Annotated in this window: 51 protein-coding genes and 1 riboswitch (2 of these 52 cut by a window edge); of the genes, 23 read left to right on the forward strand and 28 right to left on the reverse strand. The window is 64.8% G+C overall.

The window, feature by feature from the left end; translation table 11 throughout:
* Together recB and recC are read right to left on the reverse strand one after the other, a co-directional pair.
* Positions 1-1,292, reverse strand: the beginning of a protein-coding gene (gene recB, locus DU505_RS15260; RefSeq protein WP_114479847.1) for an exodeoxyribonuclease V subunit beta. The gene continues 2,689 nt to the left of window position 1, outside the view; 1,292 of the gene's 3,981 nt are visible here — the first part of the coding sequence; the start codon lies at positions 1,290-1,292; its stop codon lies beyond the left edge, outside the window.
* Complete coding sequence (gene recC / locus DU505_RS15265) at positions 1,289-4,933, reverse strand: exodeoxyribonuclease V subunit gamma (RefSeq protein WP_114479848.1); 3,645 nt, start codon at positions 4,931-4,933, stop codon at positions 1,289-1,291. Before recC ends, recB begins: the two co-directional genes overlap by 4 nt.
* 149 nt (positions 4,934-5,082) lie before the next feature.
* Here recC and DU505_RS15270 point away from each other — a divergent pair, with 149 nt between their 5' ends.
* Both DU505_RS15270 and DU505_RS15275 read left to right on the forward strand, forming a co-directional pair.
* Positions 5,083-5,484 (forward strand): antitoxin Xre-like helix-turn-helix domain-containing protein, encoded by a 402-nt coding sequence (locus DU505_RS15270; RefSeq protein ID WP_114479849.1) that lies wholly within the window; start codon positions 5,083-5,085, stop codon positions 5,482-5,484.
* Complete coding sequence (locus tag DU505_RS15275; protein WP_114479850.1) at positions 5,481-6,170, forward strand: RES family NAD+ phosphorylase; 690 nt, start codon at positions 5,481-5,483, stop codon at positions 6,168-6,170. Before DU505_RS15270 ends, DU505_RS15275 begins: the two co-directional genes overlap by 4 nt.
* A gap of 40 nt (positions 6,171-6,210) precedes the next feature.
* Here the strand turns inward: DU505_RS15275 and DU505_RS15280 are convergent, their stop codons facing one another.
* The gene (locus DU505_RS15280) at positions 6,211-6,600 is read right to left on the reverse strand and encodes an Atu4866 domain-containing protein (RefSeq protein ID WP_114479851.1); all 390 of its coding nucleotides are present in this window, start codon (positions 6,598-6,600) and stop codon (positions 6,211-6,213) included.
* Between the two features lie 25 nt (positions 6,601-6,625).
* A complete protein-coding gene (locus tag DU505_RS15285; protein ID WP_114479852.1) occupies positions 6,626-7,345 on the reverse strand; it encodes an SDR family oxidoreductase in 720 nt (239 codons plus the stop codon).
* Between the two features lie 245 nt (positions 7,346-7,590).
* On the opposite strand from DU505_RS15285, the gene DU505_RS15290 reads away from it, so the two are divergent.
* Both DU505_RS15290 and DU505_RS15295 read left to right on the forward strand, forming a co-directional pair.
* Positions 7,591-8,535: an AraC family transcriptional regulator gene (locus DU505_RS15290; RefSeq protein WP_245947990.1), complete on the forward strand. Its 945-nt coding sequence runs from the start codon at positions 7,591-7,593 to the stop codon at positions 8,533-8,535.
* Between the two features lie 279 nt (positions 8,536-8,814).
* Entirely contained in the window at positions 8,815-10,245 is a 1,431-nt protein-coding gene (locus DU505_RS15295) for an amidase (protein WP_181872845.1), read from the forward strand.
* A gap of 126 nt (positions 10,246-10,371) precedes the next feature.
* On the opposite strand, the gene DU505_RS15300 is transcribed toward DU505_RS15295, so the two are convergent.
* From DU505_RS15300 to dctP (DU505_RS15330), 7 genes are all read right to left on the reverse strand, one after another.
* On the reverse strand, positions 10,372-10,977 hold the full coding sequence (locus tag DU505_RS15300) for an SHOCT domain-containing protein (RefSeq protein ID WP_114479855.1): 606 nt from the start codon (positions 10,975-10,977) through the stop codon (positions 10,372-10,374).
* 11 nt (positions 10,978-10,988) lie between these two features.
* Positions 10,989-11,591, reverse strand: coding sequence for a 2-hydroxychromene-2-carboxylate isomerase (locus tag DU505_RS15305; RefSeq protein WP_114479856.1), 603 nt, complete (start codon positions 11,589-11,591; stop codon positions 10,989-10,991).
* Positions 11,592-11,626: 35 nt separating this feature from the next.
* The gene (locus DU505_RS15310; protein ID WP_114479857.1) at positions 11,627-13,144 is read right to left on the reverse strand and encodes a malonate--CoA ligase; all 1,518 of its coding nucleotides are present in this window, start codon (positions 13,142-13,144) and stop codon (positions 11,627-11,629) included.
* Positions 13,141-14,517 carry a malonyl-CoA decarboxylase gene (locus DU505_RS15315; protein ID WP_114479858.1) on the reverse strand — a complete coding sequence of 459 codons (1,377 nt, stop codon included), beginning with the start codon at positions 14,515-14,517 and terminating at the stop codon, positions 13,141-13,143. Before DU505_RS15315 ends, DU505_RS15310 begins: the two co-directional genes overlap by 4 nt.
* Positions 14,518-14,530: 13 nt before the next feature.
* On the reverse strand, positions 14,531-15,865 hold the full coding sequence (locus DU505_RS15320) for a TRAP transporter large permease (RefSeq protein WP_114479859.1): 1,335 nt from the start codon (positions 15,863-15,865) through the stop codon (positions 14,531-14,533).
* 2 nt (positions 15,866-15,867) lie between these two features.
* The gene (locus DU505_RS15325; RefSeq protein WP_220250808.1) at positions 15,868-16,371 is read right to left on the reverse strand and encodes a TRAP transporter small permease subunit; all 504 of its coding nucleotides are present in this window, start codon (positions 16,369-16,371) and stop codon (positions 15,868-15,870) included.
* 77 nt (positions 16,372-16,448) lie between these two features.
* Positions 16,449-17,450 (reverse strand): TRAP transporter substrate-binding protein DctP, encoded by a 1,002-nt coding sequence (dctP, locus tag DU505_RS15330; RefSeq protein WP_114479860.1) that lies wholly within the window; start codon positions 17,448-17,450, stop codon positions 16,449-16,451.
* 187 nt (positions 17,451-17,637) lie between these two features.
* On the opposite strand from dctP (DU505_RS15330), the gene DU505_RS15335 reads away from it, so the two are divergent.
* Together DU505_RS15335 and DU505_RS15340 are read left to right on the forward strand one after the other, a co-directional pair.
* The gene (locus DU505_RS15335) at positions 17,638-18,345 is read left to right on the forward strand and encodes a GntR family transcriptional regulator (protein WP_114479861.1); all 708 of its coding nucleotides are present in this window, start codon (positions 17,638-17,640) and stop codon (positions 18,343-18,345) included.
* A gap of 1 nt (position 18,346) precedes the next feature.
* Positions 18,347-18,997, forward strand: a complete 651-nt coding sequence (locus DU505_RS15340; protein WP_114479862.1) for a flavin reductase family protein — start codon at positions 18,347-18,349, stop codon at positions 18,995-18,997.
* A gap of 78 nt (positions 18,998-19,075) precedes the next feature.
* Here the strand turns inward: DU505_RS15340 and DU505_RS15345 are convergent, their stop codons facing one another.
* Positions 19,076-20,023, reverse strand: a complete 948-nt coding sequence (locus tag DU505_RS15345) for a D-2-hydroxyacid dehydrogenase family protein (RefSeq protein WP_114479863.1) — start codon at positions 20,021-20,023, stop codon at positions 19,076-19,078.
* 236 nt (positions 20,024-20,259) lie between these two features.
* Here DU505_RS15345 and DU505_RS15350 point away from each other — a divergent pair, with 236 nt between their 5' ends.
* From DU505_RS15350 to DU505_RS15360, 3 genes are all read left to right on the forward strand, one after another.
* Positions 20,260-20,613: a Na-translocating system protein MpsC family protein gene (locus tag DU505_RS15350; protein WP_114479864.1), complete on the forward strand. Its 354-nt coding sequence runs from the start codon at positions 20,260-20,262 to the stop codon at positions 20,611-20,613.
* A gap of 168 nt (positions 20,614-20,781) precedes the next feature.
* Positions 20,782-21,804 (forward strand): Nif3-like dinuclear metal center hexameric protein, encoded by a 1,023-nt coding sequence (locus DU505_RS15355; protein WP_114479865.1) that lies wholly within the window; start codon positions 20,782-20,784, stop codon positions 21,802-21,804.
* A gap of 45 nt (positions 21,805-21,849) precedes the next feature.
* Positions 21,850-22,956 carry a hypothetical protein gene (locus tag DU505_RS15360; protein ID WP_114479866.1) on the forward strand — a complete coding sequence of 369 codons (1,107 nt, stop codon included), beginning with the start codon at positions 21,850-21,852 and terminating at the stop codon, positions 22,954-22,956.
* A 26-nt stretch (positions 22,957-22,982) separates the two neighbouring features.
* On the opposite strand, the gene DU505_RS15365 is transcribed toward DU505_RS15360, so the two are convergent.
* On the reverse strand, positions 22,983-23,744 hold the full coding sequence (locus DU505_RS15365) for a haloacid dehalogenase type II (protein ID WP_114479867.1): 762 nt from the start codon (positions 23,742-23,744) through the stop codon (positions 22,983-22,985).
* 211 nt (positions 23,745-23,955) lie between these two features.
* Between DU505_RS15365 and DU505_RS15370 the strand changes: the two genes are divergently transcribed.
* Positions 23,956-24,639 carry a GntR family transcriptional regulator gene (locus DU505_RS15370; RefSeq protein WP_114479868.1) on the forward strand — a complete coding sequence of 228 codons (684 nt, stop codon included), beginning with the start codon at positions 23,956-23,958 and terminating at the stop codon, positions 24,637-24,639.
* A 104-nt stretch (positions 24,640-24,743) separates the two neighbouring features.
* Positions 24,744-26,222, forward strand: coding sequence for a protein adenylyltransferase SelO (locus tag DU505_RS15375; protein WP_114479869.1), 1,479 nt, complete (start codon positions 24,744-24,746; stop codon positions 26,220-26,222).
* Positions 26,223-26,298: 76 nt separating this feature from the next.
* Here the strand turns inward: DU505_RS15375 and DU505_RS22750 are convergent, their stop codons facing one another.
* From DU505_RS22750 to DU505_RS15410, 8 genes are all read right to left on the reverse strand, one after another.
* Complete coding sequence (locus tag DU505_RS22750; RefSeq protein WP_220250810.1) at positions 26,299-26,427, reverse strand: putative transporter small subunit; 129 nt, start codon at positions 26,425-26,427, stop codon at positions 26,299-26,301.
* A gap of 66 nt (positions 26,428-26,493) precedes the next feature.
* Entirely contained in the window at positions 26,494-28,179 is a 1,686-nt protein-coding gene (locus DU505_RS15380; protein ID WP_114479870.1) for a sodium:solute symporter family protein, read from the reverse strand.
* Positions 28,180-28,734: 555 nt separating this feature from the next.
* Positions 28,735-30,048 carry a TRAP transporter large permease gene (locus tag DU505_RS15385; RefSeq protein WP_066452092.1) on the reverse strand — a complete coding sequence of 438 codons (1,314 nt, stop codon included), beginning with the start codon at positions 30,046-30,048 and terminating at the stop codon, positions 28,735-28,737.
* The gene (locus DU505_RS15390; RefSeq protein ID WP_114479871.1) at positions 30,048-30,554 is read right to left on the reverse strand and encodes a TRAP transporter small permease; all 507 of its coding nucleotides are present in this window, start codon (positions 30,552-30,554) and stop codon (positions 30,048-30,050) included. Before DU505_RS15390 ends, DU505_RS15385 begins: the two co-directional genes overlap by 1 nt.
* A 79-nt stretch (positions 30,555-30,633) precedes the next feature.
* On the reverse strand, positions 30,634-31,635 hold the full coding sequence (gene dctP, locus DU505_RS15395; protein WP_114479872.1) for a TRAP transporter substrate-binding protein DctP: 1,002 nt from the start codon (positions 31,633-31,635) through the stop codon (positions 30,634-30,636).
* Positions 31,636-31,726: 91 nt separating this feature from the next.
* On the reverse strand, positions 31,727-32,365 hold the full coding sequence (leuD, locus tag DU505_RS15400; protein ID WP_114479873.1) for a 3-isopropylmalate dehydratase small subunit: 639 nt from the start codon (positions 32,363-32,365) through the stop codon (positions 31,727-31,729).
* Positions 32,366-32,378: 13 nt separating this feature from the next.
* Positions 32,379-33,776: a 3-isopropylmalate dehydratase large subunit gene (gene leuC / locus DU505_RS15405; protein WP_114479874.1), complete on the reverse strand. Its 1,398-nt coding sequence runs from the start codon at positions 33,774-33,776 to the stop codon at positions 32,379-32,381.
* A gap of 144 nt (positions 33,777-33,920) precedes the next feature.
* Complete coding sequence (locus tag DU505_RS15410; RefSeq protein ID WP_114479875.1) at positions 33,921-34,757, reverse strand: GntR family transcriptional regulator; 837 nt, start codon at positions 34,755-34,757, stop codon at positions 33,921-33,923.
* Between the two features lie 129 nt (positions 34,758-34,886).
* On the opposite strand from DU505_RS15410, the gene DU505_RS15415 reads away from it, so the two are divergent.
* The 6 genes from DU505_RS15415 to DU505_RS15440 are packed head-to-tail and all read left to right on the forward strand — an operon-like array spanning position 34,887 to position 40,475.
* The gene (locus tag DU505_RS15415; protein ID WP_114479876.1) at positions 34,887-35,468 is read left to right on the forward strand and encodes a nuclear transport factor 2 family protein; all 582 of its coding nucleotides are present in this window, start codon (positions 34,887-34,889) and stop codon (positions 35,466-35,468) included.
* 50 nt (positions 35,469-35,518) lie between these two features.
* Positions 35,519-36,394: an isocitrate lyase/PEP mutase family protein gene (locus DU505_RS15420; protein ID WP_114479877.1), complete on the forward strand. Its 876-nt coding sequence runs from the start codon at positions 35,519-35,521 to the stop codon at positions 36,392-36,394.
* 52 nt (positions 36,395-36,446) lie between these two features.
* Positions 36,447-37,121 (forward strand): isochorismatase family protein, encoded by a 675-nt coding sequence (locus DU505_RS15425; protein WP_114479878.1) that lies wholly within the window; start codon positions 36,447-36,449, stop codon positions 37,119-37,121.
* Between the two features lie 34 nt (positions 37,122-37,155).
* On the forward strand, positions 37,156-38,106 hold the full coding sequence (locus DU505_RS15430) for a polysaccharide deacetylase family protein (RefSeq protein ID WP_114479879.1): 951 nt from the start codon (positions 37,156-37,158) through the stop codon (positions 38,104-38,106).
* Positions 38,107-38,109: 3 nt separating this feature from the next.
* A complete protein-coding gene (locus DU505_RS15435) occupies positions 38,110-39,063 on the forward strand; it encodes a polysaccharide deacetylase family protein (RefSeq protein WP_114479880.1) in 954 nt (317 codons plus the stop codon).
* Positions 39,063-40,475: an FAD-dependent oxidoreductase gene (locus tag DU505_RS15440; RefSeq protein WP_114479881.1), complete on the forward strand. Its 1,413-nt coding sequence runs from the start codon at positions 39,063-39,065 to the stop codon at positions 40,473-40,475. Before DU505_RS15435 ends, DU505_RS15440 begins: the two co-directional genes overlap by 1 nt.
* A gap of 18 nt (positions 40,476-40,493) precedes the next feature.
* On the opposite strand, the gene DU505_RS15445 is transcribed toward DU505_RS15440, so the two are convergent.
* Positions 40,494-41,435, reverse strand: a complete 942-nt coding sequence (locus DU505_RS15445) for a LysR family transcriptional regulator (protein ID WP_114479882.1) — start codon at positions 41,433-41,435, stop codon at positions 40,494-40,496.
* 223 nt (positions 41,436-41,658) lie between these two features.
* Here DU505_RS15445 and DU505_RS15450 point away from each other — a divergent pair, with 223 nt between their 5' ends.
* A complete protein-coding gene (locus tag DU505_RS15450) occupies positions 41,659-43,158 on the forward strand; it encodes a CoA-acylating methylmalonate-semialdehyde dehydrogenase (protein ID WP_114479883.1) in 1,500 nt (499 codons plus the stop codon).
* Between the two features lie 103 nt (positions 43,159-43,261).
* Here the strand turns inward: DU505_RS15450 and DU505_RS15455 are convergent, their stop codons facing one another.
* Entirely contained in the window at positions 43,262-44,974 is a 1,713-nt protein-coding gene (locus tag DU505_RS15455) for a hypothetical protein (protein WP_114479884.1), read from the reverse strand.
* Between the two features lie 206 nt (positions 44,975-45,180).
* On the opposite strand from DU505_RS15455, the gene DU505_RS15460 reads away from it, so the two are divergent.
* The gene (locus DU505_RS15460) at positions 45,181-47,037 is read left to right on the forward strand and encodes a diguanylate cyclase (protein ID WP_114479885.1); all 1,857 of its coding nucleotides are present in this window, start codon (positions 45,181-45,183) and stop codon (positions 47,035-47,037) included.
* A gap of 77 nt (positions 47,038-47,114) precedes the next feature.
* Positions 47,115-47,705, forward strand: a complete 591-nt coding sequence (locus DU505_RS15465) for a peroxidase-related enzyme (RefSeq protein ID WP_114479886.1) — start codon at positions 47,115-47,117, stop codon at positions 47,703-47,705.
* 24 nt (positions 47,706-47,729) lie between these two features.
* On the opposite strand, the gene DU505_RS15470 is transcribed toward DU505_RS15465, so the two are convergent.
* Entirely contained in the window at positions 47,730-48,410 is a 681-nt protein-coding gene (locus DU505_RS15470) for a hypothetical protein (RefSeq protein WP_114479917.1), read from the reverse strand.
* Between the two features lie 289 nt (positions 48,411-48,699).
* Positions 48,700-48,827, forward strand: a riboswitch (TPP riboswitch).
* On the opposite strand from DU505_RS15470, the gene DU505_RS15475 reads away from it, so the two are divergent.
* From DU505_RS15475 to ilvD, 3 genes are all read left to right on the forward strand, one after another.
* Complete coding sequence (locus DU505_RS15475) at positions 48,817-50,220, forward strand: sodium:solute symporter family transporter (RefSeq protein WP_114479887.1); 1,404 nt, start codon at positions 48,817-48,819, stop codon at positions 50,218-50,220. It overlaps the preceding riboswitch by 11 nt.
* Positions 50,220-50,915: a TenA family protein gene (locus tag DU505_RS15480; RefSeq protein WP_114479888.1), complete on the forward strand. Its 696-nt coding sequence runs from the start codon at positions 50,220-50,222 to the stop codon at positions 50,913-50,915. Before DU505_RS15475 ends, DU505_RS15480 begins: the two co-directional genes overlap by 1 nt.
* Positions 50,916-51,044: 129 nt before the next feature.
* Positions 51,045-52,733 (forward strand): dihydroxy-acid dehydratase, encoded by a 1,689-nt coding sequence (gene ilvD, locus DU505_RS15485; RefSeq protein ID WP_114479889.1) that lies wholly within the window; start codon positions 51,045-51,047, stop codon positions 52,731-52,733.
* A gap of 82 nt (positions 52,734-52,815) precedes the next feature.
* On the opposite strand, the gene DU505_RS15490 is transcribed toward ilvD, so the two are convergent.
* From DU505_RS15490 to DU505_RS15505, 4 genes are all read right to left on the reverse strand, one after another.
* Positions 52,816-53,193: a DUF5362 family protein gene (locus DU505_RS15490; protein WP_114479890.1), complete on the reverse strand. Its 378-nt coding sequence runs from the start codon at positions 53,191-53,193 to the stop codon at positions 52,816-52,818.
* A 98-nt stretch (positions 53,194-53,291) separates the two neighbouring features.
* Positions 53,292-54,788, reverse strand: coding sequence for a PhnE/PtxC family ABC transporter permease (locus DU505_RS15495; RefSeq protein WP_114479891.1), 1,497 nt, complete (start codon positions 54,786-54,788; stop codon positions 53,292-53,294).
* Complete coding sequence (locus DU505_RS15500; protein ID WP_114479892.1) at positions 54,788-55,441, reverse strand: ATP-binding cassette domain-containing protein; 654 nt, start codon at positions 55,439-55,441, stop codon at positions 54,788-54,790. Before DU505_RS15500 ends, DU505_RS15495 begins: the two co-directional genes overlap by 1 nt.
* A protein-coding gene (locus DU505_RS15505) for a putative selenate ABC transporter substrate-binding protein (RefSeq protein ID WP_114479893.1) crosses the window boundary here: on the reverse strand, positions 55,441-55,824 show its final stretch. Its footprint extends 483 nt past the window's final position; 384 of the gene's 867 nt are visible here — the last part of the coding sequence; its start codon lies off the right edge, out of view; it ends in the stop codon at positions 55,441-55,443. The genes DU505_RS15500 and DU505_RS15505 overlap by 1 nt, the downstream gene beginning before the upstream one ends.

The raw sequence follows: 55,824 nt of genomic DNA on the forward strand, positions 1-55,824 counted from the left end.
AGCAGCTCGTTGGGGCCCATCTCGGCGCGGCGCTCCTGCTCGCGGTCGAGCCGCGCGCGGCACCAGTGCACGGCGTGAGTGAGCAGGTCGGCGTAGGGATCGGGCAGGGCGTTGAGCTCATCCTGCAACGCTTCCAGTGCGGCCAGGGCCGGGTGGTCCGGCGGCTCGCCCTTGAGCCAGATATCGGCCATGCCCTGGGGCGTGAGGCGCTTCCAGGCGGCATCGGTCAGGCCGGGCCAGGTCGCGTCGCCTTGGCACCATTCCCGCAGTTTGCCGAGCCAGTTGGCGCGGCTCTTGGCATTGAAGCTCTGGCCTTTGAAGGCTTTCTGCTGGGCGGCTTCCTCGAACAGCACCTCGCACTCGTCCACCCATGCGGGCCAGGGAGCCTTGAGCTGGGCCAGGCGCTCGGCGGTCTCGCGCTGGGCGTTGGCGACGGTATCGGCCGGGGGCGGGGCGCCCTTGTTCAGTGCCTCGGCTTCGGGCATCAGCCCGCGCACCGCCTGGTGCAGCTGTTCGGGGGTGCTCCAGTGGCGCACCACGCTGGCCAGCTCGTCGGTGTTCAGCGGGTAGTAGAAGCTGCGCCAGTAGTCGCGCACCACCTCGAGTTCCAGCTCGGTCTGGTCGTTTTCCAGATCGAGCGAGAACAGGCTGCCGCTGTCGAAGGCGTGCTCGCGCAGCATGCGGTAGCACCAACTGTGGATGGTGGAGACGGCGGCCTCGTCCATCCATTCGGCGGCGAGCTGCAGGCGCCGGGCGCAGGCGGGCCAGGTGGCGGGATCGTATTGGTCGCGGAGGGCGATGAGCAGCGGATCTGCTTGGCTCTTCGTAGCCGGGGCTGATCCGGCGTCAAGCCTCGGCGTTCCTTGAACACCTGCTTTGGTAGCTTCGTCAGCAGAACTCCGCGGAGGCGCTGTGAACCCATCCCTGGGCGCTACATTCGACATCCATGTCGAATGACCTCCGCTCTGTTCTGCTCCCGAAGCTTCGGCAATGCCGGGCGCGGCTTCGGGCGCCTGTGGAGAGAGAAAGACTCCGGCGGCTTCCACCAGCCTGGCGCGGATACGCTCGCGCAGCTCCTGGGTGGCGGCGTTGGTGAAGGTGACAACGAGGATCTCGGGCGGTGTCAGCGGGCGTTCGAAGGCAGCCTCGTCGGCATCCGAGCGGGCGCCGAGCACCAGGCGCACGTAGAGCAGGGCGATGGTGAAGGTCTTGCCGGTGCCGGCGCTGGCTTCGATCAGGCGACTGCCGTGCAGGGGAAAATCGAGCGGATTTAACTGCGTGACGTCGCTCATTGCGTGCTCCCCGCTTTCTTCTCTTCTGTCTTCTTCCCGCTCTCTTTCTTGTCGCCCTTGACGGCCAGGTGTACCGGGGCGAGCAGCCGTTCGGTGAGTTCGGCAAAACCGAGTCTGTCCTGGCGGGCTTCGTAGAGCCGGGTGAAGGTTGGCCAGCGGTGGGCGAGGTAGGCGTTACGGCCCACTTCGCCGGCGTTGTAGTCGTCGCCCTCGTAGGTCTTGCGGGCGGCGTGCCAGGCGTCGCTGTCGCGCTCACTCTCCGGCGTGCCCAACTTGCTCAGCCAGACGAAGGCGGTGTCGCAGGCCAGCGGCAGCGGCTCGCGCATGCCGGCCTGCCAGGTTTTGACGATCTCGCGCAGGTGGTCGCGGGCGAGTTCCGGGTCGAGGGGCGGCAGTGTCACGTGGCCCGCCTTGGAGAGTAACTGTGTGGTCATGGCTTGGCCTTCCAGATGACCGGCCAGGTGTGCCACCCAGTGGCGCAGGATGTGCTGCCAGTGGTACTTGCCCTTCTTGATCAAGCTGCTGCTGACCAGCACCAGACGGCAGCGGTTGCCCTCTGGGTCGCGGCGCAGTTCGTCGAGCCAGTCTTCCAGGGGCGGTGCGCCGGGCACGTTGAGCTGCACCGGCTGGGGTTCTTCGATGGCGTGGGGCCACTCGTCCAGCGCGGCTTCATAGGCTTCGAACAGTTCCGGCATCGGTTCGGTGAGCTGCTCGCGCATGCGCTCGCCGAAGGCGCCCATGGCCAGCACGCCTTGGCCCTGCAGGCGGTCGAGGGTGGCCAGCATGGCGGGCATGCGGTCTTGGCCTTCGTCCACGGCGCGGCGTTGCTCGCGGATCAGCAGGTCCTGCAGCTGCCAGTTGGCGAGGCCGTCCAGGGCGAAGGGCTCGTGGTCGAGGCTGACGATGTCTTCGCGCTCCAGGAAGACCTTGAGGCGGGTGGTAAAGAAGGCCCTCGCCGGGTCGCGCAGGAAGTTGCCGAGCTGGGCCAGCGTCAGCGGCGTGTCCTGCTTATATGCCTCCAGGTCGAGGGGCGCGGCTTCCGCCAGGGTTGCCTCGCCATGCACGTCGCGCCACTCATGGGCATAGGTGAACAGCCGCCGGGCCGAGACGTCGCGCTGGGCCAGCTGTGCCTCGGCAGGGAAGTAGGTGCGGCTGAAGGGCTGCAGCGGGTGCGCGGTGGTCAGCGAATCGAGCAGCTCGCTGCCGTTGCGCTCTTCTTTGTCTGCGATGCGCCAACCGGCCTGGAGATGGTCGCGCAGCTGGCCGACCAGCACCGAGGGCGGTTTTTCGGCGTTGTCGACGATGCTGCGGCCCACCCAGCTGACGTAGAGCTGCTCACGGGCGGAGAGCAGGGCTTCCAGGAACAGGTAGCGGTCATCCTCGCGGCGCGAGCGGTCGCCGGGGCGGTAGTCGCCGTTCATCAGATCGAAGTCCATCGGCGGCTGGCTGCGCGGGTAGTCGCCGTCGTTCATGCCCAGCAGGCAGACGCGCTTGAAGGGGATGGCGCGCATCGGCATCAGGGTGGCGAAGTTGACGGCCCCGGCCATGAAGCGCTGGGAGAGGCTCGACTCGTCGATCTGGCCCAGCCAGTGCTCGCGCACCACCGAGAGCGGAAGGTCACGGGTCAGCCCGGCCTCCTCGGCGCTCTCCTGCCACTCCTGCAGCGTCTGTTCGAGCTGGGCCAGCATCAGGCTGTCTTCGGGCGTGTCGGCGAGAAAGCTCGCTTCCAGCAGGGCGCGCAGGCGCTGCACCCAGCCGGCCACGTCGGTGGGCTCGCGCAGGGTGCGCCACTGCGCTTCCAGGGTTTCCAGCAGTGCGGCCAGGGGCCCGGCCAGTGCCGCTTCCAGGCCGCCGATATCGTCGAAAGGCTCGATACCCTGCCACGGGCCGCTGGCGGCTTCACCCACGGCGTAGCCCAGCAGCAGCCGGCGCAGGCCGAAAGCCCAGGTGTTCTGCTCCATGCCCTGTGGCAGGTCGAGGCTGCCGCGCTGGCCGGCGTTGAGCCCCCAGCGGATGCCGGCGCCTTCGATCCAGCGGCGCAGGGTGGGTACGTCGTCTTCCTTGATGCCGAAGCGAGCGCGCAGGGCGGGCACGTCGATCATGTCGAGCAGGTCGCTCACCGATAGGCGCAGCTCCGGCAGGCGCAGCAGTTTTTCCAACGCGATCAGCAGCGGCAGGCGGTGGCGGCTGCCCTGGTCGGAGAGCGTGAAGGGGATGTAGCGCGGGTCGTCGCGATCGAGTTGACCTCTTTGATATTGACCAAAGACCGCCTGCACGTGGGGCGCGTAGTGGTCGATGTCCGGCACCATCACGATCACGTCGCGGGGCTTGAGGCTGGGGTCGGCGCTGAAGGCGGCGAGCAGCTGGTCGTGGAGGATCTCCACCTCGCGCTGGGGGCTATGGGCGGCGTGGAAGACGATGGAGTCGTCGCGGCTGGGGTCCACTGCCGGCCAGGTGTCGCGGGTCTCGTGCAGCGGGCGCAGTTCGCGGATGTCGTCCTGCAATTGCTGCAACAGTCGGCCGTCCCCCTCGCGCACGAAGGGCTCGAACAGGTCGATGCGCAGCGAGTCGGCGGCGAACAGGCGCTCGTACTGCTGGGCGTCGTCGTGCTCGTCGAGCAGGCGCAGGTAGTCGCGGCCCTGCTTGCCCCAGGCGGCCAGCAGCGGCTGGGCGTGCAGATGAAGGCTTTCCTCGCCGTCACCATCGCCGAGCACGTCGAGCCGGGCGGGCATGCCGGCTTTGCGCTGCTGCCGGTAGCGCTGGGCGCGGAGCAGGTCCTTGTGTTCGATGATGTCGGCCCAGTAGTGCTGGCAGGGGTTGTGCACGCACAGCACCACCTGGCTGCAGCGGGCGATGGCGGCCAGTGCTTCCAGGGACTGCTGTGGCAGCGAGGAGATGCCGAACACCATTACCCGGCGAGGCAGGCCGGCGGGGCGGTTGTCGCCATCGAGCTGGCGCGCCGCCTCGAGGAAGCGCCGGTGCACCATGGCGCGGCTGGAGGCCACGCCGTCGTCGCCCACGTCCTCGATGAGCGCCCGCCAGAGGGCCGGCTGCCAACGCTGGGTGTCGGGAAGCGCCTGGGCCTGGCCGCGGGCGGAGATCAGCACGTCCTCGCCGCGGCCCCAGGCGTCGAGCCAGTCGGCGCGGTAGACCTGGTACTGGTCAAACAGGTCGGCCAGGCGCTCGGCGAGCTGGTGGTGCTTGCGCAGGTCGCTGTCGCCTTCGAGGAAGCGGCGCAGCGGGGCGAATTCGTCCCGCGGCATCAGCTCGGGCAGCAGGCGCAGCAGCCGCCATATCAGATGCGACTTGTCGAAGGGCGAGGTGGCCGGCACCGCGTTGGGGTCGCCTTCCACGTGGTTGAGCACCGCGCGGTAGGCCTGCCACAGGAAGCGCGCCGGCAGGGTGACATCCAGCGCGGCGGCGATGCCGCTGCCGCCGTCGGCCTCGTCGGCGGCCAGCGCCAGCTTCATCCACTGGCCGATGCCGTTGCTCTGCACCAGGATCGTCTCGTTCTCCAGCGGCGCCAGCGGGTGGCGCTTCATCCACTCCACCGCCACGCCGCGCAGGTCCTCCAGGCGGTTGCCGTGAACGACCATGAAGCCTGGGGTGAGGGCATTCTCCTGGGGGGCGGCGAACGGCATGGCGGGTCCTTGCTCGGGAGATGAGGCAAGGCCTCATGGTGCCGCAAAAGCGTAGGCGGATAAACGCGGCTGATGCATGAAGATTCGCATGCGGAGTTAATTTTTACTATAGTTCATATGCGGACTGTCATTCCCGCAGGAGCAAACCCATGAACGCTGAACAGCAGCTCGAACGCCCCGATACGGCCAGCCCCGAAGCCGGTCGTGTGGCCTTGAAGTTCTTCTTCAATGTCATGGGGCTATGGGGTTGTACACCCGCCCAGCAACGCATCCTGCTGGGCAGTATCGGCAATACCACCTACCACAAGTACAAGAAGCTGCCTCAAGTCCGACTGCCACATGACACCCTGGAGCGAATCTCCTACCTCATGGGGATTCACAAGGCGCTGCGCATCCTCTTCAGCAACAGCCCCGACAAGGCCTACGAATGGGTACACAAGGCGAATGTCGCAGCGCCGTTCAATGGGCAATCGGCCCTCGAGTACATGCTGCATGGGCGCGTGGTGGACCTGGCGGATACCCGTCGCTACCTGGACAGTGTCCGGGGATGAGCGGGGTGGAGACCTGCCTGCCGGCGTGGCGAAATGCCTTTCGTATCATCAACAGCGCCTATCCGCCGATCGCGGTATTCGAGGACACCCTGGATCCGGAAGACCTGGCGCTGGCCTTTGCCATCGAGGCGATGACCAACGACAGGTTGCTCGAGGAGGGTGGACAACTGAATCGTGTGCCGCCCCATGATCGTGTCGCGGGCCCCGGCTGTTCTCCCATCATGGCGGCTTTCACTCACATCGGCCGGCCTTCGCGCTTCACCGACGGTAGCTACGGGGTCTACTACTGCGCCAGCACACTGGATGCGGCGATTGCCGAGACCCGCTTTCACATGGCCGAGTTTCTGGCGGCGACCCGCGAGGCCACCGTCGAAATCACCATGCGGACCTATATCAACACCGTTACCCGGGCGCTGCACGATGTGCGAGTGGGTTACCCCGAGCTGCACGATCCGGCCCCGGCCACCTATCCTCGGGGGCAGGCGTTCGCTGCGCGTCTCAGGGCGGAAGGAACATGGGGCGTTCTCTACAACAGCGTCAGGCAGCCGGGGCACGAGTGCTCGGCGGTGCTGCGCCCACCGGCGCTGAGCATTCCCGTTCAGGGCCCGCATCTTCGCTATGTGTGGGATGGCAGGGCGCAGGCCGTTACCCATGTCCTGGAAATCACCGAGTACCGGAGAGGCTGAATTGACCGCTGTCATTGCGGTGTGCGGAGCGGCATCTCTACTACTCTCGCTCTCGCCGTAGCACCATGCCGGCGTGATAGAGCACGTCGTCGATGAATTCGCCGTCGGCGGTGAAGCCGGTGTCGTCCCAGTACTCGATGGTGTTGCCGGTCACGCGGTAGCGGCCCTGATAGGCGCTTTCGCGTTCGCCGCGGGCTTCGTCGTAGCGGTTATTCGGCAGGAGTTCGTGGCGTATGTGGCCATCGTCGGTGACCCACATGCCGACGTAGGGGTGATCTGCCATGGTGTCATCTCCGGTTGCGCTGGCAGCCTTCCCCAACTGGGGAAGCGCTGCGACGGTGGCCAGGGCCAGGGCCAGGGCCAGGGCCAGGCCCAGGGCCAGGCCCAGGCCCAGAAGCGTGGACCTGGCTTGCGTGGTATGCACGGTCATCGGGTTTCCTCGGCAGCGGCTGTGCTCATGCGCTGGCGGTGGGACGAACCACGATCTCGCTGGTGTCCACGTCGTCGGGCTGGGCGATGACATGGGCGATAGCCGCGGCAATGGCCTCGGGCTTGAGCGCGATCTGGCGGTAGGCTTCCATCGCTTCGGCGGCGCTGGCATCGGTGATGCTGTCGGCCAGCTCCGACTCCACGACGCCGGGATAGACGCAGGTGACGCGCAGCTTGTCGTTCTCCTGGCGCAGCCCGTCGGAAATGGCCCGTACGGCATACTTGGTCGCGCAGTAGACGGCGCCGGTGGGCACCACGTAGAGGCCGCCGATGGAGGAGATGTTGATCACTTGTCCGCTGCCCTGGGCGTGCATGGTGGGCAGTACGGCGGCGATGCCGTGCAGCACGCCGCGGATGTTGACGTCGATCATGCGGTCCCACTCGTCGAGCTTGAGCGAGGCCAGGGGCGAGAGCGGCATCACGCCGGCATTGTTGATGATCACGTCGATGCGGCCATGGATCTTCAGCGCGGCATCGGCGAAGGCCTGCACGTCTTGCCGCTGGGTGACGTCCAGCGCGCGGTAGTCCGCGCTGCCGCCTTCGGCACGAATGGCCTGCGCCAGCATTTCCAGCCTGTCGGTGCGGCGCGCGCCGATGACCAGTCGATGGTCCTGGCTTGCCAGTAACCGTGCGGTGGCTTCGCCAATGCCGCTGCTGGCGCCGGTGAGAAGAATGACTTTGCTCATTAGAGAAGGACTCCGTATCGGTGGCTTGTGATGACTCTCTCGCTGGGCTCGGATGATCGATCCTTGAACGTGTTCATGAGCAAGAGTGTCGTTGTGACAAGCCTAGGGAGCCGCCGGAAAAGCCGACAGTGCCATTCCTCTTGAAGTATTGCCTGATTCTATTGCCGGGTTTTATTCAGGAGCTATTATGCTGAATATACTTGCCTAAACATGAATCGCACAGGCAGTGCGAAGGGCCTTTCACGATGGCGACACGATCTTCCTCGTTGCTCCATGAGCGGATGGTGGAGCAGCTCTATCGGCTCGCACCGCATGAGGGCTACACCCAGTCCTTGCTGGATGGTGTGCGCTTCCTGCGCTCGAACCGTCCGCTGAAGCATACGCCTGTGCTCTACGAGCCGAGCATCGTGATCGTGTGCCAGGGGCGCAAGCGAGGCTATCTGGGCGGCGATGTCTATCTCTACGATGCCCTGCACTATCTGGTGCTATCGGTGCCGCTCCCGTTCACCTCGGAAACCGAGGCCAGCCCCGAGGAGCCGATGCTGGCCATTTCCATTCGCCTTGAGATGGCCGTGGTGGCGGATCTGGTCTTCACACTGGACCAGGCGGATGCGCGCTCGGCGGCACCGCCGCGGGGCATGCTTTCCACCCCGCTCGGTGCGCCCATGGCCGACGCCACGCTGCGACTGCTCGAGGCGCTGGCCTCGCCCCTGGAGGCGCAGGTGCTGGCGCCTGGGATCGTGCGTGAAATCTGCTACCGCGTACTGGTCGGCGAGCAGGGCGGCAGCGTGCGCGCGGCGCTGGCCCAGCAGGGCCAGTTCGGCAGGATCGCCAAGGCGCTGCACCGTATCCACGCGGATTATGCCGAGCCCCTGGAGGTGGGGCGCCTGGCCAGCGAAGTCGGCATGAGTACCGCGGTCTTCCATGTGCACTTCAAGGCGGTGACGCAGACCTCGCCGCTTCAGTACATCAAGTCGACGCGGCTGCACCAGGCCCGGATGATGATGATCCGTGATGGCCTGCCCGCCGCGGCGGCCGCCGCCAGGGTGGGCTACGAGAGCCCTTCGCAGTTCAGCCGCGAGTTCAAGCGCTTCTTCGGTCGGACTCCCGGCGAGGAGGTGCGTGAAATGAAAGCCACGCTGGCGCTGTTGCCCTCGACACAGGCGGCGGGGCTGGCGCTGCCGCATTGAGACGACGCGCTCGAGTGTGCTCAATCAGGGCATTAGTCTCGGCGATGAAGAGCCAGTCGAGGCTGTTCATACACCGCCTGAAGTGAATTCGCCATGAGCGACTATCCTGCTAGGTAGGCACCGCTCGCAGCCCACCCCCTATCCTCCGTACTGCATCCTCCGTTCTGCGCGCCGATTTGCCCGTGTTGCCCGTGCCGGTGCCAGCACGTCTTTACGATGCAGGATCGCATCCCGTGCCACCACAGTTCCGGGTGTTACGGCCACAAAGGAAGTGAAACCATGAAAAAGCGTTCTTCGCCCCAGGCCCCGAGCGGTTCGCAGGACCTCTGGCGGCAGTCCGCCACGACACTGGCGGTCCTTATCAGATCCGGGGAAGTGTCGAGCCGTGAGGTGATCGATGCCCACCTGGCGCGGATCGAGGCGGTGAATCCTGAGCTCAATGCCGTCACCGTGATGCTGCGCACGTCGGCCCGTGAGGCGGCGGATGCGGCGGATGCCCAGCGCAAGATGGCGGGCAAGCGCGATCTGCCGCCCCTGCACGGGGTGCCGATCACGGTGAAGGAGAATATCGATTGCGTCGGCACCCCGACCACCTTGGGCCTGGTCGCGAACGCCAATGCGTTGCCGGAACAGGATGCGCCGGTGGTCGAACGGATGCGTGCCGCTGGCGCCATTCCCATCGGGCGCACCAACATGCCGGAAATGGGCCTGCGGGTCTCCACCAGCAACCCGTTCAGGGGGCTGACCCGCAATCCGTGGAATGCGCAGCTGACCGCGGGGGGCAGCAGTGGTGGCGAAGGCGCGGCCGTGGCGTCCGGCATGTCGCCGCTCGGAATCGGCAATGACATCGGCGGATCGCTGAGAAATCCGGCGTTCTGCTGCGGTGTCGCGGCACTGAAGCCCACCCAGGGGCGCATTCCCTTCGGTAGTGCCGGCGACGGCTTCCTGAGCGCGCAGGTGATGCTGACCGATGGCCCCATCGCCCGCAGCGTTGCCGATCTCAGGCTCGTTCTCGAGCAGGTTCACGGGCAGCACGTGCGCGATCCTCGCTCGGTCACGGTGTCGCTGGAAGGCCCGCGAGTTCCGCGTCGTGTTGCCATGGTGACATCGCTGCCCGGCACTGTTATCGACCCGGCCATTGTCGCCAGCGTGCGGGCGGCAGGCGAGGCGCTTGCCGCCCGCGGTTACCAGGTGGAGGAGGGGATACCGCCGGAAATCGAGCTGATCAACCATCTCTGGACGCAATTCCAGATGTCCGACCTGAGCCTCACGGCCGAGTCGATACGGCCCACGCTCAGCCTGGAGGCCGCCATGCTCATGGATGCCCTGATCGCCAGGATCGATCCCTCGGTGACGCATGCCGCGCTGCATCAGGAGCGTTCGCGTCTCGGCCGGGCCTGGGCGGCATTCTTTGCGGAGTATCCGTTAATCCTGGGGCCCGTCTGGCCGTCGGCACCGTTCGTGCATGATGCCGATGTCGCCTCGCCAGCCGGTAGTGAGCTGATGCTGGGCATGCAGTGGTTCGTGACCCCCGGCAATCTGCTCGGCTTCCCAGCCGTCGTGTTACCGACCCGGCCGATCGACAACGCACCCATGACCGTTCAGCTATACGCCGACCGCTTTCGCGACGACCTGGTGCTGGAGGCTGCCGAGGTCATCGAGGCCGCATTTGGGCCCTGTACGCCGGTAGATCCTTTCGTGGTCTACTGAATAAATGTCTGCGCGGGCAAATCGCTGCGTTGCGCGGTGCTCGGAATCCTCACCTATACCCCATAGGCTCCGGTTCCTGTGCTCCGTGCGCCTTGCGCTTCACTCCGCTCGCCAATTTATTCGCTTCTAGTTAGGCGGGTGCCTGTCGGTGGATACGACCGGCAGGCTCGCCAGGTCGACGTCGCCGTGCTGGCTGGTCACCGTCAATCGGCTCTGGCTTCCCTGCTGCTGGGCAAAGCCATGGATGCGATGGTCCAGGGTGTCATAGACGCGGAGGGTATCTTCGGTCTGCACGACGAGGCGCCGAGCCTTAGCAAAGTAGGCGTAGCGTAAACCGTTCTGTTCGCCGGTTGCGTTGGGTGTGCCGAGTTCCGCCGGCCACCAGGCGGTGTTCTCTTCCGCGGCGGGCCAGGCCGACTGCTGGGCAGCTATTTCACCCGCTATCCCTTCACCAGCTTTCCCACCAGCCATCCCACCAACCCTCTCACCAATCTCGTGGCATAGCGCGTCCACGCGAGCGTTCAAGGCATGGTTGAGAGGGTCGCTCAGCATCAGCATGCCACCCTGCATCCATTGGCCGGGGCCGCCGAACTCCGAGTGTGAAAACATGGCCATCTGGCCATCACCGTCGGCCACGGCCAATACCATGTGCGCAATGGCGTCGCGACTGAAATCGTGACGCTCGGCGAGCTCGTCGACGATGGCGAGTCCCTGGGGGCTGAGTGAGTGCATGTCGGTTTGACTCACAGTTCGCCGGCCAGTTTCTTTTCAACCAGTTCGAGCCGGTCCTGACCCCAGAAGGGCTCTCCCTCGATCTCGTACCACGGGGAACCGAAGCAGCCTGCTGCGACGGCCCGTTCGCAGGCCTCATCGAGGCGCTGCTGCCCCACGTCCGATTCCGACTCCTCCAGTAGCGCCTGGCCGTTCAGGCCGCAGGCGTCGGCGATCTCGCGCAGCGTGTCGAGGTCGGCGACATCACGCTCCTCGGCCCAGCAGGCCCTGAGTATGGACAGCGACAGTTCGGCGATGTCGTGGCCCTGGGCCTTGGCGGTCAGTGCCAGGCGCGCCGCCGGGCGGTCGTCGGTGGGGAAGTGCTTGGGTTGCCGGTTGAGGGGGATGCCGAGCTGCTGTGGCCAGCGCTTCAGCTCCGCCATGCGGTAGGCCTGGCGCTCGGGCGCCCGCTTGGGCAACGGCAGCCCGCCGGTCCTTGGGAATACTGCGCTGAGCGTGATCGGCACATAGTCGATGGTGGCGCCGTGGCGGGCGGCAATCTCGCCGAGCCGGGCATGACCCAGGTAGGTCCAGGGCGATACCTGGCTGAAGTAGTAGGTGATGCGCTTGGGCATGTTGGTCGGTGCCTCTTCTGTCTCGTCAGTGTTTCCTAACGATAGATGTCCTGGTAAATCTTGCGCAGCTCATTCTTCTGCACCTTGCCCATGGTGTTGTACGGTAGGGCGTCAACGAAGAGCACCCGCTTGGGCTGCTTGTACTTCGCCAGCCGGTCCTTGAGGAAGTCGATCACATCCCGCTCGGCGAGGCGGGCGTCGGCTTCCGGCACCACTACGGCGGTAACGCCTTCGCCGAAGTCCGGGTGGGGCACGCCGATCACGGCGGATTCCTTTACCCCCTCCAGTTCGTCGATCACCTGCTCGACCTCCTTGGGATAGACGTTGTAGCCCCCGGAAATGACCATGTCCTTGTCGCGGCCGACGATATGGACGTAGCCGCGCTCGTCGACCATGGCCAGGTCGCCGGTGACGAAGAAGCCATCCTCCAGCAGCTCCTCGCGGGTCTTCTCGGGCATCCGCCAGTAGCCGATGAAAACGTTGGGCCCGCGAATCTCGAGCATGCCGATCTCGCCATTGGGGAGCGGCTCATGGGTTTCGCGGTCGGTGATGCGGTACTCCACGCCCGGCAGCGGCATGCCCACGGTTCCGGCGCGACGTTCGCCGTCGTAGGGGTTGGAGAGGTTCATGTTGGTTTCGGTCATGCCGTAGCGCTCGAGGATGGCATGGCCGCTCTTCTGTTCGAACTCCCGGTGGGTCTCGGCGGTGAGCGGGGCCGAACCGGAGACGAACAGCCGCATGTTGGCGGTGACTTCGGGGGTCAGGCGCGGATCCTGGATCAGGCGCGTATAGAAGGTCGGCACCCCCATCATCACGCTGCCGCGAGGCAGTTCCTCGAAGATCACGTCGGCGTCGAAGCTCGGCAGGAACAGCATGCTCGAACCGGCCATCAGGGTGACGTTGCAGCCGACGAACAGCCCATGGGTGTGGAAGATCGGCAGGGCATGGATCAGGCGGTCCTCGGCGGTAAAGCGCCAGGCCTCGACCAGGGTGGCGGCATTGGAGCCCAGGTTGCGGTGGGTCAGCATGGCGCCCTTGGAGCGCCCCGTGGTGCCCGAGGTATAGAGGATCGCGGCCAGGTCGTTCTCCTGACGCGGCTCGATGGTATCGTGCGGCGTGGCCCGCTCGGCGGCCTCCATCAGGCTGCCGTCGCCGTCGGTGCCCAGGGTTTCCACCGCAGGGCAGCCGGTCTCGCTGGCCACCGCCCGGGCCTGCTCCAGGGCGGCCGGGCGGCAGACGAACAGGGCCGGTTCGGCGTCGGCGAGGAAATAGCGGATCTCGTCGGCGGTATAGCCGGTGTTGAGCGGCAGGTAGACGCCGCCGATCCGCAGACAGGCGAGATAGAGCAGGATCGCCTCGGGGCTCTTGTCGACCTGCACGGCGACCCGGTCGCCGGGGGCGACACCCAGCGCGGCCAGGGCACCGGCCAGCCGGGCGCTGGCGGCCAGGGCAGCGGCGTGGCTGTAGCGGCGGCCGTCACGGGTGGTGATGAAATCGGCATCGCCGCGTTCCTGCATGCGGGCGGCGAAGGTTTCGAAAAGGTTCTGGCTCATTTGATGTTCTCTCCCTTGGCCATTTTCCTGGCGCGGCGATTGAGGTCGCGGACCTCGCTGGAGCAGGCCACGGTGGCGTTGGCGATGTAATTTTCGTGATTTCGCTCGATGTCGTCGAGTACGTAGAGATAGTTGACCATGAGTCCCTCGGCCTGCTTCAGGCCCTTGGCCGAGACATCGCCAAGCCAGTTGATGCGCTTCAGTTCGGCGCCGTTACCCAGGTGGAAGCGGGCCACCGGGTTGAGCGGCAGGCCGCGGGAATTCTTCTCCTCCACCAGGTAGCGTGCGGCCAGGGGCTTGATGATGGCCTTCAGGCGATCGCTCTGCTCCGGATCGCGATGCCAGTCGGGGCTGTCGAGCCCTTCCAGGGTGCGGCGCAGTTCGGCCGGCAGGCTCTCATCGGTCCGACAGCTCGCGAGCCATTGACTGAAGCCGGGCACCGGCGAGAGGGTCACGAAGTGCTTGAGCTGGGGCAGCTCCTGCTTGAGTTCCTGGACTACCTGCTTGATCAGGAAGTTGCCGAAGGAGATGCCGCGCAGGCCGGTCTGGCAGTTGCTGATGCCGAAGAAGGCGGCGGCATCGGCGGCCTCTGGGTCGTCGATGTCTCGCTCGCCGGCACTCTCCCCCGAGAGTATCGGCTGGATCCTGTCGGGCAGGCCCTTGCACAGGGCCACCTCGACGAAGATCAGCGGTTCGTCGCCGATCGCCGGGTGAAAGAAGGCGAAGCAGCGCCGGTCGCGGGCGTCGAGCCGGCGACGCAGGTCGTCCCAGTCGCGGATCTCGTGCACCGCCTCATAGCGAATGATCTTCTCCAGGATCGATGCCGGCGTGTTCCAGTCGATACGCTTGAGCATCAGGAAGCCGCGGTTGAACCAGGAGCCGAACAGGTGGGCGAAGTCGGCGTCGATGGCATTGAGCTCTTTCCCGTCCGAGCGGGGCTCGCGCAGCAGCCCCAGCAGGTCTTCGCGCATGCGCACCAGCTCGTAGGTGCCGTTGCTGGCCAGGTTGAGCCGCCGGAACAGCTCCTGGCGGCGCGGTTCGCAGGCATCGAACAGTGTCTGCAGGTTGGCGTTGTTGCGCGCTTCTCGATAGGTCGCGTAGGCCCTGTCGATGTCTGTTGGCTCGGCGGCGAACTCGGTTTCCAGGCACTCGAAGAAGCGCCGCCGCTCCTCCTCGCCCAGCTGGCGATACATGGCCAGGGCCCGGCTGGCCAGGGCGATGCTCGACGCTTCTCCATCACTCTCCAGCAGGGCGTGGCAAGCCTTGATCAGCTGAGCGTGGTCCGGTGCGACGATCTCACCCTGGCGACGCCGCAGCAGGGCGTCGCGCTGGGTGATGCTGTTGAACAGCTCCTGCAGGAAGGTCATGTTCATGGATAGAGCCCCCTTAGCCCATGATCAGGTTGGGTAGCCACAGGGCGATACCCGGGAAGAAACAGAGCAGCAGGATGCCCAGCACCATGCACAGCGCATAGGGCAGGCTGCCCAGCAGGATGTCGCGCAGCGAGATGTCCGGAGCGATGCCCTTGATGATGAACAGGTTCAGGCCCACCGGCGGCGTGATCAGGCCGATCTCCAGGTTGATGGTCAGGATCACCGCGAACCAGTAGGGATCGAAGTTGGCGGCCAGGATGATCGGCAGCAGGATCGGCGCCGTCATCACGATCACCGCCACCGGCGGCAGGAAGAAACCGGCGACCAGCAGGAACAGATTGATGATCCCCATCAGCACCCAGCGGTTGACCTCCAGGTCAGCGATGGCGGCGGCCACGGTCTGGGTGATGAACATCGAGGAGAGGGCGTAGGCGAACACCTCGGCGCAGGCGATGACCAGCATGATCATCACGCTTTCGCGCAGCGAGTCGCGCATGATCAGCTTGATCGGGCCCACCTGCCACATACGGTAGATGATCACCGCCAGGGCCAGGCACAGGAAGGCACCGACGCCGGCCGCTTCCGAAGGCGTGGCAACCCCGCCGTAGAGGGCGAACAGGATGCCCGCGACCACGGCCAGGAACGGCAGAACACGGATCAGCGCCTTGAGGTTGGCGTCGACGTTCTCCTTGATGGTCTGCTTCATCCGCACGGCGGATTGCGCCATGGGGTTGTTGTACCCCCCGGCCAGGCGGCAGGCGATCATCGTCCAGATCATGAACAGGCCGGCCAGCATGAAGCCGGGGACCACCCCGGCCATGAACAGGCGGCCGATCGAGGTCTCGGTGGAAATGCCGTAGATGATCATGGTCACCGAAGGCGGGATGAGAATGCCCAAGGTGCCGCCTGCGGCGATGCAGCCGGCCGCCACGCCATCCGGATAGCCCCGGGTGCGCATTTCGGGAATGCCCATCTTGCCGATGGCAGCACAGGTGGCCGGCGAGGAGCCGGATAGCGCGGAGAAGATCGTGCAGGCGCCGATGTTGGAGACCGCCAGGCCGCCGGGCAGGCGCCCCATCCACAGGTCCAGCGAGCGGTAGAGATCGCGCCCGGTCGGCGAGGAGGCCACGGCGGCACCCATCAGGATGAACATCGGGATGGCCACGAAGCCGAACTCGGCAATGCGGTCGAAGAAGGTTTCGCCGAAGTAGGTCAACTCGGGGAGCCCACGGTCATAGAGCAGCGCTGCCAGTGAGACACCACCCAGGGCGAAGGCGATGGGGGTGCCGATCGCCATCAGCACGACCAGGGCGATGGCGACGATGATTCCCATGGTAATCGGGTCCATGCTCAGTTCTCCCCGCGCAGAATTTCAGCGACATATTGCAGCGACAGCAATGTCGCTCCCACGGCCATCGGCAGCAGGGCCGGCCATAGCGGGGGGTTCCATACGGTGCCGGTGGTCCAGCCGCCTTCCCAGGCTTCCCAGACATAGATCCAGGCGCCGTAGGCCAGGGCCGCACAGAAGGCCAGGCCGACCAGCGAGGCAGTGAGTCGCATGAGCTTCTGGGGCAGGCCACTCAGTGCATCCGGCAAGATGGTGATGGCGACATGGCCGCCGGTCATCAGCACATAGGGGCTACCCAGCAGCATGGCGGCGGTGACCGAGAAGACCGTGAATTCGGTTTGCCAGCTGGTGCTCATGCCGAGGATGTAGCGAATGAAGACCATCTGGCAGATCACCAGTACACCGGCGATGAACAGCGTGGCGGCAAGATAGGCGGTGATTCGAGACAAGACGTCCATCGCGCGGATGTAGCCGCCGACGACGCCGGATCGTTGAGATTGGGCCATGGCAAGGATGTCCTCCCGAGTGAAAGGGCGCCGGCCATCCGGGAGGGTGGCCGGCGCGTGTCTCAAGTGGTCAGGACTCACTCCACGGCAAGGGCAGCATCGATGATTGCCTGGCCATTGGGTACGTTCTCGGCAAAGTTCTTGTAGGAGGTCTCCTGGGCGATCTCGAGCCAGGCGTTGTAATCCTCCTCGCTCATGCGTACCACCTCGATTCCATTCTCCTCGTACACCTCGACCATCTGCTGGTCGATGGCCGCGGCCTCTGCAGAGAAGAACTCCTCCGCGGCCTTGCCGGCCTCGGCCAAGGCGGCCTGCTGCTCCTCGTTGAGGCCCTGCCAGACCTGCTCGGAGATCAGCACCGGCTCGTACATGAACCACAGGGCGAAGTCGCCAGGCTCGGTCAGACATTCAACCTGTTCGTAGAGCCGGAAGGAGATGAACGACATCGAGGAGGTATTGGCTGCATCCAGCACGCCGGTCTGCATGGCGGTATAGACCTCCGAAGAGGGCATCGAGGCGATCGAGGCGCCGGCGGCCTGCAGCATTTGCTCGAAGGCCGGCCCGGCGGCCCGGATGTTCTGGCCGCTTACGGTATCCGGTGAGGTGATGCACTGCTCGCTGGAAGCGAAGCCCCCCGACAGCCAGGTGTCGGCCAGTACCCTGGCGCCCCCTTCTTCGATGACCGAGTGGATCATCTCCATGTATTCCGAGTCGTTCAGCCGCTTGGCATGCTCATGGTTGCGTACCAGGCCTGGCATCAGAGTGGCGGAAAATTCGGGATGGCGTCCGCTGGCATAGTCCAGCGGCAGCAGGGTGAGGTCCAGGCGACCGCGGACCAGGGCGCCCCACTGCTCATTGGCCTTGAACAACGACTGCCCGGGGTAAACTTGTATGTTGAGACCCACATCGGCCTCGGCGACGTGGCGTGCCATCATCTGCACCATTTCGTCGCGAACATCTCCCTGGCCGCCGGGGAACTGGTGGGAGGCACGAAGGACGGTCTCGGCCGATGCGATACCGCTGAAGGCGATGGCGAGTCCGAGCGCTGCGGTAGCGGCAGGCTTGAGTTGGCGTGTCATCTTGAAGCTCCAGAATTTGTTTTTGTGTATGGTTGTCACTGTGGCTAGTGTTTATCAGGCGAGCTGATGTATACATCAATAGACCTCATATATATTGGTGTCAACATTCGCGGTCTGATTTTCTTGCCGGCAAAGTCGGGTGTGGCGAGGGTGGTCATGTCATGGAGGTGCGTCGTGGAGGTGACAGGTGAGCAGTGTTAAACGTTCGAGCGCGCAACAACTCAGGGATGCTCTGGAGGATGACATCATCAACGGTCGGCTGACGCCGGGAGAGCGGCTCGATCCGGAGGCCCTGGGCCGGGAGTTCAGTGTTTCGCGCACCCCCGTACGCGAGGCGATTCAGCAGCTGGTCGCCAGCGGCCTGGTCACGGTGTCGCCCAAGAAGGGCACCTTCGTCGCCCGGATCGGCATCGACCAGTTGATCGAGATGTTCGAAGTGATGGCGGAGCTGGAAGGCATGTGCGGGCGCCTGGCGGCACGACGGATCAGCGAGGAGGAACTCGCCGCACTGCGCGAGGCCCTGGCCCGCTGTGAAGCGGCGGCCGAGGCGGGCGATACCGACGAGTACTACTACGAGAACGAGACCTTCCACGACTGCATCTACACAGCTAGCCATAATGGCTTCCTGGCGCAGGAGGCTCGGCAACTGAAGCAGCGGCTCAAGCCCTATCGCCGGCTGCAGCTTCAGGTGCGCCAGCGCATGGGCGGCTCGCTTGCCGAGCATCGCAAGATTGTCGCCGCCATCGAGCAGGGCGAGGCGGAGCTTGCGGAGCAGTCGCTGCGCGAGCATGTGTTGATTCAGGGCGAGCGGTTCAGCGATTTCATCGCCAGCGTCAAGAAGCTGGATGCGTCGGCGACCCGTCTGGACCCCTCCCATGACCGAACAAGGGCCTGACATGAGCGACTATCTGCTGGAGGAGGCCACGCTGAGCAGCGGGGCCATCTACCGTCTCTTCTCGGGCAGCGTCTGCCCGCGCCCCATCGCCTGGGTGTCGACGCTCGATCGCGACGGCAACGCCAACCTGGCGCCTTTCTCGTTCTTCAATGTGGTAAGTGTGACGCCCCCCGTGCTGGGCTTCTCGCCGCTGCTCGATGGCGAGGGGCAGCCCAAGGACACCATTCGCAACCTGGAACAGGTGGGGGAGTGCGTAATCCATATCAGCGGCGAGGGCCTGGTGGAGGAGATGAACGCCACCAGCGCTGGCCTGCCTCACCACGAGGATGAGTTTGCCCTGGCGGGACTGGAGAAACTGCCGATGGCGGGGGTATCGGTGCCACGAGTAGCGGGTGCGCCGGTGGCCTTCGGCTGCCGGCTTCGCGAGATCATCCGTTTCGGTGACCAGCCCCTGGCCGGCAACCTGGTACTGGCGGAGGTGGTGTCGATCCATGTGGACGACGCGGTGTGGAACGGCCGGCACGTATCCATCGACGCGCTACGACCCATCGGGCGCATGGCCGGCAACGACTACGCCCGAACCAGCGACCTGTTCGTGGTCGAGCGGCCGGCGTCGGGTAGCGCCATGAGCCGCCCGGCACGGGGCGGCTGACGCCGGGCCGTTCGGGTCGAGGCTCTCCCACGTGGACTCATTGGCTTCTCTCCATGCTGTCCCTGCTGCGGCGTCGATTCACTCGGCCAGGTTGGTGACCGGGCGTCCCGCGGCGAAGGCGAGCAGATTGTCGAAGGCGTCGCCGAAGTAGAGCTCGTAGCTGTCCTTCTCCACATAGCCGAGGTGGGGCGTGGCGAGGAAATTGGGCAGCTCGAGCAGCGGGTGATGGGTCACCGGCTCTTCGTCGAATACATCCACAGCGGCCTGGCCAGGCCGCCCCGCGCGCAGCGCCGCCTCCAGGGCACCGGCCTCGATCAGCGGGGCGCGGCTGGTATTGACCAGCAATGCGGTGGGCTTCATTCGTGCGAGGTCCTCGGCCGTGACGATGCCGCGGGTCTCGGCGTTCAATCGCAGGTGCAGGCTCAGCACGTCGCTGCGCTCGAACAGCGCCTCCTTGCTGCCGGCCACGTCGAGGCCCGCTTCGGCGGCTCGCGCCCGGGTGCCCTCACGACCCCATACCAGCACGTTCATTCCGAAGGCCTGGCCGTAGCGGGCCATCAGCTGGCCGATCTTGCCGTAGCCGAAGATGCCCAGGGTGCGACCCTTGAGGCCGGTGCCCAGGGTGCGCTGCCATCGTCCGGCCTTGAGGTTCTCGAACTCCTGGGGAATATGGCGCATGGCGGCCATGACCAGCCCCCAGGTGAGTTCGGCGGCGGCATGGGGCGAGCCGGTGCCGGCCATGACCGTGACGCCCTGGCGGCGACAAGCGTCCATGTCCACATGGGCCGCCCCGCCACCGGTCTGGCTGATCACCCTGAGGTTGGGCAGGCGGGCCAGCAGCTCGGCGGTGATCGGCGTGCGTTCGCGGATCAGCACCAGCGCCTCGGCGTCGCGGAAGCGTTCGGCCAGGGCATCCAGGTCGGTCAGCGTGTCGTTGTGGATGGTGACGTCCTGGCCTTCCAGTTTGCGAAAGACATCGAGCGTGCGCACGCAGTCCTGATAGTCATCGGGTATCACGATCTTCATTGGGCGGGCTCCTTATCGTTGGTTGGGCCCCGGGGATCGCCGTGAATGGCGTCGGCTGCCTCGGATATTTCGGTTGAACGCGACCAAGAATAATCGATTTTTCATGTTGACAGATATTTTACGCTTGCCTACTCTGATCAGCGTGCGTATATGGTATACCAAAGTTTCGACCGGGCAGTCACAGGCCCCGAGCTACCGATAACCAATCGAGAATACGTATCGAGGGTGCCCTGGATATGCCATCTTTGGGAGAGTTCAAGCAAGGCCTGATCAAGGACTACAACGACGTCAACAATCGTATCTTCGGTATCGGTGTGGTACGCCAGAAGGTCGACGTCGTTGGTGACAAGCTGATCATCGTCGCCCTGCACAAGCGCGTGCCCTCCCTGGCCTACCTGAGTGCACTCAACAGCAATGTCAGCGAACTGGCCGATCACTATCTGATCAAGGGGTTCAAGAACGAATTCAAGCAGCTGCTGGTAGAGAAATACGGTTTCGACGTGATGACGATCTTCAAGGATTACGACGCCGAAGCCGAGCTTTCCGCTACCGTGGTGGTGATGCAAAAGGATGTACGCGACTACCTCTGAAAGCCTGTGTGCAGCAGAGAATAGCCCGTAAATCTTCGACGAGAGATCGTTGACTGGTGATGTGAACTCGCGCTGAACAGGCGAGTGCTCAATGACCGTCAGCCCAGCCCGAGGCAATTGCCTTAGGGCTGTGCTGGCGGTTTTTTTCGTTAGGAGAGGAGGAAGGCGATGACTAACGTAGCTGATATCGTAAATGCACTGAGTGTGATCACCGGGGGACGAACGGTGTCGTCCATGAAGGAGGTGGAGCGTGGCGATCATCCTTTCGTCATCCTCAAGTCGTCGGGGATCCATGGTAAATCCGTGCTGGAAATTCCCGGCCTGATCTATGGCGATCCGGGCAAGGCGATCCGCAAGGTGGCCGTCTGCATGACCATGACGGAGCTGGTCATCGAGCTGGCGGGGGCCACCGGGGTGGATGCCGTGGTGGCGCATCATCCCATTGCGGACGCGGCCAGCTGCGGCGGAGTGACCCTGAAGAACTACCTGGACCTCTACGACGTGGCGGGGCTCGAGTGCCACGAGGCCTTCCATGGCCTGCACCCCGGCATCCCCTTCCTGCATGGCCACAAGGTAGTCAAGGGAAACATTGCCTACGGCGGCGTTCACGGCAATATCATGTTTGTCGGCAGGGCGCTTCCCGAGGTCGACACCCTCGGCGATATTCTCGACCGGCTGGAGCGCTACATGGCCCTGGACCAGGATCGTGCGCTGCTGGCGGAAGAGCAGCTCGTTCGCGGCATCGAGGCGATACGGGAGACCAGCGTCGAGACCAGCGGCTTCATTCATCTCGGCTCACGCGAAAGCCGGGTCGAGAATATCCTGCACATCTTTCCGCACACCGGTTTCTCGGCTGACAACCTGCGCCAGGCGGTGGCGGAGAACCCCGACACCGATACCGTGGTTGCCTCCATCAGCCGCGTCTATGCCGAGCATGAGCTGCTTGATGTGGCCGAGGAGCTGGGCCTGAATTTCATTGTGGGAAACTGCCATGTGATGGAAATTCTCGAAAATGGGCTGCCCCTGGCCTATGCCCTGGATGAACTGCTCGAAGACGTGGACGTCGTGCTGTTCCGGGACCGGGTCACCTCCACACCCGTGAAGATGGTGGGAAATAGTGCCCTGAAGACCTATGCGAGAGAGATGTCGGCGCGTCACTTGCTTGGCAAGAATGCCATGAGCGACGTGTGACGATTTCGGTTTCTTCCCAAGCGATCCAATAACAAGAGACTTGTCATGAAGACTTCCGTTACTACCCCGGACTCCAAGAAAGAAAAGTCACCTGAAAGCAAGCGGGCATGGAAGAAGATCGAAGTGGTCGGCATCGTGCTTTTGGGTATCTGCATGCTGCTGCTGATGTTCTCGCCGACCAGCCTGTCGGGCCTGTTCAACTCGATCATGGAGTCGGTTCAGCCCGTGGTCGTCGATGTGTTCCTGACCGGTGTGGTGGGGACGGCTATCATCGTCAGCGTCATCATCGGTCGGCTGCTGGAAAGGCTGGGCTTCACCGACGCCCTGGTGCGTATCTTCGTTCCCGCCATGAAGCTGATTGGGGTGAATCCCGCCGTCATCATTCCCAGCGTCTACAACATCTTTGGCGACATCAATGCGGCCGGGAAGATATCGGGGCCCATCCTGAAAAGGGCGGGTGCCACCAAGGATGAGCAGAAGCTGGCCGTCGCCACCATGGTCCAGTCACAGCAATCCTTCTCCACGTTCATGCTGGGAATGATGGCGTTGACCTTTGCTGGCGTGAATGTCTTCGTCGTGGTGCTGCTGGCGGTCTTCATGCCGCTGATCGTCTCGCCGCTGCTGCTGTCGAAGGTGCTCTACCGCGACGTCAAGCGGGTCGAGATCGGCAATCTGCCGACCTTTACGCCGGAACGTGATTTCCTGCCGACCATGTTCAGTGCCGCCCGGGAGGGCGTGGAACTGCTGCTGCTGATCCTGATTCCTGCCGTGGCCCTGGTGTTCGCCGTGATCGGTGTGCTCGACTACATCGGCATCTGGGCGACCATCGAGTCGTCGCTGGGCAGCGTCATGCTGTTCCTGAACATCCATCCGGAAACGGGCGTACTCTCGATCCTGGTCAGCCCGACGCTTGCCATGGGCCAGCTGCAGGCGATGGCGGGGGAGATCGACCCCTCCCTGGTGGTCGGCTCCTTCGTCCTGGCCTCATCGGGCCTGCCGCTCTCTGCCGTATTCGGCCAGGTACCGGTGGTATGGGCGGAAAGCTCAGACCTGAGCGAGCGTGAGGCCATGGGCGCCGCTGTGCTGGGCATCACGATGCGCCTGGCGACGGCATTCGTCATCGCCTTCTTTGTCACGCCACTGGTGGTGTGACGGTGGCTGGTGTGGCGGTGGCTTGACTACTTCAAGGCCAGCGATGGATACGATACCGAGCGGCTCAGCAACTGGTCGGCCAGGTCGTGGAAATCGTTGGCCACGTAGTCGAAGTTCGGGTCGATGGTCAGGTCTGGCCTGGCTTGTGGCCCGAACTCCAGCGGCCGCATCACGAAGGCGGTGTGCAGCCCCTCGCTGTGTGCGGCCTTGAGATCGTCCTGGTGGGCGGCCACCATCATGATCTGCTGAGGGCTCAGATCCAGCAGCCGGGCAGCCATGCGATAGACCTCGGGGTCACGCTTGTAGTGACGTGCCAGCTCGGCCGAGAGGACGCAGTCCCACGGCAGGCCGGCCTGTTTGGCCATGTTGACCAGCAGTGACATGTTGCCGTTGGAGAGTGGGGTCAGGATGAACCGCTCGCGCAGGCGGTGCATGCCGTTCACGGCATCCGGCCAGGGCTTGAGCCGGTGCCAGGCGCGATTGAAATTGGCCTTGTCGGCTTCCGACAGGCCGTCAATGCCGAACTCCTCGAGCAGGCGGTCGAGCGTCATGCGATGCAACTGGTCCAGCGAAGTCCACGAGAGGCGCCCCTGGCGTACCCGGTTCATCGAAGGGGCATAGCCTGCTCGCCAGGCATCGGCAAAGGCGGCCCAGTCGACTTCCAGCCCGCGGGCACGCCCGAGAGACTCCCCTTCGCGAATCACGCTGCTGCGCCAGTCGACCACGGTGCCGAAGACATCGAAGGCCAGGCAGCGGATGTCGGCGAGTTGTGGTGGGGTCAGGCTCATGCCATCACTTCCTTGTCAGACGCTTGTCCAAATTATAATTGTATGCAATTCGACTCGATTTCCGCCAAATGTAGGCCTACAGTGCTCCCCATGCAAATAGTTGTGCACGATTATCGCTGCTACCTTTGTCGATACCGGCAGGAAATCGGGTCGACAAGGAGCCCCGGGGCCGCGATCTCACTGCCGCGATCTCACTGCAAGGAGCCAAACAATGACTGCTGCCGATCGCGTTTATCAGATCATCAGGCAACGAATTCTCAACGGCCAATACCCCGCCGGCAGCTATGTGCGCGAAGCGGCCATCGGCCAGGAGCTGGAACTCAGCCGCACGCCGATCCGCGAAGCGCTGAGGCGACTGGTGTCGGATGGCTGGGTGGAGGCCATTCCCCATCACGGCGCCCAGGTGGTCTCCTGGACCCAGCGTGACGTGGAGGAGGTGTTCGAGCTGCGGGTCCTGCTCGAACCCCAGGTGGCCCGTCGGGCGGCCTCCCGCATCGAGCGCAACCAGTTAGACCAGCTCGAGTCGCTGGCCGTGAGGATGGAAGATCTCTGTCGGGACGAGGGGGAGAATGCCCTCGAAGAGATCGCCGTACTGAACGATGACTACCATGCCCGGCTGATGGCGGCGGCAGGCAGCCCGCGTCTTCAGCGCCTGCTGGAAACCATTGTCCAGGTGCCGGTCTCGCGTCGCAGCTTCCACCACTATACCCGGGATGAACTGGCCGGCAGCATGCAGCATCACCGGGAGCTGCTTCGCGCCCTGGACGCCGGTGACGGGGACTGGGCCGCTTCGGTGATGCGATCCCATCTGCTGGCGGCACGGGCGGCACAGCTGCGTTTCGCGGCCTGCGTCGAGGAGACCGGGGCTGGGGTCGCATCGACGCCTCGAGCCTAGGCTGTCTCCGGAAACTGCCTTGCCGCTGACGGAATGATGCCTCTGCTGCCTTGTCACATCAGGTGAGCCCTGTTCCTGTACCTCCCTCGTTATTCGGAGCCGCCATGTTTCCCTCGTTCACCCTTCGCTATGCTCGCTTTCCCGAACGTTTCTACGCGCGCTTCGACCCTGTTCCCGTGGCTTCGCCACGGCTGGTGGCCTTCAACCGGCCCCTGGCTGACGAGCTGGGCTTCGACCTGTCGACCTTCGACAGTGACGAGGCAGCGGTATGGTTTGCCGGCAACGTGGTACCGCCCGGGGCTGAACCATTGTCCCAGGCCTACGCCGGCCACCAGTTCGGCGGCTTCGTGCCCCGGCTCGGCGATGGCCGAGCCGTGCTGCTGGGCGAGGTCACCGATCGGCAAGGCCGGCTGCGCGATATCCAGCTCAAGGGGGCCGGGTGCACCCCCTTCTCCCGCGGGGGCGACGGTCGCGCTCCGCTGGGGCCGGTGCTGAGGGAGTATCTGGTCAGCGAGGCCATGCACGCCATGGGTATTCCCACCACCCGGGCCCTGGCGGCGGTGACCACCGGCGAGCGGGTGGTCCGCGGCATTCCCGAGCCGGGGGCGATCCTGACCCGCGTGGCCAGCAGCCATATCCGCGTCGGCACCTTCCAATACTTTGCCGCTCGTGGCGATGCCGATGCCATTCGCGAGCTGGCCGATCATGTGGTCGAGCGTCACTACCCCGAGTTGGCCAGGCTGTCCGGTAATGAGCGCTACATGGCGTTGATCGAGGCGATCCAGGCGCGTCAGGCGGCACTGGTCGCGAAGTGGATGGGCGTCGGCTTCATCCATGGCGTGATGAACACCGATAACACGACGGTTTCGGGGGAGACCATCGACTACGGCCCCTGCGCCTTCATGGAAACCTACGACCCGAAGAGTGTCTTCAGCGCCATCGATGAAGGCGGGCGTTACGCCTACGCCAACCAGCCCTGGATCGCCCAGTGGAATCTGGCACGGCTGGCCGAGACCCTGCTGCCGCTGATCGACAGCGACCAGGAGCGGGCGGTGGAGTGGGCAACCGAGGTGATCAAGGCCTTCGAGGCACAGTACGAGGCCGAATGGCTGGCCGTGATGCGTGCCAAGCTGGGCCTGGCCCATGAGGAGGCGGGCGACCGGGCGCTGGCCGAGACGCTGCTGGATGCCATGCACCAGGGGCATGCTGACTTCACGCTGACCTTCCGACAGCTCTGCGAGGCGGCCGAATCCGGCGAAGCGGACAGCGCCCTCGGTGACCTGTTCGAGCGCCCGGAGGTCATTGAGGCCTGGCTCGGGCGCTGGCGCGAGCGCCTGGCCCAGGAGCCGGCGACACCCGCCGAGCGGGCCCGGCAGATGCGGCTGGTCAACCCCGCTTATATTCCCCGCAACCACCGGGTCCAGCAGGCGCTGACCTCAGCCATCGACGAGGACGACTTCGCCCCCTTCGAGTCGCTGCTCGCAGTGGTCACCCGACCGTTCGAGGCACAGCCCGGCCGCGAGGACTACAGCCTGCCGGCATCGCCACGCGAACGGGTCTTTCGCACCTTCTGCGGGACATGAACGTCACCCCAAGGGACGCAGAACCGATACGAAACGGGCCCTGATATCAGGGCCCGTTGCGGTCATACAGCGCGGTTCATACCAGCTCGCGCTGCTCCTCTTTCGCCTTGCGGCGGTCGCGCATCACCGCGCGGCAGATCACCACCAGCACCCCCAGGGTGATGGCGGGCCAGATCAGCACGTAGAAACCATAGAGTGCATTCATGTCAGATTCTCCACTGTGGCGGTGCCGGCCAGCGGCACCGCGGTAGGCTCAAGTCAACGATCCGGGTTAGACGGCCGGCCTGGCCGTGGCCACGTCGCCTTCCTGCACGCTGGGTTCGTGGGTGTCGTAGTCGCCGACTCGCTCGCCGATGGTGGCGAAGTCGAAGTCTTCCTGGCGGCTCATCAAGCTCATCACCACGCAGACCACGGTGCTGGCGCCATAGGCGGTCAGTGAGGCCAGCAGTACGGTGTAGTCGCGCAGGAAGTCGGTGGCAAACACCAGCATCGCCACCAGCGCCAGGGCGGCGGCGATGAACCCGGCGATGCGGCCCAGGAAGCCGAACACCATCAGGCCGATGATCACGCCGCCACCGATGCTGGCCAGCACCTCGAAGAACAGGCCGCTGGCGCCGCTCATGGGCAGCAGCTCGAAGCGCGCCAGGCAGAACAGCACCATGGCCACCAGTACCGACGTGGTAAAGGCCTGGTTGGTGACCCGATTCCAGAAGCAGCTGGCGATGACCGGGAAGACGATGGCGCCCCACAGCGCGCCGACGAACACCAGCATCACCAGGATATCCAGCGAGAAGCTGGCGAAGACGATGCCCACCGCGGTGGCGACGATCATGGTCAGGCGGCCCACCAGCAGCATGCGCTTGGGGTCGGCCTTGCCGCGGGCGATGTTCTTGCCGTAGACATCGGCCATCATGATCGCCGACAGCGCGGAGAGATCGGAGTCGGCAGTAGAGGAGAGCGAGCCGATCACCAGGATGAAGAACAGCGCAATGAACAGCGGTGGCAGATAGCCGGAGACCATCTGCGGGATCAGGTTGTTCATGTCCCCGCCCATTGGCTCGACGCCCAGGGTCAGCGCCATCAGGCCGATCATGCCCAGCCCGATGACGATGGCACCGTAGCCGATGGTCGCGGTGATAAAGGTGGGTTTGATGTGGCTCTCATCTACCGCGAACAGGCGCTGGGAAATGGTCTGGTTACCGATCGCATAGGCCAGCACGGCGACGAAGAAGGGCGCGCCCTGGTAAAGGATGGCATCCATGGAGAAGAGGTTGGCCTGTTCGACCGTCAGGTTATCCAGCCCTGCTACCAGCTCGCTGGGGCCGCCCATGGCGAAGAACACCGCGGGAATGATCACGATGGCAATCGCCATCAGGGCCACCAGCTGTGCGAAGTCGGTCATCACCGAGGCGCGGAACCCCGACCACAGGGTATAAAGCAGCACGCCGAAGCCGGCAATGATCACACCGGCCTGGAACGACAGCGGCGAGAGCACCGAGACCAGCGCGCCTGCGGCGGTGAAGTTGACCATCAGGCTGATCACGCTGCCCAGCACGTTGGAGAGTGCCAGGATCAGCTGACTGGAGGAGCCGTGGCGGGCGTGGATCAGCTCGCCCAGGGTGTGGGCATTGGGGGCGAGCTTGCGAAATCGCCGGCCGAAGGGGTAGATGAACAGGATCATCAGCGCCCCCCACAGGCCGTAGTGAATGGGGCCCGAGACGCCGTAGGTATAGCCGGAGGTGGCGGCGGCGTAGAAGGAGGCGGCCCAGATCCAGGTGGCGGTCATGCTGGCCGCGCCCATGCCGAAGCCCACGCGGTGGTTGGAGACCATGAAGGCGTCGGCGTCTTCGTTCTTCTTGCGGATGCCCAGCGTCATCAGGTAGGTGCCGCCGTAGAAGGCAAGCAGCAGCAAGATGACTGTCAGGGTCGAAAATTGATAGAGCGATTCGCTGTTCAAGGGCAATCCCTCGGTGGATGGAACGGACACGCACGGGCAGGTCGATTAGGCCGACATGCCGGGCGCAGTGATGGTGCTATGGGGTGGCCGAGCCCTAAGGCGGCCTTTGGCTGATCAGCGCTCAGGCATGAGCGCAGAGACAAGCAGGCTGGCGCCAGGCGTGGCGCAGCCTCGAGAGCTATCGATCGGGCACGACAAGACTCTGCCGTCAGTCAGGCATTATCCCGCAGCGGGGAGGTCGGGCGGCGGGCGGCGCGGCATGCACCGTCCTTCATCGGCGTAGTGGTGCGACATGGATTCCTTCGCTATCGATGGCGTCGACGACGTACAGTCGAGAGTACCGGTGATCCAGTCTGCATGGAGGCGAGACCAGGGTGTCCCATGGCGGGACCTGCCCAGGGTTCGTTGTCAGTATTATTGTCTGAACCAGGGGCCGTATACCCTACTGATCTATCATGAAAAAGTCCAATCGGTGCCGAATCGGCGGAAAATTGCGCCTAGTGGCGTCGAAATGTCGGCTGCTATGGCACCCGTGTGGCGGTATCTGGATCGTGCTCAGTTGATCATTCCCGGCAGCCAGGTGGCGATGGCCGGGAAGGCGATCAGCAGGGCGACCAGCAGCATCGAGCAGAGGATATAGGGAATCGCCGCAGCGTAAATTTCGCGCATGGTGGTGCCCTTGGGCGCCACCCCCTTCATCACGAACAGCAGCAGCCCCAGAGGCGGCGTGGAGAAGCTGATCTCCAGGGCCAGCAGCACGATGATGCCGAACCAGATCGGATCGAAGCCCAGCACCTGCGCCAGCGGGAAGAAGAACGGCACCGTCAGCATCATGATGGAGATCTGCTCCATGAAGGTGCCGAGTACCAGCAGCACGGCGAACATCGCCAGCAGCATCAGGATGGGTGCCAGGTCGAAGCTGGTGGCCCACTGGATCAGTCCGCTGGAGGCGCCGGAGAAGGCCAGCAGCTGGCTGAAGGTGGCGGAGCCGAAAACGATCAGGTAGGCCATCAGCGTGACCTTCAGTGCCCCGGTGACCGATAGCTTGAATGCTTCCCAGGTCATGCAGCGAAAGACGAAGGCCAGCACCATTGCACCCAGGGCGCCGAACGCAGCCGCCTCGGAAGGTGTGGCGAAGCCCATCAGCATCAGCGCCACGATCAGCACCATCACGCTGATCATCGGCACGATGTCGGTGAGAATCAGCATCAGCTTCTGCTTGAGGGGAACCGGCTCCAGTTCGTAGTTGGGGGCGGCAGAGGGGTCGATCCGGGTGTGGATCCAGATGGTGGCGATATAGAGGCAGGCCAGCACCAGGCCCGGCAGAATGCCGGCGATCAGCAGGGCGCCGATGTCGATCTTGGCCAGCGTGGCCAGCAGCACCGCCAGTGCCGAGGGTGGAATGATGATGGCCAGGCCGCCGGTGCCCAGGATCGGGCCGATGGCCATATGCTTCTTGTAGCCGCGGCGCTCCATTTCGGGCACCAGCAGAGAGCCCATCAGCGCCGTGGACCCCATAGAGGAGCCGCTCAGGGTAGAGAACCCGGTACCCCCCACGACGGTGACATAGGATAGCCGGCCGGGCACCTTGCCCATCAGTTGGTCGATGGCGTTGAACATCTTCATGCCCATGCCGGTGCGGAAGAACAGTTCGCCCATCAGCAGGAACAGCGGGATCGGCACCAGGTTGAAGCTCGACAGGGCACCGAAGCCGTTGTTGAGCATCTGGATGATGCCGTTCTGACCGCCCATGAAGTACCAGGCGCCGATGACGTTGGCGGCCAGGAACGCCAGCGCGATGGGCGTACCGATGGCCATGAAGCCGAGAATCAGAGCCAGGAGAAAGGCCAGGGCCAGATACCATTCCATTATTCTTTTATCCCCGCTTCGCCGCTGTGAAGAATGTCTCGACCCACCACGAAGCGGGTGAATTCGATGGCCATCAGAGAGAAACAGACCGGGTAGGCGATGGTGAGGATCCATTTCGGTACGAAGAAGGCGCGCACGTCGTAGTCACTGCGCTGAAGGTTCAGCATCACCAGGTCATAGCCCTTCCAGGCCAATACCACGCAGACCGTCACGCAGAGCAGGGCGACCAGCCGGCTCAATACCTGCAGGGCCAGCGGTGGCAGGATGGAGGTGAGCAGCTCGATATGCACATGCCCCTTGTGCCTGACCAGCCAGGGAGCACCCAGCAGGGTCAGATAGAACATGGCGTACTCGGTGGAGAGGAAGAACCAGGCAGAGGGCTGCAGGCCCAGGTTGCGAATCACCACGGAGAGCACGATGGCAACCATCAACCAAACGAGCATGATGGCGGCCAGCAGCGCCATGCCGTTGAGCAGCAGAAGATAGGCGCGAGTTGCGTATCGCATAGCGTCATCCAGGGCCCGGCAACGAGCCAGGCGGGAACAGGAAGGTGAGCCGGCCGCCAGGCGACCGGCTTTTGATGCCTCAGAGGTCGTTGAACTTCTCGATCAGCTCGTCATAGTGCTCGAGGCCCATGGGGTGACGTTCCATCTGGCGACGCATGCGCTCCCAGGTGGCTTCACGGGCGGCCTCTGAGAAGCTCTCGCCGGCTTCGCCTTCCAGGCGGAAGACCTGCATGCCGTCGGCTTCCAGCTCTTCGAGCTGCTCTGCCGCCAGCACCTCGAAGCGCTCGGCGCTTGCGCGCTCATGCTCGATGGCCACCTCCTGAAGGAGCTCGCGCGACTCCTCGCTCAAGCCGTTCCAGCTATCCAGGTTGACGATCACGCCCATGTCGGTGGAGAAGAAGTCGGGGTCGATCCGGTAGTTGAGGAAGCGATCCCAATTGAGGTCCTTGAGGCCGATCTGGGTCCAGCCGGTGGCGTTGACCACGTTGCGCTCCAGTGCCGAGTAGACGTCGGTGGTGGGCAGGCTGATCGGCTGGGCGCCCAGGTAGTCCTGGAAGAAGGCGTCATAGACCGGGTTGCTGCGCAGCGTCACCCCTGAGACGCTAAGGTTGCCGTCGTCGTCCAGGCGGGGCTCGTTGATCGTGTAGAGGTTGTAGCTGACCCCGCTGTCGAACCAGCCCAGGTAATAGGTGCTCATCTTCTCCTGGTGAATCTGGTTAAGCAGGTCGATACCGCCATTTTCACGGGCATGGATGGCGTTGGTGTTCGAGGCGACCAGGGCATCGCGCTCCGGCACGGTACCGGCGTAGAAGCTGGCAGCGGTATAGGCCATGTCGACCACACCGTTGCGGACCGCGTCGGGCTGCTCCGATAGGCCAATGACCTCGGGGCCGCCACGTACATCGATCTGTACCACGCCTTCACCGCGCTCGTTCACCTTGTCCACGAACTCGAGGAAGCTCTGGGTATAGATCAGTGAGGGGGGGAAGGCATGGACTGCGCTGATGCGATCCACGGCCACTGCGTGGGTGGAGGCGAGCAGAATCGTCACGCCGAGGGTGGCCAGTAGTTGCTTGTTCATCGTTGTTCTCCTCGATGGGGTGGTACGGATGTTGCCGATTGTTGTTGGAGGCTTGCGTCACACAGTGCACAAGCCGGGCAAGGGCCTGGTATCACCCTCGGGAAATGATCGTGGCGTCGCCTGGCGGTGTCTCGAGCCAGGGGTGTCGGCGCGCATAGTCGGCCGCAAATCGGGCGATCTGCGGCTGGTGCTGCCGTGTCATGTCGATGTCGTCCCAGCCGTTGAGCAGCTTGGTGCGCCAGCTGGGAGCGATCTCGAACTCCAGGTCGAGCGTACCGGCACGGACGCGGCACTCTTCCAGGTCTACCCGCACCGGCCCGGGCTCACTGCCCAGGTGGGCAAGCAGGCGCTCGATTTCGGCTTCTGGCAGCGTGGCCGGAAGCAGGCCGTTATTGACCGCATTGGACGAGAAGATGTCACCGAAGCTCGGGGCGATAACGCAGCGAAAGCCATGGTCCACCAAGGCGTAGACAGCGGCTTCACGGCTTGAGCCGCCACCGAAGTTGCGCCGTGCGACGAGGACCTGGGCCTGCTCGGCCTCCGGATGATTGAGGATGAAGCCCGGATGGGGGCTGCCACTCTCATCGTAGCGCAGGTCATGCAGCAGGAACTGGCCGTAGCCGATGCTGCGCGGCTCCTTCATGAAGCGCGCCGGGATCAACTGGTCGGTATCCACATTGGCCAAGGCCAGCGGACAGGCCAGGGTGTCCAGAATCTTGATGGGTGTCATCGTAGTCCTCCCGTCACAGCTCGCGGATGTCGGCCAGATGGCCGGCCACGGCAGCGGCAGCCACCATGGCCGGCGACATCAGGTGGGTTCTGGCCCCCGGCCCCTGGCGACCCTTGAAGTTGCGGTTGGTAGTCGAGGCACAGCGTTCGCCGCTGGGTACCAGGTCACCGTTCATGGCCACACACATGGAGCAGCCCGACTCCCGCCACTCCAGGCCCGCCTCCCGGAAGACAGCGTCCAGTCCCTCAGCCTCGGCCTGTTGCTTCACCTGGGTGGAGCCGGGGGAGACGATACCGGGCACCCGGCTACGCCGACCTTGCAGCACCTCGGCGGCGGCGCGCAGGTCCTCGATGCGGGCGTTGGTGCATGAGCCGATGAAGATCCGGTCGATGGCGATATCGGTCAGCTTCTGGCCGGGGGTGAGACCCATGTAGTCGAGGCTGTCGCGCATCTGGCGTGCCTTGCTCTCGTCGTGCTGGGTCGCGGGATCCGGCACGCAGCTGTCGATGGGCAGGGCTTCTTCCGGCGATACGCCCCAGGTCACGGTGGGAACGATCTCGGCGGCGTCCAGGGTGATGTCGCGGTCGAAGCGGGCCCCGTCATCGCTCTTCAAGGTCTGCCAATAGCGGATGGCCTGTTCCAGTCGTTCTCCTTCTGGCGCCCAGGGGCGGCCCTCGACATACGCGAAGCTGGTCTCGTCCGGAGCGATCATGCCGCAACGGGCGCCGCCCTCGATGGAGAGGTTGCACAGGGTCAGTCGTGCCTCCATGGAGAGTCCGCGTATGGCGCTGCCGGCATATTCGATGGCGTGGCCACGGGCGCCGTCGGCGCCCAGGCGAGCAATCCAGGTCAGGGCGATGTCCTTGGCGGTAATGCCGGGAGCCAGGGTGCCCTCCACGGTCAGGCGCATCTGCTTGGGGCGGCTCTGCCACAGGGTCTGGGTGGCAAGTACATGGGCCACCTCCGAGGCACCGATGCCGAAGGCAATGCTGCCAAAGGCACCGTGGGTGGAAGTGTGACTATCGCCGCAGACCATCAGCAGCCCGGGCTGAGTCAGGCCCTGTTCGGGCCCCAGCACATGGACGATGCCCTGGCGGGGGTCGTTCAGGCCGAACAGGGTGATGCCATGCTCGCGGGTATTGTCTGTCAGCTGTTCGATCATGCCGCGGACCTTGGCGTCGTCGATGTCGTCAAGGCGGCGTGTCAGGGTCGGCACGTAGTGATCGGCGATACCGAACGTAAGATCGGCACGCGCCACGGGCAGGCTTCGCTCGCGCAGCTTGTTGAAGGCGTGGAAGGAGCCTTCGTGCACGAAGTGACGGTCGATCCACAGCAGGCTCTCGCCGCTTTCGCTGCGATGGATCTCGTGGGCATCCCACACCTTGTCGAACAGGGTCGTTGGCATTGTCATGATCGGTGGCTCGCCGAGGCCGGCAGTCGGTGCGTTTGTGTCAGTGCTGTAATTCGAGTCCGCGCTTAAATACATCTAGCGCAGCACTGTGCCACAGGTCAAATGTATTTTTTCTTTTTCATTAAATGTATTAATTTTGATACATTACTGCCTTCCGCTCGGCTCGGCCTTGCGTGAGCGCTTCGGCCGGGCCTGCTGGGTCTCGGGGGCCATGGGCTCCCAGTAGCGGGACTCCTCATCGCCGGCTCGGTTGAGATCGATCTGGATTCGGTAGCGGTCGGGCCGGTAGAGCGCGTCGAGATGCTCCACACCTCGCCCCTCCTGGTCATAGACCACGCGGGTCAGTGCAATCAGCGGCGAACCTACCGAGACATCGAGTGCGGCGGCCACGTCATGACTGGCCAGGGTGGCGGAGATGGTCTGCGAGGCGTGATCCACCAGCACGCCGCTGCGCTCAAGCAGGGCGAATAGCGGCATGCTGGCGAGGTCGGCTTCGTTGTAGTTCAGGGCGATGTACTCGGGGACGTGGGTAACCAGGTAGGAGAACGGCTTGTCATCGGCCATGCGCACCCGGGTCGAACGCTGCACGCGGTCAGTGTCGCTCAGCCCCAGGCTTGCCCGTACGGATTCCGGGGGGGACACGTAGCAGAATTCCAGCAGCCTGACCCGCGATGCCTGGCTCATCTTTACCATGTTGGGCAACAGGTTCGAGACGCTGGCGGTCATGACCGTTGCATCCAGGGGCTGCTCCAGCACCACGGTGCCCAGCCCCGGCTTGCGGTCCACCATTCCCGTCTCTCGCAGCGCTTCCATGGCGCGTCGAACCGTAACCCGGGAGACCCCGTGTTGCTCGGCCAGCTTGTTCTCGCCGGGCAGCTTGCTGCCTGCGGGTAGACGCCCGCTGAGAATCGCATCCTTGAGCAGCAGGAAGATGCGATGGGACTTGGTGCCACCCACGGAGGCCGCATGCTTATTATTCATTGCGCATATCCTGATTCGTTCCAAGAAACTTGACGCCGGCAGTCAAGTAGACATAGAAATGTATTATGCATAGTACAACTTGATGTGCCATGCGAGCGATAAAGATAGCAACCCGACGGAGAACAGCCCATGCCTGTGGTCCAGGTCAGCCTGATCCAGGGCTATTCCAGCGCACTCAAGCAGCAGCTCTGTGAGCGACTGACCGAGGCGGTCAGCGCCAGCATCGCGGCGGATCCCGATGCCATCACGATATTCCTTCATGAGGTCACCGCGGATGGCTACATGCGCGGGGGCCGTTCTCGCCAACCCGGGAGCGCACGGGCTGTGCCGGAAGAACCGCTGCAAACGGCACCCGAATCGCTGGTGCGGGACTTCCTCGCCGCCATGGAAGCCCGTGAGCTGGAGCGTGCCTCAAGCCTGCTCGCCGATGATTTCGTCATGCGCTTTCCCGGTAGCCCACCCATGACCCGTTTGACCGAGCTGGTCGAATGGGCCCGAGGTCGCTACCGCCACGTGGGCAAGCGGATCCATGCTCTGGACTGCTGCGACAAGGGCGATTACACGGTGGTGGTTTGCCACGGTGAACTCCATGGTGAATGGCCGGACGGCACCCCCTTCGACGGCGTGCGTTTCATCGACCGCTTCGAACTGCGCGACGGCAAGCTGGCGCGCCAGGAGGTGTGGAACGACCTGGCCTTGGCAAGCCCATAAGGCCCTGCTCAATTCCACCGATTTTACGTTATCCAAGGAATCTTCTCGTCATGACCCTTCCCGCCAACGGCCTGAAAGCGCAGCTCAACGCTCCCGATATCGTCGTCGCACCCGGCGTCTATGATGCCCTGGGTGCCTCCCTGGCCGAGAAGGCTGGCTTCGATACCGTCTACCTTTCCGGTGCCAGTCTCGCGTATACCCAGTTGGGACGCCCCGATATCGGTTTGCTGAGCCTTACCGAGATCAGCGATGCGATGTCGCATATCCGTGAGCGCACCGAACTGTCGGTGGTGGTCGACTGCGACACCGGCTTCGGCAACGCCATGAACGTGATGCGCAGCGTGCGCATGCTTGAGCGCTCCGGGGCCAACGCGATCCAGCTCGAGGACCAGACCTATCCCAAGCGCTGCGGCCACCTGCGTGGCAAGACCCTGGTGTCCACCGGCGAGATGGTCGGCAAGTTGAAGGCGGCGCTGGATGCCCGAGACAGTGAGCAGACCCTGATCATCGGTCGCACCGATGCGCTGGCCGTGGAGGGCGTCGAGGGTGCCATGCAGCGGGCCCGGGCCTACCGGGACGCCGGGGTCGACGTGCTGTTCATCGAAGGCATCCGCAGCGATACCGACATCGAGCGGATCATGGGGGAGTTCCGCGGCCAGGTGCCGATCATGGCCAACATGGTGGAAGGCGGCGACACACCGCTGCAGAACGCAACGGCCCTGCAGGCCCAGGGTTTCTCGCTGGTGATCTTCCCTGGCGCCCTGGTGCGTGCCGTGACCCACATGGCCAGCCAGTTCTTCGCCACCCTGCGGCGCGATGGCACCACCGATGCCTTTCGCGACCGCATGCTCGATTTCGGGCAGCTCAACGACTACCTCGGCACCCAGGCGATGCTGGAGCTGGGCCAGAAATACGAAGGCCATTGAGACGCATCGGTCGCCAATGCCTCACCCACCGTTTTCGTTCAGGAGAAGTCGCATGATTACCACCGACAAGACCGCCAAGGAGCTCTTTCACGAGGTAATGGCCAACCCCCAGCGGATACCCTTCGGGTTCGGCAGCAAGGCGGTACTGGTCAACGTCGACCCGCAGAAGGCCTATACCCGCACCGACCTGTTCAAGACCGCCTACGAGACCGACCCCAACCAGCTTGATTACGTGAACCAGCTGGCGCTCTCGTTCCGCCAGCTCGGCTGGCCGGTGGTCTGGACCCACGTGGCGTTCCTCGACTCCGCGGAAGATGCCGGCGTATGGGGCACACGTACCGACACCCCCGACTCGTTGCAGAACATCAAGTACGGCTCCGAGCGTGCCGAATTCGATGAGCGGGTGGAGATCGACCCACACGATGTCGTCTACACCAAGCGCATGCCTTCGGCCTTCTTCGAGACCCCGCTGCAGTCGCTACTGGTATGGCATCAGGTCGATACCGTGATCGTCACCGGTGGCTCCACTTCCGGCTGCATCCGTGCCACCGCGGTGGATAGCCTCTCCCGTGGTTACCGCACCGTCGTGCCCATGGAGTGCGTAGCCGACAAGCACGAGAGCTACCACTACGCCAACCTGACCGACCTGCATCTCAAGTACGCCGACGTCATGCCGGTGGCCGAGGTGCTGAGCTGGCTCGAATCTCGCGCTGCCGAGCAGGGCTGAGCGTCTCGGCGAGAGTGGAAGAGGAGTGTGCAACATGAAGGAAACGCTTGGCGCCTATGACTACTGGCCCTACGAGAATCGTCCGAAGATCACCTGGCCGGGCGGGGCGCGGGTCGCCTTCTGGGTGGCACCCAACATCGAGTACTACGAGCTCGACCCGCCCCAGAATCCGCAGCGCAAGCCGTGGCCGACGCCCCACCCCTCGGTGCCTGGCTACAGCATTCGCGACTATGGCAACCGGGTGGGCCACCAGCGCCAGATGGCACTGCTCGACAAGTACGGCATTCGCGGCTCGGTATCGCTGTCGGTGGCGCTGTGCGAACACCATCCCGAGATCATCGAGATGTGCCGTGAGCGCGACTGGGAGTTCTTCAGCCACGGCATCTACAACACCCGCTACACCTACGGCATGAGTGAGGCCCAGGAGCGGGAGATGATCCGCGACAGCATCGAGACGATCCATCGCCACACCGGGCAGAAGTGTGCGGGCTACCTGGCTCCGGCGCTCTCCCATTCGGAGCGGACCCTGGACCTGTTCGCCGAGGTGGGCCGGGAGCTGTTCGGCGACGAGGCGGGGTTCTACACCTGTGACCTGTTCCACGATGACCAGCCGACGCCGATCCGCCTGCGCTCGGGACGCCGCTTCGTCTCCATGCCCTATTCGCTGGAGATGAATGACACCATCGTCTACGCCGTGAACAAGGTGGAGCCGCGCCATTACCTGACCATGCTCAAGCGCCATTTCGACCGGCTCTATGCCGAAGGCGCCGAGTCGGGAACGGTGATGTGCATTCCCACCCACAACTACCAGGTCAGCTGCCCGCATCGAATCAAGGCCTTCGAGGAGGCGCTGGAGTACATCACCGGCCACAGCGACGTCTGGCTCGCCACCGGTCGTGAGATCGCCAGCCACTATCTTGCCCACCACTACGACGATGCCCTGCGCGACATCGACGCCAGGGCCGTTCCGGCCAGGAGGCGCTGAGCCATGTCCTTGAAAACTTCATCTCTCGACAAGGACTATCTTGCCTACCCATGGCGTCGCCCCGGCTACGATCATGACCGCTACGACTGGTCGATGCTGGCAGATCGGCCGCCGGTCCAATGGCCCGGCGGCAAGACCCTGGCGGTATGGATCAACGTGTCGCTGCAGTTCTATCCGCTCAACCAGCGTGGGGTTCCCTTCAAGGTGCCCAACGGCATGACCATGCCCTATCCCGACCTGCGCCACTATTCGTTGCGCGACTACGGCAACCGGGTGGGTATCTACCGCATGTTGTCAGCCTTCGAGAAGCACGGCATCCGCCCCACCTGGGCGATCAATGCCCAGCTTGCCGAGCAGACGCCTTATCTGGTGGAGCGTCTCAAGGCATACGGCGGCGAGTTCCTCTGCCACGGCTGGAACATGGACCACCTGCACTACGGCGGTCAGGATCGCAACGAGGAGGCCGAGATCGTACGCCGCTCGGTAGAGTCGTTGCGCGAGCAGACCGGACAGCCCATTCGCGGCTGGCTCAGCCCGGCTCGCTCGCAGAGCTGGCACACGCCCGAACTGCTGGCCGAGAACGGGGTCACCTACTGCGCCGACTGGGTCAACGACGACATGCCCTACGCCTTCGCCACTGACAACGGGCCGCTGGCCATGATGCCGCTGGCAACCGAGATCGAAGACCAGTTCGTGATGTGCCAGAACCTCCATTCGGAGGACGCCTGGGTCGAGCAGGTCAAGGATGCCTTCGACTTTCTCCTGCAGGAATCGAGGGAGCAGGGCGGGCGGATGCTGGCGCTCAGCCTGCATCCCTGGCTGGTGGGTCAACCCCACCGTATCGGCTGCCTGGAAGAGGTGTTGGCCCATATCGCCGGCCATGACGAGGTCTGGCAGGCACCGGCCGGCGAGATACTCGACGCCTTCCAGGGCGCTGGCCAAGAGGAGCCACGCTGATGGGCATTGTGGCCTTTCATGACGATGATACCTTCGAGGCGTCCCTGCCGCTGCTGATCGTCGGCGCGGGAGCCTGCGGCCTGGTGGCGGCACTGGCGGCCCGGGAGTACGGCATCGAGCTGGCGGTGCTCGAGCGCGATGCGTTGCCGCGGGGCAGCACCTTCATGTCTTCCGGCTTCATACCCGCCGCCGGTACCCGCTTCCAGGCCGATAAGGGGGTGGACGACAGCCCTGAGCTGATGGCGAAAGATATCCAGGCGAAGAACGGTGACGAGGCCGACCCGGCCATCGTCCAGACGCTGGCCGGTGACTCCGGCCGGGTGGTGGAGTGGCTGGCCGATACCCATGGTGTGCCGTTCGACCTGGTCGACGGCTTTCTTTATCCCGGGCATAGCCGCATGCGGATGCACGCCACGCCGCGGCGAACGGGTGAGGAGCTGATGGGGAGCTTGCTGACCGCTGCCGAGACGGCGGGTATCGATATACTGACCCAGGCCCGGGTGGTCGATCTGCATGTCGACGAGGCTCGACGGGTGCGCGGTGTCACCCTCGAACGCCCCGATGGGAGCCAGGAGCGCATTGGCTGCGAGGCGCTGATCCTGGCCTGCAACGGCTACGGCGGCAATCCGGAGCTGGTGGCGCGCTACCTGCCGACGCTGAAGAATGCCCTCTACTACGGTCACGAAGGGAATCAGGGGGATGCCCTGCTCTGGGGCGAGGCCATGGGAGCCAGCCTAAAGGATCTGGGTGCCTGCCAGGGGCATGGCTCCCTGGCCACGCCGCACCAGACACTCATCAGCTGGGCGCTGATGATGCGCGGGGGCATCCAGGTCAACCTTGAGGGGCGGCGTTTCTCCAGCGAGCACGGTGGCTACTCGGAGCAGGCGGCCAAAGTGCTGGCTCAGCCGGGCCAGGTGGTCTGGAACCTGTTCGATGCGCGTATCCATCAGGCGGCCTTGGAGTTCGAGGACTACCGCAACGCGCACATCGCCGGGGCGGTGCGCACCTTCGCGACGCTGGAATCGATGGCGGAGGGTCTGGATCTGCCGCTGGGTGCCCTTGAACAGACCTTCGACGAAATGCGGGCCCTGGCCGAGAACGGTGAGGCCGATGCCTTCGGTCGCAGCTTCTCGCCGGAGACCCTGCTGGCGCCCCCCTATTACGCCATTCGTGTTACCGGCGCGCTGTTCCATACCCAGGGAGGGCTGGAAGTCGACACCCAGGGGCGGGTAGTGGGGCAGGAGGGCGGTATCTTTCCCAACCTGTTCGCCGCCGGCGGTGCAGCGCGGGGCGTCTCGGGCTCGAACGACAGCGGTTACCTGTCGGGCAACGGCCTGCTCAGCGCCGTGGTGATGGGGGCTATCGCCGGGCGCGAGGCGTCACGCCAGCTACGGCGGGGTGGGGCGGCCTGACTCTTGTAGACAGGGTGCTCAGGGCGCGGGCATCACCAGCTCCCGCGCCTCGCCCATCAGGAAGGCCTGGTTCAACTCCAGCGCCTCGCGCAGGAAGTCCCACAGCAGCCTTACCCGGGCCAGGCGGCGCTGCTCCTGACGCGCGGTGATCCAGAAATGGCGCACGATCTCTACCTCTTCATTCAGCACGCTGTCGAGCGCGTCGCTGGTCTCGGCCATGAAGCAGGGCAGCACGGCAAGCCCGGCCCCGCTCAGCGTGGCGGCATGCTGGGTGGTCACGCTGGTGCTGCGTATCGAGAAGTGCGGCCCCGGCTGGCCCACCACGGCGGGGTCAAGCAGCGGCTCCAGGTAGCTGAGCTGCTCGCTGAAGATCAGGTCGTCCACATAGCCGATCAGCCGGTGGCGGCCGAGCTCAGCGAGCCCTGCCGGTTTGCCGTGGCGCGTGAGGTAGTCATGGCTGCCGTACAGGCGCAACCGGTAGTCGCACAGCCGTGAGATCACCATGCCGGGGCTGACCGGGCGCTCCACGGTGATGGCCAGGTCCGCTTCATGGCGGCTCAGGTTGACCACCCGTGGCAGTGCCAGCAGGTCCAGGGTGATGCCGGGGTGGCGTTCGCAGAAGCGGGAGAGCAGCGGGGCGATCACCCAGGTGCCGAAGCCCTCGGTGACCCCCAGGCGAATCTGGCCGCTGAGCTGGTGGTTCTTGTCGGTGAGGCTTTCGCCGGCCTCGAAGGCGTGGCGGGCCATCTCCTCGGCATGGGCCAGCAGCTGCTGGCCCGCTTCGGTCAGATGGTAGCCATGAGTGCTACGCTCGAAGAGCTGGGTGTTGAGTTTCTGCTCGAAGCGGCGGGTGCGCCGCGACAGGGTGGAGTGGTCAAGCCCCAGGCGCCGGGCGGCATCGGTCAGCCGTTGGCTGCGGGCCACTTCCAGAAAGATCTGTATGTCCTGCCAGTCGAGCATGAGGCCTCCCGGGGTGCGGTTCGTTTGTGCATCAGGGCACAAGCAATGTGCCCGAGTGCCCGTTGTCAGGCAATCCCACCTCTGGCTAGACTCATGGGCATTCCGTTTCGTGTATATATACACATAAAGTCTAATATCTGCCTTGCCGCGACCAGCCATCACAACGATAAGCAGACAGTGCAAGCAGACTAGAGCCAGCAGACACTAGAGAGGAGCACGCACCATGTCAGTCCGCGAGATTCCGATGTACATCGACGGCAAGCCCGTCCCGTCCAACAGCCAGGAGTGGCGCGACGTGGTCAACCCGGCGACCCAGGAAGTGGTGGCCAGGGTACCGTTCTGCTCCGCAGAGGAAGTTGACCGCGCTGTCGCCAGCGCCAAGGAAGCCTTCAAGACCTGGCGCAAGGTGCCGCTGGGCAAGCGCATGCGCATCATGCTCAAGCTGCAGGCGCTGGTGCGCGAGCACACCCCGGAGCTCGCCGCCCTGATCACGGAAGAGCACGGCAAGACGCTACCCGACGCCGAGGGCGAGGTGGGTCGTGGCCTGGAAGTGATCGAGCACGCCTGTTCGATCACCTCGCTGCAGCTTGGCGAGCTGGCCGAGAATGCCGGCACCGAGATCGACGTCTACACCCTGAACCAGCCGCTGGGCGTGGGTGCCGGCATCACCGCCTTCAACTTCCCGATCATGCTGCCCTGCTTCATGTTCCCGCTGGCCATCGCCACCGGCAACACCTTCGTACTCAAGCCCTCGGAGCAGGACCCGAGCTCCACCATGCGCCTGGTCGAGCTGGCCCACGAAGCGGGCGTACCGGCCGGGGTGCTCAACGTGGTTCACGGTGGGCCGGACGTGGCCAACCAGATCGCCGACCACACCGACATCAAGGCGCTCTCCTTCATCGGCTCGAGCCACGTGGGCTCGCTGCTCTACAACCGCGCCGCCGCCGCCGGGAAGCGCATGCAGGCGATGATGGGCGCCAAGAACCACTGTGTCGTCATGCCCGACGCCAACCGCAGCCAGGCCATCAACAACCTGCTGGGTTCCGCCTTCGGTGCCGCTGGCCAGCGCTGCATGGCCAACTCCGTGGTGGTGCTGGTGGGCGAGGCCAATGCCTGGATCGACGATATCGTCGACGGCGCCCGTAACATGAAGGTCGGCCCCGGCACCCAGCGCGACGCCGACCTCGGCCCGCTGGTCTCTCCGGCTGCTCGCGAGCGCGTGATTCGACTGATCGACGCCGGCGAGAAGGAGGGCGCCAAGCTGCTGGTCGACGGCCGTGGCCATGAGGTATCGGGCTACGAGCATGGCAACTTCGTCGGGCCCACCGTGTTCGCCGACGTGACGCCCGAGATGACCATCTACCGGGAGGAGATCTTCGGGCCGGTGCTCTGCGTGGTCAGCGTCGATACCCTGGATGAGGCGATCGAATTCGTCAACGCCAACCCCAACGGCAACGGCACCTCGATCTTCACCAACTCCGGCTGGGTGGCGCGGCGCTTCGAGAGCGACATCGACGTGGGCCAGGTCGGCATCAACGTGCCGATTCCGGTGCCCGTGGCCTACTTCAGCTTCACCGGTTCCCGCGGTTCCAAGCTGGGCGACCTGGGCCCCAACGGCAAGCAGGCCATCGCCTTCTGGACCCAGACCAAGACCGTCACCGCGCGCTGGTTCGAGCCCGAGAACGTCTCCAGCGGCATCAACAGTACCATCTCGCTGAGCTGAACCCGGCCGACAGCCTGACGTACGGCCCCGCTTCATCGAGAAGCGGGGCCGTTTCTGTTTATGGGTGGGGCCGGGTCAGTTAATGGGGCGAGGTCGGTTCTGTTTACGGTGAAAGCGGCACCCCCAGGGTGGCGAACAGCTCTGCCAGCTCCGGGTCCTCCCGCTTGCCGCGCAGGATGGTGGCATCCACCACCGAGAAGCGGCCTGCCGAAGCCAGCAGGTACGGCTGGCCGGTCGCCTCGTCGATGAAGCGGACCTCCGGCACCTTGGCGATGCACTGCTTGAGGAAGGTACAGTTCCTGGCGACCGCCAGGCGGTCATCGTCGGGATAGACCTCCGCAGGGCAGGTCGCCAGGGTGTTGATCTTCTTGTAGCGATCCACGTTGACCAGTCCCAGGGGGTCAAGGATGTTGAGGACCTCGCGGGTGCCGTGGGCGATGGTCGTCGGCGGGGTGTTCTTGGGAACGCTGTTGTCCAGGAAGGTGTATTCGAGCCGGGGATGCCGGCTGTCGAGCCACTTGTAGAGCAGCTTGGGCATGCCGTCATAGGCCTCCACGCAGTGCCCCAGGAAGTCTTCCACCGCCTTGTAGCGTCCCCGCGTCAGTCCGCGCTCCCAGCCGCGCTCCACCGTCGCCTCCGGCGGGGTGACGACGAAATAGAAGTACATGGTGGTGACATGCTTCGCGTAGGTGGCATCCAGGAGCCGCGGGACCTTGTCCATGGCGAAGCTGTCGAAGCGAAACCGGTCGATCAGCAGGTGCGGGATGGAGCCCTCACGCTCGGCCTTGTCGCGGATGTAGCGGTCCAGCTTGGCATCGATGAGCTTGACCTCCTTGCCGGCGAGGCGCCCGGCATACTTGTAGGCCTCGCCCAGTGCCTCGTAGTCGAGCAGCAGGCGGCGCCAGATGTCGGGGGAGACGGTGCCGTACTGGTCGGGCTGGATGCCCAGGTCCCGCAGGGTGTCCTTCAGGAAGGGGCGCAGGGAACTCTTGCCGGCGGCCGAGGCTCCCTTGAGGCTGATCAATATCGGTTCCCTGGCGCAGGGGAGCCGTCCGTAACCTTCGGCGTTCATGGCCCGCTCCACATGGGGGGCGACCTGCCGCCCGAGGTGGCGGCTGCCGAAGGCGTTGCACACATGCCGGGTGATCAACCTGGCCAGCAGTTCCCGCTCTACCCCGATATGGCCCCGGGTGGCGCCGATTGAGTTCAGGACACGGTAAGTGCTCTTGTAGATGGCTCTCTCCAACGCGTCCCGCGCCCCCAATCCCTTGTTCTTGATGTCCTGGATCACGTCATGGTGGCGCTCCTCGAGGGAGCGCGGGTCCGCCTGCTGGCGTGGCGCCGGGCGCTTGCCGAACCACCGGGACAGCCAGGAGTCGGGCTCGGGGTCGGTCGGTGTCGGTTCGGGGGCGAGGGCCGCGGCGAGGATGTCGACGACCCGGCCGTGTATCTCGTCATACAGCCGGTCATACGCCTGCTGGAACGCCGGCATATGAGGGGTCAGGTAGTCGGACAGGATCCTGAGGGCGATGCTGCGGAAGTGCTGCCCCAGGAGCTCCTCTTCTTCGCCCTCCAGAACCACCAGGTCGGCCGTCACCTGCACGATCAACTCGTGCAGCACCAGGCGCTCCGGGCGGAACGCGACCAGTTCCTCCTCCGTGAGCCCGGTAAGGGCCCTCAGCTCGGGAATGTCGGACAGGCGAGAATAGACGTTGGACGGGCGGTGGATCGTCTCCAGGGGCTGGTAGCGCCTGGGCAGCTCGGCCTCGAGGCCGGGATTCCATGCCGAAAACTCGCAGCCTTCTCGATCAGCCATACCGGAAATCCCTGCCTGTTCGGGCGTGTCGGGGTTTGACGAAAGGGGTATGCAGCGATAGTGGCCCACCCGGCGGCGTGGGGCAATCCTCCTCGGGAGCGAGGACGGCCCTGCCCAACGGCGGGGCCGTCCTCGCTTTCAACGGGCGCCAAAGCGGCATTAGCTGATAAAGTAGGCACTTCATCGTATGCCAGCGTGGAGCTCACGTGACCAGGCGCCTCTCGTATCCCTTGCCAATCTTCGTGGCGTTTCGCTGGTTGGCAATGCTGCTGTTTCTGCTGCCAGGGCACGCGCTGGCCGTTATCGACGTCGGCACCCTGAGAGGGGAGCTTAACCTCAGTCCGCACGTTCTGTTGCTGGAAGACAGGGCGCGTGAGTTCGATATCGAGCAGTTGCTGAGTCATGGCGATACGCTGGGGTGGGAGTCTTCCCCTCAGGAAACCCTCAACTTCAGTTTTTCCGACGCTGCCTGGTGGGTGCAGCTACGCGTGGAGAACGACACCGCGGCCGATGTGCGCCGGCTTCTCGAACTGGCCATGCCGCTGCACGACTATCTCGATGGCTATGTGGTAGGCCCGCAGGGTGAGATCCTTCGCCAGTGGCAAACCGGCAACCGACGGAATTTCGACTCCCGCCCTGTCGTCCACCGCACCTTCGTGCTGCCCATCCATGTCCCGGCCGGCGAGTCGCGTCAGGTCTTCCTGCGGTTGGATACCCACGACGGGCTGTACGATGCCACGCCCCTCTACCTCATGGACGATGCCAGCTTCCTGGCCAAGGCCCAGCGTGAGCTGATGGCCTTCAGCCTCTACTTCGGTGCCCTGCTGGCGCTGTTGATCTATAACCTGCTGCTTTACCTCGCCACACGTGAGCGTCCCCTGCTGCACTACGTTGTCTACCTCGGGACCTTCTTCATCCTGATGTTTTCGACGCGCGGCTTTGCCTTCCAGTACTGGTGGCCGGACATGCCGACGTTCAACAACCAGATGGTGCCGCTCAACATCGGGCTGTTCGCCGTCACGCTGGCGATCTTCAGTGACAGCTACCTGAACCTCCGCCTGCACGCCCCTCGCTTGACCCGGGGGCTCTACGGGCTAGCCGGCCTGTGCATGGTGAGCGCGCTACCGGCGCTGTTCGGTCACTATGCGCCGGTATTCCACCTGATGATTCCAGGCGCCATCCTGCTCTCCTGCCTGTTGCTCGGCGTGGCGGCCTGGCGGAGCCTTTGCGGCGACACCCTGGCACGAATCTACCTGGTGGCGTGGTGCGTGCTGCTGGTCGGTATCACGCTCTACTTCCTGCGGGTGGCGGGGGTGCTGCCCTACAATATCGTCACCGAGTACGCCGTCCAGGTGGGTTCGGGGATCGAGTTCCTGCTGCTCTCCCTGGGGCTGGCCTGGAAGATCAACCAGTTCAAGAACGAGAAGCTCGCCGCCGAGCGCGCCACGCTCGACCTGCAGCGTTCGCTCAACGAGCGCCTGGAAGGGGAGGTGGCACAGCGTACCCGGGAGCTGGAAAACGCCAACCGACAGCTCACGACCATGGCGCGTACCGACCCGCTGACCGGCTTGTTGAACCGTCGCCAGTTCCAGGAGCTCGTCGAGGATGAGCTTAATCGGCGGCGACGCAGCGGCCAGCCGCTGTTGTTTGCAGTGATGGATATCGACGACTTCAAGCTCTACAACGACACCTATGGCCACCACGCGGGCGACGAGGTGCTGATGCGGGTATCCACGCTGCTGCTGGACCACTTCCGCCGCGCCGGGGATCGGCTCTTTCGCCTGGGCGGGGAGGAGTTCGGCCTGCTGCTGGCCGTGGATTCGCTGGAGGCCGGTCAACTGGCGCTGGAACAGTACCGAGAGGCCCTCCAGCAGCTGCGTATCCCCCATGAGGCTTCCACGCATGGGGTGATCACGGCCTCCTTCGGCCTGGTGGCCTGCCAGGGGTGCGCGGCGGTGCGTGACGTGGAGACGCTCTACCGCCTCGCCGATAAGGCCATGTACGAAGCCAAGGCGAGCGATCGCAACCGGGTGGTGACGTGCTCGATGGTTGGAAAAGCCTGAATGCGTGCGGGCATGGACAATGAATTGACGTTGACGTTAACTGTATCCAGTCCATAGAGCCCCAGCAGGAGTCCGCCATGTCTACGCCCATCAGCCGCTTTCCGATTCCCGAGTCGATCGAGGACATGCCCGGGGATATCCGCGACGCCATGCTGGCGGTGCAGGAGAAGGCCGGCTTCGTGCCCAACGTGTTCCTGATGCTGGCCCATCGCCCGGCCGAGTTCCGCGCCTTCTTCGCCTATCACGACGCGCTGATGGAGCGGGAGTCGGACACGCTGACCAAGGCCGAGAAGGAGATGATCGTGGTGGCCACCAGCGCCCGCAACCACTGTCTCTACTGCGTGGTGGCCCACGGTGCCCTGGTGCGCATCTACAGCAAAGACCCGCTGCTGGCCGACCAGGTCGCCATCAACCACCGCACGGCACCGCTGAGCGAGCGCCATCGCATCATGCTCGACTTCGCCTTTCACTGCGGCCTGGATGTGGGCGAACTCACCGACGAATGGCAGACGCGTTTGCTGGACGCCGGCTTCACCCAGGACGACATCTGGGACATCGGCGCCATCACCGCCTTCTTCGGGCTCTCCAACCGCCTGGTCACGCTCACCGGTACGCCGCCCAACGACGAGTTCTACCTGATGGGCCGGGTGCCGCGGGAGAAGCAGTAACGGGTGTGAGGGCCGCCTGTTCCCTCAGGCGCTGTCCCGGCACCCTTCCAATAGCTGCAGCACCGGCACCAGCTGGCTTTCATGCAGGACCAGTACCGTATCGACCGTGGCTTCCTCCACGCCAGGGGAGACCACGGCGAATTCGCCCTCTTCGAGGTGGAATTCGTGCACCTCGCGGTGTCCTGCGGGGGTCATGCAGGAGATGGAACGGTAGGTTTCATCCTCGCCGTAGGTGAGGCGGTGGTAGACCTTGAAGAAGGTGTAGAGATAGAGCCCCTGGTCGAAGGCGGGCCAGCGGGCGGGGATGGTGCGGGTCTCCTCGTCGAGGGCCTGCCCGTTGGCTTCGGCCCGGATGATGGCATGCTCGAGCGGACGGGCCAGCAGCGAGGCATCATCCTGCGGGAAAGGCTGCGAGGCCTCGAAGGCCTGGTGGTAGCGTTCGCCCGCCTGGCGCAGGTCGTCGAGGGAGCCGATGCGATGGTCGCTATGCGCCAGGTCGGCGGGCTCGAAGCCGCCGTTTTCCCAGCCGTGGATCACCCTCAGCACGAGCTTGCCACGGGACAAGGGCGCCAGTAACAGGGCCTCCAGGGCGACGCGAAGATGGAGCTGTCGCTCGATCACCTGATTGTCGAAGGCGCTGTAGGGGTCGGCGAAGATGGCGTGCAGCTGGCCGGGGGCATGTTCCTTGGCTTCGGTAAACGGCATCGGTAGTCTCGGCGAGAGTGGTCGTTCGCATGCAGCGACTGTTGTATCATCGCTCGTTATATCATTCATGGACGTGAGATGGTTACATCGGCCATCCTGTCCATAACTTGAGTTCGGCTTTGTACGAAAACTGCCTGCGCTCGGCCATCCGGCGTTTAAAATCGGCTCAAAATGCTCATTTACACCCCGTAAACTCGAACGCGAGCCCGGTCCTTTTTTCGCCGATTTTTGCCTTGCCTGACCTTCGCTCGCCGACTTTTCGTACATAGCCTAGTATCGACAATTCATTCACTGTCGCCAGGGGAGTCCCGCTTGCCGGCTCGAAACGGAGCCGGCCAGGGGGCTGAGAGGGCCTAGCGCTGACCCTGGAACCTGATCCGGTTCATACCGGCGGAGGAAGTGCGACATGCCCTACCTGACGTCTGCCGTGCTCGGCGCGGCGCTATTGTGCTTTGCCTTTCTGGGCCTGCGTGCCCGCCGGGCCGACGGCCCGCTCGACGACTACGTGACCGCCCGCAACTCACAGGGCGCTCAGGCCATCGGTCTGTCGTTCCTGGCCTCCAGCATGGGCGCCTGGATCCTCTTCGCGCCGCCGGAGATCGGTGCCTTCGTGGGGCCGGTGGCGCTGGCCGGCTACGCCATCGGCTCGTCGCTGCCGTTCCTGATACTGGGGCTCTACGGCCCGGCCATCCGCCGCCACCTGCCCCAGGGGCGCAGCATCGGCGAGTTCGCCGAGGCCTGCTATGGCGCCGGGGTGCGGCGCTGGGTCTCCTTCGTTTCCGTGGCCTACATGGCCATTTTCCTGGCCGCCGAGCTGACCGCCATCGGTGCCATTGCCGCGCTGCTTTCCGACGTGCCGCCTTCGCTGGTGATCCTCGGCGTGGCGCTGGTCACCCTGGTCTACACCACCCTGGGCGGCCTGCGGGCGAGCCTGGCCACCGATCGCTGGCAGGCCTGGTTGCTGTTGGCCCTGCTGGTGCTGGTCGGCGGCGTGGCCTGGTGGTGGTTGCCACCCATGCCGGCCGGGGCGGTGATGCCCTCGATTCCCACCGCCAGCGCGCTCTCCGTGGCACTGACCCTGGTGATCGCGGTCACCGCGGCGAACCTCTTCCACCAGGGCTACTGGCAGCGGATCTGGGCGGCCGAGAATGACCGTGCGCTGGGCCGCGGGGCGCTGCTGGGAGGGGTCAGCAGCCTGCTGGTGGTGATGGCCATCGGTGGCCTGGGCATGCTGGCGGCCATGCAGGCGCTGCCGCTGGGCGAGCCGCCGATTCCCTTTTTCGCGCTCCTCTCCGCCGCGCCGGCCTGGCTGGGCCTGCCGGCTCTAGTGCTGGCGGTAACGCTGGTGGCCTCCAGCGTGGATACCCTGCAGAACGCCATCGCCTCCATGGCGGTGGCCAGCTCCGGGAAGCGCGGGCTCTCGGTACGCGCGGCGCGGCTCGTCACGGTGGCACTGATGGCGCCGGTGGCATGGGTGGCCCTTCAGGGCTTCTCGGTGCTGCGACTGTTCCTGATCGCTGACCTGCTCTGCGCGGCCATCGTGGTGCCGGTGCTGCTGGGCCTGTGGCGGCGCATGAGCCCCCTGGCGGCGGTGGCCGGCGGCGTGGCGGGCCTGCTCGGTGCGGTGGTGCCGGGCTGGACCGCGCAGGGCAGCCTGGCCGCCGGCTTGCTGGCGGCGAGCTTCCCCGACAGCATTCCCACCCTGGCGCCGTTCCTCGGTGCGCTGCTCGCATCCACCCTGACCAGCCTGCTGATCGCCTGGCTGCGCCCCGGGACGAAATTTTACCTGGCAAGCAAGGGAGACGCCTGATGAGCACTCGTTCAGACTGGAACGCCTGGGCCGCCGGCCGTGAATCGGCTCGCATCACTGACTGGCTGCGCGAGATCAGCGAGCCGGACTGGTCGGCCACGGTGAATCACCCGCTGTTCGATGCCCTGGCCGAGGGGCGGCTGTCGGGTGACGACTTTGCCGCCTACATGGTGCAGGACTACGGCTTCGTCGACCCCTTCACCGCCCTGATCGGCCACGCCATCGGCCACGCGCCGAGCATGCCGGACAGGGTGGTGCTGGGCCAGTTCATGGGCATGCTGACCAGCGACGAGAACAGCACCTTCCAGCGCACCTTCGACGCCTTCGATGTGCCTGCATCCCTGCGCGAGGCGCCGGATTACCTGCCGCAGACCCGGGCGTTTCGCGAGCTGCTGCACGACACCGGCCAGGGCGGCGACTACGCCGAGATCCTGGCGGTGCTGGTGGTCACCGAGTGGGTCTATCTCGAGTGGGCGCTGCGCGTGACCCGTGTAGACGGACTGCACCCGTTGATGGGGGAGTGGATCGACCTGCACGACAACCCTGCCTTTCAGGAGTTCGTGGCCTGGCTGCGTCAGCGCCTGGACGAGGAGGCGGCGGCGCTCGATGACACCGCCTTCGCCCGCATGGCCGAGCGTTTCCGCGATACCGTGGCGAAGGAGCGCGCCTTCCACGACGCCGTGTTGCCGCGCTGAGGCAGAGCGCGCAGGTGCAGTCACCGTCTCGCCTTGTGGCAAGACAGGGCGGTTTGGCATGGACAGTCGTCCTGTCTGCGGTCCACCCTCTCTCTATTACCCCCCCTGAACAACGATAGAGGAAGCATCATGAGCGATACGCCCGAGGATCCGCGCCGCCGTTATTCCGCCCCGGTAGTGGATGGGGTCGGCAAGTCCGCCAGCCGCGCCATGCTGCGTGCGGTGGGCTTCACCGACGAGGATTTCAAGAAGCCCCAGGTGGGTATCGCTTCCACCTGGAGCAATCTCACACCCTGCAACAGCCATATCCATACCCTCGCCGAGCGGGCAAGCGACGGTGCCGACGCGGCCGGCGGCAAGGGAGTGATCTTCAATACCATCACCATCTCCGACGGCATTGCCAACGGCACCGAGGGCATGAAGTACTCGCTGGTATCGCGGGAGGTGATCGCCGACTCCATCGAGACAGTGGCCGGCTGCGAGGGCTTCGACGGCCTGGTGGCCATCGGCGGCTGCGACAAGAACATGCCCGGCTGCCTGATGGGGCTGGCGCGGCTCGACCGGCCCAGCGTGTTCGTCTACGGCGGTACCATCCTGCCCGGCGAGGGGCATACCGATATCGTCTCGGTGTTCGAGGCGGTGGGTGCCTACACCCGCGGTGACCTGGACCTGATCGAGGTGAAGCAGATCGAGGAGAAGGCGATTCCCGGCCCCGGCTCCTGCGGCGGCATGTATACCGCCAACACCATGGCGTCGGCCATCGAGGCGCTGGGCATGAGCCTGCCGGGCAGCTCGGCGCAGAATGCGGTGTCCCAGGAGAAGCGCGACGACTGCGAGGCGGCGGGTGCCGCGGTACTGGAGCTGCTCGAGCGCGACATCAAGCCGTCGAACATCATGACCGGTGACGCCTTCGAGAACGCCATCACCGTGGTCATCGCTTTAGGAGGCTCCACCAATGCGGTGCTGCACCTGATCGCCATGGCCAACACCGTGGGGGTGCCGCTCTCGCTCGAGGACTTCACCGAAATCGGCAAGCGGGTGCCGGTGCTCGCCGACCTGCGCCCCAGCGGCCACTACATGATGAGCGAGCTGGTGGCGATCGGCGGCATCCAGCCGTTGATGAAGATGCTGCTCGATGCCGGGCTGCTGCATGGCGACTGCCTGACGGTCACCGGCCGGACGCTGGCCGAGAACCTGGCCGACGTGGCGCCCTATGCCGAGGGGCAGTCGATCATCGCGCCGCTGTCGGCGCCACTGAAGGCCGAGAGCCACCTGCGGATTCTCTACGGCAACCTGGCGCCGGAAGGGGCCGTGGCCAAGATCACCGGCAAGGAGGGCACGCGCTTTACAGGCAGTGCCCGGGTGTTCGGCTCGGAGGAGGAGGCCCAGGCACGCATCAACGACGGCACCGTGGTGGCCGGTGACGTGGTGGTGATCCGCTACGAGGGGCCGAAGGGCGGACCCGGCATGCGCGAGATGCTCACCCCGACCTCGGCGATCATGGGCCGGGGGCTCGGCAACGACGTGGCGTTGATCACCGATGGGCGCTTCTCCGGCGGCAGCCACGGCTTCGTGGTCGGCCACGTGTCGCCAGAGGCCTTCGATGGCGGGCCGCTGGCGCTGGTCGAGAACGGCGACACCATCACCATCGATGCCGAGGCCAATACCATCGAGGTGGCGGTCGATGACGGCGAGATGCAGCGGCGTCGGGCCGCCTGGCGGCAGCCGGCACCGCGCTACACCCGCGGCGTATTGGCCAAGTACGCCAGGACGGTCAGCTCCGCCTCCACCGGCGCGGTGACCGACCTGGCGGAGTAAATCCCCCAGTAACAGGCCGGCAACCAGCTTGCGAGGCTGTGTGCCGGCCAACCCGCTGCGCCCGGACGGACGCTATCGACGGCTACATGCCCATGCCGCCCATGCCCTCCATCATGCCGCTCATGCCGGCCATACCGAGAAGCATCCCACCGACGGCGAGAAGCAGGTAGATCAGGATCAGTACGCCGAAGATGGTGAAGTAGGTCTTCAGCTTGCCCATGGCGACCTTCATCTCGCCAGGGTCACCGCTGGTGTAGACACGGCTTGCCGAGCCTGCGGCCTGCATTAGTACCACACCTGCCCAGATCGGAATCCATGCCACGACCAGGCCGATGATGGAAATGGCCGTCATGACTCCCGACAGGATCAGCATCACGCCGGTGAGCTGCATCCAGAACTTGCCCCGATGAAGCGGCTCGATAAGGTCGCGCAGGCTCGCCTGCGGATTGCCTTGTTCCATGAAGTTCTCCCTATTACGATGGTGGTTGCGATGCCTTGTCACTATCAGGCCGCGTCGCCTTGCTGTCACCCTCCGTTCGAACAGGTGGGTCACCCCTGTCATGCGGCGGCGGGCTCGCTGCGGGCGGTGTGGCTCAGGCGCAGGTGGGCGCGCAGTCGGCGGGCGAGGATGTCCACCGCGATGTTGAGCAGTGCGGTGATCACGATCAGTACCATGGCGCGGTCGAAGCGCAGCTCCTGGATGGCGCTGTCGACGTAGAAGCCCAGGGTGGCGATGCCGAGAATCCCCAGTATCGCGGTCTCGCGCATGATGATCTCCCAGCGATAGAAGAGCAGTGCCAGGAAGGGGCCGTAGACCCGTGGCGCTACTTCGTAGGCGTAGCGGCTCATGCCACCCGGTGCGTCCTGGCGCAGGTGGATCTCGTTGCTGCGGCGTCCGACCAGGTGGCCGATGATGCCGCCGTTGTGCAGCGCCAGGGCGACCACCGCCGGCAGCATCGAGGGTCCCCAGAGCTGCAGCAGGATGAAGGCCAGCAGGTACTCGGGGGTGGAGCGCATCACCACCAGTACGCCATGCCCCAGGGCGCCGCGCACCCGGCCGCTGACGTGGCGCCCCGTGAAATGATGGGAGATCAGCGGGAACAGCGTCATCGCCAGCACCCCGGTGAGCACCAGGGCGATCTGGGTCAGCAGCAGGGTGTTCCAGATGCCGGGCAGGGCCTGGCCCAGCAGGAGGTCGCCGAACCAGGGCCAGAGGCCCTCCAACCCTTCACCGTTGCGCAGCGGGGCGGGCACGATGTCCTCGGTGAAGAAGCGCGAGACATTGCTCCACATGATCGGCAGCCCGGTACCCAGCAGGAAGGGTGAGGCCACCAGGTAGAGGGGCAGCAGCCGTGGCCGCGCCCACAGCCGCAGGCTGGCGATCAGGGCGTAGAAGAGCAGCAGCAGTGCGCCCACCGTGCCGTAGTGGCCCTGGGCGAAGGCGCCAGCCAGGTGAAACCCCAGGGTCGGCATGCCGACGAAGCCGATCACCGCGCTGGAGCGCAGGCCGCACTCGAGGCGGTAGGCGGTATAGCTGACCAGATGCGGCCAGGCCTGGCTGATGCGGGTATAGACCAGCGCCGATAGTCGCCCGGCGCGCTGGGGCAGGCTGCGTTCCGGCTGCGGGTCGCACTCGTCCAGGATCTCGGCATAGACCTTGGCGAAGGTGCCGGCGTAGGGAATGGCGATGGCCAGTACCCCGGTGATCGGGTGCAGGCCGAAGCTCTGCAGGAAGATCAGTGCCCAGAAAAGTTCGTGGATGGCGCGGATGAAGGCGCAGAAGGTGCGCACCCAGACATGCCGGAAGAACAGGGCCAGCAGCATGCCCGCCGCCGAGCCGAGCCCCACGCCGACGAAGGCGAAGGCCACGGTTCGCAGCAGGGCCTCGCCGAGGAAATCGACGCGGGAGAAGTCGGGCTGGATCAGCCCCATGAACAGGCGGCCCAGCGCGTGCCAGGGGTCGTGGGTGCTGATCTCGAAGTCGCCGAACAGCAGGCACACCGCCGCCAGCAGGACCAGCCCCAGGGTAACGCGACGCGTGGCGGTCAACGGCATCAGTAGAGCGGCAGCAGGTCGGTGGCGGAGAGGCGCTGGCTGGGCTGGTCGATGGCGATGGCGCCATCCTGGATGCCGATCACCCGGGTGCAGTAGCGCAGTGCCAGGTCCACGTCGTGCATGGCCAGCACCGCGGTGGGATAAGCGTTGGTCAGGGCGGTCAGGGTGACCTCGGAGAGGGGGCCGTCGAGTGCCGAGACCGGCTCATCGGCGAGCAGCATGCCGCCGCCCTGATGGATGACCCGCGCCACGGCAACGCGCTGCCTTTGCCCGCCGGAGAGTTCGCCGCAGGGCGTCCAGCGCTTGTCGTCCAGGCCGAGCCGGGTTAGCAGGGCATCGATCTCCGTCACGTCGGCTTGCCGCGGGCGCACCAGGGTCAGCAGGTTGCGCCACCAGGGGTGGCGGTCGAGCCGGCCCATGTAGACGTTGTGGAATACCGAGAGTGTCGTCACAAGCCCCAGGTCCTGGGGCATCAGGGCGGCCCCCTGGTCGCGCCAGCGGTCATACATCACCGACAGCAGCGTCGACTTGCCGGCACCGCTACGACCCACCAGCGCCACGCGTTCGCCGGGTGCCAGTGTCAGGCTCAGTGGGCCGAGCACGCGCACCTCGCCGTAGGTGGCGACGGCATCCTGCAGCGCCAGCACGGTCATCAGTCGAGCAGCCCCAGGGACTGCGCAACCTCGAGGATTTCCCGGTAGTCCTCGTTCTCGGCGGGGATGAAGCCCGACCGGGGAAAGCTGGCCAGCAGGTCGGGGTCATCCATGTCGAGCAGCGCCTGCCGCAGGCGCTCGGTGAAGCCATCGCCGAAGCGCTCATCGATGTCGCCACGCTCCGTCCACTGGTAGTCGGGGTAGGGCGGCGTCTCCCAGATCACCTGAACCCGGTCGAGGTCGATGTTGCCCGCTTCGAGCTCGTTCTCCCACGCCTTGTAGCTCACCACCCCGGCCTGGTAGGCGCCGGACTGCACCACCGAGATGGTGCGGCTGTGGTTGCCGCTGAAGCCGACCCGGGTAAACAGCTCGTCGGGCGAGGC

This window comes from Billgrantia montanilacus, from assembly GCF_003336675.1.
Taxonomy (GTDB): Bacteria; Pseudomonadota; Gammaproteobacteria; order Pseudomonadales; family Halomonadaceae; genus Halomonas; species Halomonas montanilacus.

What these genes read in the sequence shown, in the direction of transcription:
- recC (WP_114479848.1), bottom strand. Translation starts at nt 4,933, where the DNA reads ATGCCGTTCGCCGCCCCCCAGGAGAATGCCCTCACCCCAGGCTTCATG.
- DU505_RS15270 (WP_114479849.1), top strand. Translation starts at nt 5,083, where the DNA reads ATGAACGCTGAACAGCAGCTCGAACGCCCCGATACGGCCAGCCCCGAA.
- DU505_RS15275 (WP_114479850.1), top strand. Translation starts at nt 5,481, where the DNA reads ATGAGCGGGGTGGAGACCTGCCTGCCGGCGTGGCGAAATGCCTTTCGT.
- DU505_RS15280 (WP_114479851.1), bottom strand. Translation starts at nt 6,600, where the DNA reads ATGACCGTGCATACCACGCAAGCCAGGTCCACGCTTCTGGGCCTGGGC.
- DU505_RS15285 (WP_114479852.1), bottom strand. Translation starts at nt 7,345, where the DNA reads ATGAGCAAAGTCATTCTTCTCACCGGCGCCAGCAGCGGCATTGGCGAA.
- DU505_RS15290 (WP_245947990.1), top strand. Translation starts at nt 7,591, where the DNA reads ATGGCGACACGATCTTCCTCGTTGCTCCATGAGCGGATGGTGGAGCAG.
- DU505_RS15295 (WP_181872845.1), top strand. Translation starts at nt 8,815, where the DNA reads ATGAAAAAGCGTTCTTCGCCCCAGGCCCCGAGCGGTTCGCAGGACCTC.
- DU505_RS15300 (WP_114479855.1), bottom strand. Translation starts at nt 10,977, where the DNA reads ATGCACTCACTCAGCCCCCAGGGACTCGCCATCGTCGACGAGCTCGCC.
- DU505_RS15305 (WP_114479856.1), bottom strand. Translation starts at nt 11,591, where the DNA reads ATGCCCAAGCGCATCACCTACTACTTCAGCCAGGTATCGCCCTGGACC.
- DU505_RS15310 (WP_114479857.1), bottom strand. Translation starts at nt 13,144, where the DNA reads ATGAGCCAGAACCTTTTCGAAACCTTCGCCGCCCGCATGCAGGAACGC.
- DU505_RS15315 (WP_114479858.1), bottom strand. Translation starts at nt 14,517, where the DNA reads ATGAACATGACCTTCCTGCAGGAGCTGTTCAACAGCATCACCCAGCGC.
- DU505_RS15320 (WP_114479859.1), bottom strand. Translation starts at nt 15,865, where the DNA reads ATGGACCCGATTACCATGGGAATCATCGTCGCCATCGCCCTGGTCGTG.
- DU505_RS15325 (WP_220250808.1), bottom strand. Translation starts at nt 16,371, where the DNA reads ATGGCCCAATCTCAACGATCCGGCGTCGTCGGCGGCTACATCCGCGCG.
- dctP (WP_114479860.1), bottom strand. Translation starts at nt 17,450, where the DNA reads ATGACACGCCAACTCAAGCCTGCCGCTACCGCAGCGCTCGGACTCGCC.
- DU505_RS15340 (WP_114479862.1), top strand. Translation starts at nt 18,347, where the DNA reads ATGAGCGACTATCTGCTGGAGGAGGCCACGCTGAGCAGCGGGGCCATC.
- DU505_RS15345 (WP_114479863.1), bottom strand. Translation starts at nt 20,023, where the DNA reads ATGAAGATCGTGATACCCGATGACTATCAGGACTGCGTGCGCACGCTC.
- DU505_RS15350 (WP_114479864.1), top strand. Translation starts at nt 20,260, where the DNA reads ATGCCATCTTTGGGAGAGTTCAAGCAAGGCCTGATCAAGGACTACAAC.
- DU505_RS15355 (WP_114479865.1), top strand. Translation starts at nt 20,782, where the DNA reads ATGACTAACGTAGCTGATATCGTAAATGCACTGAGTGTGATCACCGGG.
- DU505_RS15360 (WP_114479866.1), top strand. Translation starts at nt 21,850, where the DNA reads ATGAAGACTTCCGTTACTACCCCGGACTCCAAGAAAGAAAAGTCACCT.
- DU505_RS15365 (WP_114479867.1), bottom strand. Translation starts at nt 23,744, where the DNA reads ATGAGCCTGACCCCACCACAACTCGCCGACATCCGCTGCCTGGCCTTC.
- DU505_RS15370 (WP_114479868.1), top strand. Translation starts at nt 23,956, where the DNA reads ATGACTGCTGCCGATCGCGTTTATCAGATCATCAGGCAACGAATTCTC.
- DU505_RS15375 (WP_114479869.1), top strand. Translation starts at nt 24,744, where the DNA reads ATGTTTCCCTCGTTCACCCTTCGCTATGCTCGCTTTCCCGAACGTTTC.
- DU505_RS22750 (WP_220250810.1), bottom strand. Translation starts at nt 26,427, where the DNA reads ATGAATGCACTCTATGGTTTCTACGTGCTGATCTGGCCCGCCATCACC.
- DU505_RS15385 (WP_066452092.1), bottom strand. Translation starts at nt 30,048, where the DNA reads ATGGAATGGTATCTGGCCCTGGCCTTTCTCCTGGCTCTGATTCTCGGC.
- DU505_RS15390 (WP_114479871.1), bottom strand. Translation starts at nt 30,554, where the DNA reads ATGCGATACGCAACTCGCGCCTATCTTCTGCTGCTCAACGGCATGGCG.
- dctP (WP_114479872.1), bottom strand. Translation starts at nt 31,635, where the DNA reads ATGAACAAGCAACTACTGGCCACCCTCGGCGTGACGATTCTGCTCGCC.
- leuD (WP_114479873.1), bottom strand. Translation starts at nt 32,365, where the DNA reads ATGACACCCATCAAGATTCTGGACACCCTGGCCTGTCCGCTGGCCTTG.
- leuC (WP_114479874.1), bottom strand. Translation starts at nt 33,776, where the DNA reads ATGACAATGCCAACGACCCTGTTCGACAAGGTGTGGGATGCCCACGAG.
- DU505_RS15410 (WP_114479875.1), bottom strand. Translation starts at nt 34,757, where the DNA reads ATGAATAATAAGCATGCGGCCTCCGTGGGTGGCACCAAGTCCCATCGC.
- DU505_RS15415 (WP_114479876.1), top strand. Translation starts at nt 34,887, where the DNA reads ATGCCTGTGGTCCAGGTCAGCCTGATCCAGGGCTATTCCAGCGCACTC.
- DU505_RS15420 (WP_114479877.1), top strand. Translation starts at nt 35,519, where the DNA reads ATGACCCTTCCCGCCAACGGCCTGAAAGCGCAGCTCAACGCTCCCGAT.
- DU505_RS15425 (WP_114479878.1), top strand. Translation starts at nt 36,447, where the DNA reads ATGATTACCACCGACAAGACCGCCAAGGAGCTCTTTCACGAGGTAATG.
- DU505_RS15430 (WP_114479879.1), top strand. Translation starts at nt 37,156, where the DNA reads ATGAAGGAAACGCTTGGCGCCTATGACTACTGGCCCTACGAGAATCGT.
- DU505_RS15435 (WP_114479880.1), top strand. Translation starts at nt 38,110, where the DNA reads ATGTCCTTGAAAACTTCATCTCTCGACAAGGACTATCTTGCCTACCCA.
- DU505_RS15440 (WP_114479881.1), top strand. Translation starts at nt 39,063, where the DNA reads ATGGGCATTGTGGCCTTTCATGACGATGATACCTTCGAGGCGTCCCTG.
- DU505_RS15445 (WP_114479882.1), bottom strand. Translation starts at nt 41,435, where the DNA reads ATGCTCGACTGGCAGGACATACAGATCTTTCTGGAAGTGGCCCGCAGC.
- DU505_RS15450 (WP_114479883.1), top strand. Translation starts at nt 41,659, where the DNA reads ATGTCAGTCCGCGAGATTCCGATGTACATCGACGGCAAGCCCGTCCCG.
- DU505_RS15455 (WP_114479884.1), bottom strand. Translation starts at nt 44,974, where the DNA reads ATGGCTGATCGAGAAGGCTGCGAGTTTTCGGCATGGAATCCCGGCCTC.
- DU505_RS15465 (WP_114479886.1), top strand. Translation starts at nt 47,115, where the DNA reads ATGTCTACGCCCATCAGCCGCTTTCCGATTCCCGAGTCGATCGAGGAC.
- DU505_RS15470 (WP_114479917.1), bottom strand. Translation starts at nt 48,410, where the DNA reads ATGCCGTTTACCGAAGCCAAGGAACATGCCCCCGGCCAGCTGCACGCC.
- DU505_RS15475 (WP_114479887.1), top strand. Translation starts at nt 48,817, where the DNA reads ATGCCCTACCTGACGTCTGCCGTGCTCGGCGCGGCGCTATTGTGCTTT.
- DU505_RS15480 (WP_114479888.1), top strand. Translation starts at nt 50,220, where the DNA reads ATGAGCACTCGTTCAGACTGGAACGCCTGGGCCGCCGGCCGTGAATCG.
- ilvD (WP_114479889.1), top strand. Translation starts at nt 51,045, where the DNA reads ATGAGCGATACGCCCGAGGATCCGCGCCGCCGTTATTCCGCCCCGGTA.
- DU505_RS15490 (WP_114479890.1), bottom strand. Translation starts at nt 53,193, where the DNA reads ATGGAACAAGGCAATCCGCAGGCGAGCCTGCGCGACCTTATCGAGCCG.
- DU505_RS15495 (WP_114479891.1), bottom strand. Translation starts at nt 54,788, where the DNA reads ATGCCGTTGACCGCCACGCGTCGCGTTACCCTGGGGCTGGTCCTGCTG.
- DU505_RS15500 (WP_114479892.1), bottom strand. Translation starts at nt 55,441, where the DNA reads ATGACCGTGCTGGCGCTGCAGGATGCCGTCGCCACCTACGGCGAGGTG.